General features: G+C 65.5%; 49 protein-coding genes, 1 tRNA gene, 1 pseudogene and 1 riboswitch (2 of these 52 only partly in view). Of the genes and pseudogenes, 28 read left to right on the forward strand and 23 right to left on the reverse strand.

The window, feature by feature from the left end; genetic code table 11:
- Positions 1–692: the beginning of an Asp-tRNA(Asn)/Glu-tRNA(Gln) amidotransferase subunit GatA gene (gatA, locus tag R2N03_RS12510; protein WP_316657969.1), read on the reverse strand. Its footprint begins 796 nt before the window's first position; the window shows 692 of its 1488 coding nt (coding positions 1–692); its start codon is at positions 690–692; the stop codon falls past the left edge of the window.
- 89 nt (positions 693–781) lie between these two features.
- Positions 782–1081 carry an Asp-tRNA(Asn)/Glu-tRNA(Gln) amidotransferase subunit GatC gene (gene gatC / locus R2N03_RS12515; protein WP_316657970.1) on the reverse strand — a complete coding sequence of 100 codons (300 nt, stop codon included), beginning with the start codon at positions 1079–1081 and terminating at the stop codon, positions 782–784.
- A gap of 499 nt (positions 1082–1580) precedes the next feature.
- Here gatC and R2N03_RS12520 point away from each other — a divergent pair, with 499 nt between their 5' ends.
- From R2N03_RS12520 to rodA, 5 genes are all read left to right on the forward strand, one after another.
- Entirely contained in the window at positions 1581–2624 is a 1044-nt protein-coding gene (locus R2N03_RS12520; protein ID WP_316657971.1) for a rod shape-determining protein, read from the forward strand.
- A gap of 209 nt (positions 2625–2833) precedes the next feature.
- The gene (gene mreC, locus R2N03_RS12525) at positions 2834–3871 is read left to right on the forward strand and encodes a rod shape-determining protein MreC (RefSeq protein ID WP_316657972.1); all 1038 of its coding nucleotides are present in this window, start codon (positions 2834–2836) and stop codon (positions 3869–3871) included.
- A gap of 15 nt (positions 3872–3886) precedes the next feature.
- Positions 3887–4399 carry a rod shape-determining protein MreD gene (gene mreD / locus R2N03_RS12530; protein ID WP_316657973.1) on the forward strand — a complete coding sequence of 171 codons (513 nt, stop codon included), beginning with the start codon at positions 3887–3889 and terminating at the stop codon, positions 4397–4399.
- 22 nt (positions 4400–4421) lie between these two features.
- Positions 4422–6827 carry a penicillin-binding protein 2 gene (mrdA, locus tag R2N03_RS12535; protein WP_316657974.1) on the forward strand — a complete coding sequence of 802 codons (2406 nt, stop codon included), beginning with the start codon at positions 4422–4424 and terminating at the stop codon, positions 6825–6827.
- A 23-nt stretch (positions 6828–6850) separates the two neighbouring features.
- On the forward strand, positions 6851–8002 hold the full coding sequence (rodA, locus tag R2N03_RS12540; RefSeq protein ID WP_428984403.1) for a rod shape-determining protein RodA: 1152 nt from the start codon (positions 6851–6853) through the stop codon (positions 8000–8002).
- Positions 8003–8037: 35 nt separating this feature from the next.
- On the opposite strand, the gene R2N03_RS12545 is transcribed toward rodA, so the two are convergent.
- Positions 8038–9726 (reverse strand): AMP-binding protein, encoded by a 1689-nt coding sequence (locus R2N03_RS12545; RefSeq protein WP_316657975.1) that lies wholly within the window; start codon positions 9724–9726, stop codon positions 8038–8040.
- Between the two features lie 456 nt (positions 9727–10182).
- Between R2N03_RS12545 and R2N03_RS12550 the strand changes: the two genes are divergently transcribed.
- Positions 10183–11121, forward strand: coding sequence for a LysR family transcriptional regulator (locus R2N03_RS12550; protein WP_316657976.1), 939 nt, complete (start codon positions 10183–10185; stop codon positions 11119–11121).
- A 73-nt stretch (positions 11122–11194) separates the two neighbouring features.
- On the opposite strand, the gene R2N03_RS12555 is transcribed toward R2N03_RS12550, so the two are convergent.
- The 4 genes from R2N03_RS12555 to R2N03_RS12570 all read right to left on the reverse strand — a co-directional run bounded on the left by R2N03_RS12555 (position 11195) and on the right by R2N03_RS12570 (position 16904).
- Complete coding sequence (locus R2N03_RS12555; RefSeq protein ID WP_316657977.1) at positions 11195–13825, reverse strand: DNA topoisomerase III; 2631 nt, start codon at positions 13823–13825, stop codon at positions 11195–11197.
- Positions 13826–14068: 243 nt separating this feature from the next.
- Positions 14069–14449 (reverse strand): thioredoxin family protein, encoded by a 381-nt coding sequence (locus R2N03_RS12560; protein ID WP_316657978.1) that lies wholly within the window; start codon positions 14447–14449, stop codon positions 14069–14071.
- Positions 14450–14500: 51 nt separating this feature from the next.
- The gene (dprA, locus tag R2N03_RS12565) at positions 14501–15709 is read right to left on the reverse strand and encodes a DNA-processing protein DprA (RefSeq protein ID WP_316657979.1); all 1209 of its coding nucleotides are present in this window, start codon (positions 15707–15709) and stop codon (positions 14501–14503) included.
- 22 nt (positions 15710–15731) lie between these two features.
- Positions 15732–16904: a LysM peptidoglycan-binding domain-containing protein gene (locus tag R2N03_RS12570; RefSeq protein ID WP_316658194.1), complete on the reverse strand. Its 1173-nt coding sequence runs from the start codon at positions 16902–16904 to the stop codon at positions 15732–15734.
- A gap of 251 nt (positions 16905–17155) precedes the next feature.
- On the opposite strand from R2N03_RS12570, the gene def reads away from it, so the two are divergent.
- From def to R2N03_RS12645, 15 genes are all read left to right on the forward strand, one after another.
- Complete coding sequence (gene def / locus R2N03_RS12575) at positions 17156–17671, forward strand: peptide deformylase (protein WP_316657980.1); 516 nt, start codon at positions 17156–17158, stop codon at positions 17669–17671.
- Between the two features lie 13 nt (positions 17672–17684).
- Positions 17685–19694, forward strand: a complete 2010-nt coding sequence (locus R2N03_RS12580; RefSeq protein ID WP_316657981.1) for an ArnT family glycosyltransferase — start codon at positions 17685–17687, stop codon at positions 19692–19694.
- Positions 19695–19743: 49 nt separating this feature from the next.
- Entirely contained in the window at positions 19744–20727 is a 984-nt protein-coding gene (fmt, locus tag R2N03_RS12585) for a methionyl-tRNA formyltransferase (protein ID WP_316657982.1), read from the forward strand.
- Between the two features lie 39 nt (positions 20728–20766).
- Positions 20767–21432, forward strand: a complete 666-nt coding sequence (locus R2N03_RS12590) for a LysE family translocator (protein ID WP_316657983.1) — start codon at positions 20767–20769, stop codon at positions 21430–21432.
- A gap of 145 nt (positions 21433–21577) precedes the next feature.
- Positions 21578–22438 (forward strand): zinc metalloprotease HtpX, encoded by an 861-nt coding sequence (gene htpX, locus R2N03_RS12595; protein ID WP_316657984.1) that lies wholly within the window; start codon positions 21578–21580, stop codon positions 22436–22438.
- 103 nt (positions 22439–22541) lie between these two features.
- Positions 22542–23873 carry a 16S rRNA (cytosine(967)-C(5))-methyltransferase RsmB gene (rsmB, locus tag R2N03_RS12600; protein ID WP_316657985.1) on the forward strand — a complete coding sequence of 444 codons (1332 nt, stop codon included), beginning with the start codon at positions 22542–22544 and terminating at the stop codon, positions 23871–23873.
- A gap of 13 nt (positions 23874–23886) precedes the next feature.
- Complete coding sequence (locus R2N03_RS12605; protein ID WP_316657986.1) at positions 23887–24648, forward strand: DUF4390 domain-containing protein; 762 nt, start codon at positions 23887–23889, stop codon at positions 24646–24648.
- Positions 24645–27077 (forward strand): sensor histidine kinase, encoded by a 2433-nt coding sequence (locus R2N03_RS12610; RefSeq protein ID WP_316657987.1) that lies wholly within the window; start codon positions 24645–24647, stop codon positions 27075–27077. The genes R2N03_RS12605 and R2N03_RS12610 overlap by 4 nt, the downstream gene beginning before the upstream one ends.
- A gap of 36 nt (positions 27078–27113) precedes the next feature.
- On the forward strand, positions 27114–27827 hold the full coding sequence (locus R2N03_RS12615; RefSeq protein ID WP_316657988.1) for a response regulator: 714 nt from the start codon (positions 27114–27116) through the stop codon (positions 27825–27827).
- Between the two features lie 67 nt (positions 27828–27894).
- Positions 27895–27970 (forward strand) — tRNA-Phe (locus tag R2N03_RS12620).
- Positions 27971–28256: 286 nt separating this feature from the next.
- The gene (locus tag R2N03_RS12625) at positions 28257–28559 is read left to right on the forward strand and encodes a hypothetical protein (protein ID WP_316657989.1); all 303 of its coding nucleotides are present in this window, start codon (positions 28257–28259) and stop codon (positions 28557–28559) included.
- 182 nt (positions 28560–28741) lie between these two features.
- Positions 28742–29647 (forward strand): MurR/RpiR family transcriptional regulator, encoded by a 906-nt coding sequence (locus R2N03_RS12630; protein WP_316657990.1) that lies wholly within the window; start codon positions 28742–28744, stop codon positions 29645–29647.
- Between the two features lie 16 nt (positions 29648–29663).
- The gene (locus R2N03_RS12635; RefSeq protein WP_316657991.1) at positions 29664–31019 is read left to right on the forward strand and encodes an aspartate aminotransferase family protein; all 1356 of its coding nucleotides are present in this window, start codon (positions 29664–29666) and stop codon (positions 31017–31019) included.
- Positions 31013–31849, forward strand: a complete 837-nt coding sequence (locus R2N03_RS12640) for a beta-keto acid cleavage family enzyme (RefSeq protein WP_316657992.1) — start codon at positions 31013–31015, stop codon at positions 31847–31849. The genes R2N03_RS12635 and R2N03_RS12640 overlap by 7 nt, the downstream gene beginning before the upstream one ends.
- An 83-nt stretch (positions 31850–31932) precedes the next feature.
- Positions 31933–32829 carry a glutamate/aspartate ABC transporter substrate-binding protein gene (locus R2N03_RS12645; protein ID WP_316657993.1) on the forward strand — a complete coding sequence of 299 codons (897 nt, stop codon included), beginning with the start codon at positions 31933–31935 and terminating at the stop codon, positions 32827–32829.
- 14 nt (positions 32830–32843) lie between these two features.
- Here the strand turns inward: R2N03_RS12645 and R2N03_RS12650 are convergent, their stop codons facing one another.
- From R2N03_RS12650 to R2N03_RS12665, 4 genes are all read right to left on the reverse strand, one after another.
- Positions 32844–34133, reverse strand: a complete 1290-nt coding sequence (locus tag R2N03_RS12650; protein ID WP_316657994.1) for a multifunctional CCA addition/repair protein — start codon at positions 34131–34133, stop codon at positions 32844–32846.
- The gene (locus R2N03_RS12655) at positions 34130–34819 is read right to left on the reverse strand and encodes a glutathione S-transferase family protein (RefSeq protein WP_316657995.1); all 690 of its coding nucleotides are present in this window, start codon (positions 34817–34819) and stop codon (positions 34130–34132) included. The genes R2N03_RS12650 and R2N03_RS12655 overlap by 4 nt, the downstream gene beginning before the upstream one ends.
- 207 nt (positions 34820–35026) lie before the next feature.
- Positions 35027–36031, reverse strand: coding sequence for a complex I NDUFA9 subunit family protein (locus R2N03_RS12660; RefSeq protein ID WP_316657996.1), 1005 nt, complete (start codon positions 36029–36031; stop codon positions 35027–35029).
- Positions 36032–36205: 174 nt separating this feature from the next.
- Positions 36206–38158 carry a lytic transglycosylase domain-containing protein gene (locus R2N03_RS12665; protein ID WP_316657997.1) on the reverse strand — a complete coding sequence of 651 codons (1953 nt, stop codon included), beginning with the start codon at positions 38156–38158 and terminating at the stop codon, positions 36206–36208.
- Positions 38159–38203: 45 nt separating this feature from the next.
- On the opposite strand from R2N03_RS12665, the gene R2N03_RS12670 reads away from it, so the two are divergent.
- Positions 38204–38809, forward strand: coding sequence for a 5-formyltetrahydrofolate cyclo-ligase (locus tag R2N03_RS12670; RefSeq protein ID WP_316657998.1), 606 nt, complete (start codon positions 38204–38206; stop codon positions 38807–38809).
- 8 nt (positions 38810–38817) lie between these two features.
- On the opposite strand, the gene R2N03_RS12675 is transcribed toward R2N03_RS12670, so the two are convergent.
- The 6 genes from R2N03_RS12675 to R2N03_RS12700 form a co-directional block, all read right to left on the reverse strand.
- A complete protein-coding gene (locus R2N03_RS12675) occupies positions 38818–39222 on the reverse strand; it encodes a TfoX/Sxy family protein (protein WP_316657999.1) in 405 nt (134 codons plus the stop codon).
- A 30-nt stretch (positions 39223–39252) separates the two neighbouring features.
- Positions 39253–40083: a methylenetetrahydrofolate reductase [NAD(P)H] gene (metF, locus tag R2N03_RS12680; protein ID WP_316658000.1), complete on the reverse strand. Its 831-nt coding sequence runs from the start codon at positions 40081–40083 to the stop codon at positions 39253–39255.
- A gap of 18 nt (positions 40084–40101) precedes the next feature.
- Entirely contained in the window at positions 40102–40443 is a 342-nt protein-coding gene (locus R2N03_RS12685) for a phage holin family protein (RefSeq protein WP_316658001.1), read from the reverse strand.
- Positions 40444–40497: 54 nt separating this feature from the next.
- Positions 40498–41922 carry an adenosylhomocysteinase gene (ahcY, locus tag R2N03_RS12690; RefSeq protein WP_316658002.1) on the reverse strand — a complete coding sequence of 475 codons (1425 nt, stop codon included), beginning with the start codon at positions 41920–41922 and terminating at the stop codon, positions 40498–40500.
- A 111-nt stretch (positions 41923–42033) separates the two neighbouring features.
- A riboswitch (S-adenosyl-L-homocysteine riboswitch) is annotated at positions 42034–42117 on the reverse strand.
- A 114-nt stretch (positions 42118–42231) separates the two neighbouring features.
- Complete coding sequence (locus R2N03_RS12695; RefSeq protein ID WP_316658003.1) at positions 42232–42753, reverse strand: hypothetical protein; 522 nt, start codon at positions 42751–42753, stop codon at positions 42232–42234.
- A gap of 563 nt (positions 42754–43316) precedes the next feature.
- Positions 43317–43946: a PAAR domain-containing protein gene (locus R2N03_RS12700; protein ID WP_316658004.1), complete on the reverse strand. Its 630-nt coding sequence runs from the start codon at positions 43944–43946 to the stop codon at positions 43317–43319.
- Positions 43947–44378: 432 nt separating this feature from the next.
- Between R2N03_RS12700 and R2N03_RS12705 the strand changes: the two are divergent.
- From R2N03_RS12705 to R2N03_RS12730, 6 genes and pseudogenes are all read left to right on the forward strand, one after another.
- Positions 44379–44755: pseudogene (locus R2N03_RS12705) on the forward strand (hypothetical protein).
- Positions 44756–44966: 211 nt separating this feature from the next.
- Positions 44967–46427: an alkaline phosphatase gene (locus tag R2N03_RS12710; RefSeq protein ID WP_316658005.1), complete on the forward strand. Its 1461-nt coding sequence runs from the start codon at positions 44967–44969 to the stop codon at positions 46425–46427.
- A gap of 17 nt (positions 46428–46444) precedes the next feature.
- On the forward strand, positions 46445–47839 hold the full coding sequence (locus R2N03_RS12715) for an alkaline phosphatase (protein ID WP_316658006.1): 1395 nt from the start codon (positions 46445–46447) through the stop codon (positions 47837–47839).
- 75 nt (positions 47840–47914) lie between these two features.
- The gene (locus R2N03_RS12720; RefSeq protein ID WP_316658007.1) at positions 47915–48610 is read left to right on the forward strand and encodes a hypothetical protein; all 696 of its coding nucleotides are present in this window, start codon (positions 47915–47917) and stop codon (positions 48608–48610) included.
- 524 nt (positions 48611–49134) lie between these two features.
- The gene (gene thiD, locus R2N03_RS12725) at positions 49135–50046 is read left to right on the forward strand and encodes a bifunctional hydroxymethylpyrimidine kinase/phosphomethylpyrimidine kinase (RefSeq protein ID WP_316658008.1); all 912 of its coding nucleotides are present in this window, start codon (positions 49135–49137) and stop codon (positions 50044–50046) included.
- A gap of 14 nt (positions 50047–50060) precedes the next feature.
- Positions 50061–50420 carry a hypothetical protein gene (locus tag R2N03_RS12730; protein ID WP_316658010.1) on the forward strand — a complete coding sequence of 120 codons (360 nt, stop codon included), beginning with the start codon at positions 50061–50063 and terminating at the stop codon, positions 50418–50420.
- A gap of 33 nt (positions 50421–50453) precedes the next feature.
- On the opposite strand, the gene R2N03_RS12735 is transcribed toward R2N03_RS12730, so the two are convergent.
- From R2N03_RS12735 to thiS, 6 genes are all read right to left on the reverse strand, one after another.
- Positions 50454–52037 carry a hypothetical protein gene (locus R2N03_RS12735; RefSeq protein WP_316658011.1) on the reverse strand — a complete coding sequence of 528 codons (1584 nt, stop codon included), beginning with the start codon at positions 52035–52037 and terminating at the stop codon, positions 50454–50456.
- A 9-nt stretch (positions 52038–52046) separates the two neighbouring features.
- Entirely contained in the window at positions 52047–54464 is a 2418-nt protein-coding gene (locus R2N03_RS12740; protein ID WP_316658012.1) for a T6SS effector phospholipase Tle3 domain-containing protein, read from the reverse strand.
- A gap of 171 nt (positions 54465–54635) precedes the next feature.
- Positions 54636–55112, reverse strand: a complete 477-nt coding sequence (locus R2N03_RS12745) for a VOC family protein (RefSeq protein ID WP_316658013.1) — start codon at positions 55110–55112, stop codon at positions 54636–54638.
- A gap of 125 nt (positions 55113–55237) precedes the next feature.
- Entirely contained in the window at positions 55238–56392 is a 1155-nt protein-coding gene (locus tag R2N03_RS12750; protein ID WP_316658014.1) for a thiamine phosphate synthase, read from the reverse strand.
- 99 nt (positions 56393–56491) lie between these two features.
- On the reverse strand, positions 56492–57328 hold the full coding sequence (locus R2N03_RS12755) for a thiazole synthase (RefSeq protein WP_316658015.1): 837 nt from the start codon (positions 57326–57328) through the stop codon (positions 56492–56494).
- A gap of 9 nt (positions 57329–57337) precedes the next feature.
- A protein-coding gene (gene thiS, locus R2N03_RS12760) for a sulfur carrier protein ThiS (protein ID WP_045205182.1) crosses the window boundary here: on the reverse strand, positions 57338–57527 show its 3' portion. The gene runs 26 nt beyond the window's last position; 190 of the gene's 216 nt are visible here — the last part of the coding sequence; the start codon falls outside the window, past its right edge; it ends in the stop codon at positions 57338–57340.

Below are 57527 nucleotides of genomic sequence, written 5' to 3' on the forward strand. Positions count from 1 at the left end.
GGGTCAAAGCCGGCCATGGCCGACAGCAGCAGCGCGCAATCTTCGGCTGTGCGGGCCATCGGGCCGCCCTGGTCCAGCGACGAGGCGAAGGCGATCATGCCGTAGCGCGACACGCGGCCGTACGTCGGCTTGATCCCCGTGATGCCCGAGAACGATGCCGGCTGGCGGATCGAACCGCCCGTGTCCGTCCCCGTTGCAGCGGGCGCCAGATCGGCTGCCACCGCCGCCGCCGAGCCGCCCGACGAACCGCCCGGCACGTGCTCGACGCTCCACGGGTTCTTGACGGCGCCAAAGGCCGAATTCTCGTTGGAGGAGCCCATCGCAAACTCGTCCATGTTGGTCTTGCCGAGCGTCACCATGCCCGCCGCGCCCAGGCGTTCGACCACCGTGGCGTCAAACGGGCTCGTGTAGTTGGCGAGCATCCTGGAGCCCGCCGTGGCGCGCCAGCCGCGCGTGACGAACACGTCCTTGTGCGCGATCGGCACGCCGGTCAGCGGTGCGGCGTTGCCGGCAGCAATGCGCGCATCGGCGGCCTGCGCCTGCGCGAGCGTTGCCTCGGCATCGACATGGGTGAAGGCGTTGAGGTCCGCCCGGGCCTCGATGCGCGACAGGTAGTGACGCGCCAGTTCGACCGCCGAAACCTCCTTGGCGGCGAGTTGGGCAGACAGGGCTTTGATCGTGGATGCGGTCATCGAATACGTTCGGATAGGCTGCCGGCAGCGGCCGGCGACGTCGAAATGCGGGAAGGGTCAAGTCGGGCGCACACGCGCCGTTGTGCGACTTACTCGATCACCTTGGGCACGAGGTAAAGGCCCGCCTCGGTGGCGGGAGCGCATTGCTGGTAGTCGGCGCGGCGGTCGGGCTCGGTGACGGCATCCTCGCGCAGGCGCTGCGCCTGCACCTGGACCTGCTCGATCGGGTGCGCCATCGGCTCGATGCCCGTGGTGTCCACGGCCTGCATCTGCTCGACCAGCGAGAAGAACTGGTTGAGTTGCGCGAGGGTCTGCGCGGCTTCGCCATCGGAGACTTCGATGCGGGCCAGGTGGGCGATGCGTTTGACGTCGGAAAGTTCGAGTGCCATCGGAGTGGGTCAGTGAGTGCGGCGGCGGGCAGGATGCGGCGCGCAAATGGCGGGAAGCGGCGACCACTGCGCGCGGGGTGCGCCGTGATGGCGCCGATCGCCCGCAAATTTGGAGCCAAGAGCCCGCCGAATACCCGCAGAGTGCCCGAATTATAAGGTATGATTGCCGACTAAATTTCTAAGTCAGCAGGCGACTTCGTGAAGCCACGGACCCTCTGATTAAGTGCCCGGGAACCTCCCGGCAGCCGCGCCATCAGCATCTGGCGACACTTAATCAAAGGTTCCTTGGGGCCGCCCTCTCCGGGCGGCTCACTCCGGCAGGATGATCAGTGCCAAGGCACTGTACCGCCGACTACCACGGAGCCCGCGACATTCCCGGGAGCGCAGTAGCAGGATCGGACCGCATGGCACAGCCATGCGTGGTCTGTGCGTTGGTGCAGCCCTTGCGCCGTGATCCTGCCGCTGACCCGCCCATGACTCGAAAAACAGGATTCATTCGATGTTCGGCTTTTTGCGCAGCTATTTCTCCAACGATCTCGCGATCGACCTCGGCACCGCCAACACCCTGATCTACGTCCGCGACAAGGGCATCGTCCTCGACGAGCCTTCGGTGGTGGCGATTCGCCAGGAAGGCGGCCCGAGCGCCAAGAAGACCATCCAGGCGGTGGGCAAGGAAGCCAAGCAGATGCTCGGCAAGGTGCCGGGCAACATCGAGGCCATCCGCCCGATGAAAGACGGCGTCATCGCCGACTTCACCGTCACCGAGCAGATGCTCAAGCAGTTCATCAAGATGGTGCACGACAGCAAGCTGCTGCGTCCGTCGCCGCGCATCATCATCTGCGTGCCGTGCGGCTCGACCCAGGTCGAGCGCCGTGCCATCCGCGAATCGGCGCTCGGCGCCGGCGCGTCGCAGGTGTACCTGATTGAAGAGCCGATGGCTGCCGCGATTGGCGCCGGCCTGCCGGTGTCGGAGCCGTCGGGCTCGATGGTGGTGGACATTGGCGGCGGCACCACCGAGGTGGGCATCATCTCGCTGGGCGGCATGGTCTACAAGGGCAGCGTCCGGGTGGGCGGCGACAAGTTCGACGAGGCCATCGTCAACTACATCCGCCGCAACTACGGCATGCTGATCGGCGAACAGACCGCCGAAGCCATCAAGAAGGAAATCGGTTCGGCCTTCCCGGGTTCGGAAGTGCGCGAAATGGAAGTGAAGGGCCGCAACCTGTCGGAAGGCATTCCGCGTGCCTTCACGGTGTCGTCCAACGAAATCCTGGAAGCGCTGACGGATCCGCTGAACCAGATCGTCTCGTCGGTGAAGATCGCGCTGGAACAAACCCCGCCGGAACTCGGTGCCGACATTGCCGAGCGCGGCATGATGCTCACCGGCTGCGGCGCGCTGCTGCGCGACCTCGACCGCCTGCTGGCCGAAGAAACCGGCCTGCCGGTGCTGGTGGCCGAAGACCCGCTGACCTGCGTGGTGCGCGGCTCCGGCATGGCGCTCGAACGCATGGACAAGCTCGGCAGCATCTTCTCGTACGAATAACGGGACCATGGACCACGCGCATCCGCGTTTCGCTTTCGTGGCCGTGCTTACGGTCGCGCCAACGGCCTTCGCGGACCGCTGAGATGCGTCTTGCGCCGGTGCGCCGCGCTCTGCCCGCCACGGGCCACCGCACCGCACCAGCGCCACACCCAATCTGTCGCCGGCAGGCCGATCGCGCGCCCGCCGTGCCCATTTGAAGCGTCCGGGTCATGGATTACTCCCCGCCGCCCCTCTTCAAGCAGGGCCCGTCCGCCACGGCGCGGCTGGTCGCCCTGCTTGCGCTTGCGCTTGCGCTCCTGGTGATCGACGCCCGCATGTCGGTGCTCAGCGTGGTCCGGCAGGTCGTGTCGGTGGTGCTGTACCCGGTCGAGCGCCTGGTACTGATTCCGCGTGATACGGCGCGCGCGGTACTCGACTACACACAGTCGTCCACCAAGCTGGCAGCGGACAACCGCAATCTGCGCGAGTCGGCCGTCGCCCAGGCCCAGCAGTCGCTGCGCGCGTCCCAGCTTGAAGCCGAGAACCGCAACCTGCGCACCCTCCTGAACCTGCAGCAGCACGCAGCCGTGCCGACGGTGGCGGCGGAGGTTCTTTACGAGGCGCGTGATCCTTATACCCAGCGCATCGTGATCGATCGCGGCTCCAAGGACGGCATCCGCGCCGGCTACCCCGTCATCGACGATCGCGGCGTGGTGGGACAGATCACGCGCGTGTCGCTCTTCGAATCCCAGGTGACCTTGCTGACGGACAAGGACCAGGCGATTCCCGTAGAGGTCGTACGTAACGGCCTGCGCAGCGTGGCCTTCGGGGGCGCTCGCCCGGGCGCGCTGGACCTGCGTTTCATGGCGGCCTCGGCCGATCTGCAGCAGGGCGACCTGCTCGTGACGTCCGGGCTGGATGGCGTCTATCCGGCAGGCCTGCCGGTCGCGCGCATTTCACAGATCGAGCGAAGGGCCGACACCGCGTTCTCGCGCGTGACCTGTGAGCCGGTCGCTGGCATCCGCAGCAACCGGCACCTGCTGATCGTGAAGTACGAATCGGGCTTCCCGCCGCCGATGGAGCCTGCGCCACCCGCCGCCAAGGGCAAGAACGCCGCCCGCGATGCGCGCGAAGAGAAAGAGCGGGCGGCACGCGCCGCCGCCGAAGCCGCGGTACCGGGGCCGGCTGCCGATGAAAACACCACGCCGCCGCGCCCGACCGACGCCGACGGCAATCCGTTGGATACCGATCCAGCGCCAAAACGCTAAGCGGGGCCATCGCTCATGAACTCGCCGCAATACCTGCTGCGCCCGGTGAATCCCGGCTTCATCGCTTTCAGCTTCGTGCTGGCATTCCTGTTCAACCTGATGCCGTGGGGCCACATGCAGTGGATTCCCGATCTGGTGGCGCTGGTGCTGGTGTTCTGGAACATCCACCAGCCGCGCCGCGTGGGCATGGTGGTGGCCTTTCTGCTCGGGCTGCTGATGGACGTGCACGAGGCGCGCCTGCTGGGCGAACACGCCATGGCGTACACGCTGCTGTCGTATTTTGCGATCACCATCCACCGGCGCGTGCTGTGGTTCTCGGTGCTGTCGCAGGCGCTGCACGTGCTGCCGCTGCTGGTGCTGGCGCACGCCGTGCCGATCGTCATCCGCCTGCTGATGGGCGCGCACCTGCCGGACTGGCAGGTCATCCTCCCCCCGCTGATCGAGGCAGGTCTCTGGCCGTTCGCGAACGCCTTCCTGCTCGCGCCGCAACGCCGTCCGGAGAGCGTCGATGAGACGCGCCCGATCTGATGTATCTCGCTGTTAGTCCGGCATGACCGAAATCCGTAACGTCGAACAGGAGCTGTCGCGCTTTCGCCTGCGGCTGGCGGCGGCGGCGCTGTTTGTGCTGGTTTGCTTCGGTCTGCTGCTGGCGCGCTTCTTCTGGCTGCAATCCATCAAGCATGAACAGTACTCGGCCAAGGCCGAGGACAACCGCATCTCGGTGGCGCCGATCGAGCCCAACCGCGGCATCATCATGGACCGCAACGGCGTGGTGCTGGCGCGCAATTATTCGGCATACACGCTGGAGATCACGCCGTCCAAGCTGCAAGACACGCTGGACAACACCATCGATCAGCTGGCCCAGTTGGTCGACATCCAGCCGCGCGACCGCCGCCGCTTCAAGCGCCTGATGGAAGATGCGCGCAGCTTCGAAAGCCTGCCGATCCGCAGCCAGCTGACCGACCAGGAAGTCGCGCGCTTCTCGGCGCAGCGCTTCCGCTTTCCGGGCGTGGACGTGCACGCGCGGCTGTTCCGCCAATACCCGCTGGGCGAATCGGCGTCGCACGTGATCGGCTACATCGGCCGCATCTCCGAGCGCGATCTCGAACGCATCGACGACATGAGCGACGCCAACAGCCAGCCGGGCGTCACATACGACCCGCGCAAGGATTCCAACAACTACAGCGGCACGGAATACATCGGCAAGGTCGGGATCGAGCAAAGCTACGAGACGGAGCTGCATGGCCTGACCGGCTACGAAGAGGTGGAGGTCAGCGCGGGCGGGCGGCCGATCCGCACGCTGTCCACCTCGCAGGCGACACCGGGCAACAACCTGATCCTGTCGCTCGACATCAACCTGCAGCGTCTGGCCGAGCAGCTCTTCGGCAATCGCCGCGGTGCGCTGGTGGCAATCGAGCCCGAGACCGGCGACATCCTCGCCTTTGTCTCCAAGCCGACGTTCGACCCGAACCTGTTCATCGAGGGCATCGACAGCGCCACCTGGAACGAACTGAACAATTCGCCCGACAAACCGCTGCTGAACCGTCCGCTGCGCGGCACATACCCGCCGGGTTCGACATACAAGCCCTTCATGGCGCTGGGCGCGCTGGAGCTGGGCAAGCGCACGCCGCAGTGGGGCATGGCCGACCCCGGCTCGTTCACGCTGGGCAACCACACCTTCCGCGACGACGTGCCGGGCGGGCATGGCTGGGTCGACATGTTCCGCTCCATCGTGATGTCGTGCGACACGTACTACTACCGGCTCGCCAACGACATGGGTGTCAACGCCATCCACGATTTCATGAAGCCCTTCGGCTTCGGACAGATCACGGGCATCGACATCGAAGGCGAGCGCACCGGCATCCTGCCCTCCACCGACTGGAAGCGCAGAGCCTACAAGCGCCCCGAACAGCAAAAGTGGTACGACGGCGAAACCATCTCGCTGGGCATCGGCCAGGGGTATAACAACTTCACCATCCTGCAGCTTGCGCATGCGGTATCGACACTCGCCAACAACGGCGTGGTCATGAAGCCCCATCTGGTCAAGGCCGTCGAGGATTCGGTCAGCAAATCCCGCGCGCTGACCGTGCCCACGGAGAGCTACCGCATCCCGCTCAAGCAATCGAACATCGACGTGATCAAGCACGCCATGGTCGGCGTGAACCAGACGGGCACCGCTGCCAAGGCATTCATCGGCGCGCAGTATGTGTCGGCAGGCAAGACGGGGACGGCGCAGGTGTACTCGCTGGGCAAGAACGAAAAGTACAACCACCACGCCATTCCCGAGAACAAGCGCGACCACGCGCTCTTCGAGGCCTTTGCACCGGCGGATCACCCGAAGATCGCCCTGGCGCTCATCGTGGAGAACGCCGGCTTCGGTGCCGCATCGGCTGCGCCAATTGCACGTGCGGTCATGGACTATTACCTGACCGGCAAGTGGCCGGCCGAACTGGCCGCCACCGCGCCGAAGCCCCAGCCGCAACCGCCGGTGGATACGCCGAGCGTGTTCTCCACCGGCAAGACGGCCACCATCGCCAGCGCGACGGCTGCGCCGCAGGCGGCTGCAGAGGTGGCGTCCGGGGTGGTTGCGGCGTCGGGCGTGGCAGCGCCCGCCTCGAGCGCCGTGGCCGCCGCTTCAGCGCCGGCCGCCTCGTCGGTGGCAACGGGCGCCACGCGCAGCGCGCCGCCGCTGTCGCCGGATCTGGTGGCGCCGGCCCTGCGCGAGGCCGGCACCAGCGCCGAGGCTGTCGCCCCGGCCACGCTGGACGCCCAGGTGCTGCAAGCCCTGTCGCATGCCCAACCGGCGCCCGAACTGACACCGCGCGGACGTGGCAGCGCAGCCGCGCCGGCTCCGGCGCCCGCCACCACGCCAAAGGGTGCGAAGGATGCCAAGCCGGGCAACAGGCCGGCATCGAAGCCCGCGCAGAAACCGGCCGCCAAGCCGGCTGCGCCCTGATATCTGCGCTTGAGGATCACGCCATGGACAAACTGGACAAGCGCCGCCTATTCAACGTCGTCAAATCGCTCTTCACCGGCTTCGATGGCCCGCTTGCGCTGATCGTCTTTCTGCTGCTCGGCACGGGATTGGTCGCGCTGTACTCGGCCGCCATCGACATGCCGGGACGGGTGGAAGACCAGGTCCGCAACATCCTGCTGTCATTCGTGCTGATGTGGATCATCGCCAACCTGCCGCAGCAGACGCTGATGCGCTTTGCAGTGCCGCTCTACACCGTCGGCGTGGCGCTATTGATTGGCGTGGCGGCGTTCGGGCTCATCCGCAAGGGTGCGCGGCGGTGGCTCAATATCGGCGTGGTGGTGCAGCCCTCCGAAATCATGAAGATCGCCATGCCGCTCATGCTGGCGTGGTACTTCCAGAAGCGCGAGGGCGTGATCCACTGGTATGACTACCTGGCAGCGGCCGTGCTGCTGGTGATTCCGGTGGGCCTGATCGCCAAGCAGCCGGACCTGGGCACGGCGCTGCTGGTGCTCGCTGCCGGCATCTACGTGATCTACTTTGCCGGCCTGTCGTGGCGATTGATCGTGCCGGTGCTGGTGATTGCGGTGACGGCCATCACGCTGGTGGTGTCGTTCGAGTCGCGCATCTGTGCGCCGGGCGTGAACTGGCCGATCCTGCACGATTACCAGCAGCACCGCGTGTGCACACTGCTTGACCCGACCACCGACCCGCTCGGCAAGGGCTTCCATACCATCCAGTCGATCATCGCGATCGGCTCGGGCGGGGTCACGGGCAAGGGGTGGCTGAAGGGTACGCAGACCCACCTTGAGTTCATTCCCGAGAAGCACACCGATTTCATCTTCGCGGTGTATTCGGAGGAGTTCGGGCTGGTCGGCAACGCCATCCTGCTGTTCCTGTACCTGCTGCTGATCCTGCGTGGGCTCTTCATCGCGGCCAACGCGGGTACGCTGTTCGGTCGCCTGCTGGCGGGGTCGATCACGCTGATCTTCTTCACCTACGCCTTCGTCAACATGGGCATGGTGAGCGGCATCCTGCCGGTGGTGGGCGTGCCGCTGCCGCTCATCAGCTACGGAGGCACGGCGCTCGTCACACTAGGCATGGGCATCGGCATCCTGATGAGCATCGCCCGACAGAAACGCTTCGTCCAGACCTGACAGCACGGCCGCCAGGGTTGGCGGCCGTTGTACTTTCAGGCGGCAACCGCCTCGTCGCGCAGGAGGCGCCGCAGCACCTTACCCGTGGCCGTGGCGGGCAGCGCATCGTGAAACTTCACGCGGCGGGGCACTTTGTATGGCGCCATGTTGTCGCGCGACCATGCGATCAATTCGGCCTCGGTAAGCGTCGTACCGCCCATGGGCACCACGTGCGCGCAGACGACTTCGCCCTTGTCGGGGTCGGGCATCGGGGTCACGGCCACCTGGCGAATGCCGGGGTGTCGCGACAGCAGCGATTCAACCTCTTCGGGAAACACGCTGTAGCCCGACACCTTGATCATCTCCTTGATACGGCCCTGCCATTGCAGATAGCCGTCGGGCGAGACCTGGCCGATATCGCCCGTGCGCAGAAAACCGTTATGCAAGGCGGCACGCGTCGCCTCGTCGCGCTGCCAGTAACCGCGAAACACGCCGGGACCGCGAATGGTGATCTCACCGGACTGGCCGGGCGGCAGCTCGTCGCCCGTGTGCGGGTCGACAATGCGGATCTCGGTCTGCGGCACGATCTTGCCGTGCCAGCCCCAGCGCGGGGCGTTGGCAGGCGTAATGGCATCACATGTGTGGGTTTCCGACAGGCCGTATGCGGCTTCGTAGATCCGGCACTGCGGTCCGGCAAAGGCGCGCCATCTCTCGGCGATGGCCTCGGTGAGCGTTACGCCAAAGCTGGTGCATGGGTTGGCGACCAGCGATTCCATGCGGTACTGCGCAGCGTCCGGATGCGCCATCACCGCCAGGTTCATCGGCGTCATGCTGTACCAGCGCGTGACACGATAGCGGTCGATGGCCTGCAGCACGGCCAGCGGGTCGAAGCGGTAGAGCAGGATCGTCGTGGCGCCGGAATAGAGCATGACATTCATGCCCATCAGCATGCCGGCAATGTGCGACAGCGGCGCCACCGCGAGCATCACGTCCGAGGAATGGATGCCGCTGACCTGCACGGTCACGGCCGTTTTATACAGCGCGTTGCGGTGCGTGAGCATGGCACCCTTTGGGCGCCCGGTGGTGCCGGATGTGTAGACCATCAACGCCACCTCGTCGAGATCGACGGTGATGGCCGCCACGGCATTGCGCTCGGCCACGTCCACCGGCTCGGCCAGCAGTTGCATCAGGTCGAGGAGGGGGGCGCCCGCCTTGTTCCTGAGCGGCGGCGCGGACGAAGCATCGGCAGCAATCAACTCCGGCGGCACGGCCAGCGCCTTGCGGCACGCCGGCTGCGCCGGCTGCAGATCGGCATAGCGGGTGGTAATGACGGTGGCGACCGAGGTGCCGGGTCGCGCAGCCTCGACAATCGGCATCAGGTCGGCCGCAGCGACCAGAATCTTGGCGCCGCAATCGGCCAGTTGGTCGCGCAACTCGTGCTGGCGGGACAAGGGACCGCACGGCACGACAATGGCGCCCAGCTTGACGGTCGCCAGATGCGCAAGGATGGCCTGCGGGCAGTTCTGCAGAAACAGTGCGACGCGGTCGCCGCGCGCGACGCCCAGTCGTTGCAATTGCACCGCCAGGCGCGTCGAGAGCTGATCGAGCTCACGCCAGCAGATCGTGCGGCCGTACCACAGGAGGGCGATGCGCTCGGGGGTCTGCTGGGCGTGCAGCGCGCAATACCGGTGCAGCGGCATCTCGCCCGCCAGGTAGTGGACCGGTTCGCGGTTCTGGATGGTCATATGGTGTCTCCTCGGCCGTCGACATCGCGGGGCGAGCCTGCGGCCGTGATGGCTGCCCTCGTGCCGGGGCGCTCATGCAGGTGGGGTTTCGTGGCAACCATGCTCTGAGTATGACGGGGCGCTGCGGGCACCGCTCCATTCGATTTGCGCAAAACTCCGTTCCACTGGAAATCGGGATCGAACGTGATCCTGTTCAAGGCAAAACACGAAAATCTACCGTACGGTATACAGTTTCGACGCAAACCCGTTGCAACGTCAATCGGTGAGAAGTTGGATGTCAGCGTCCGCCAGCCCAGCCGACCCCATGCAACGCATATGGGCCCGCGCACTGCCCCGGAGCGGGCGCTCACCTTCTTTGATTGCCACTCACAAGTAAATTGCTTGCGTCGACATTAAATATTTGCCGCCACGACGGATTTGTTCTATTTTTGACAACAAATTAAGTGAGGGGCAGGAATGGATCGTTTGCAATCGATGCGGGTGTTTTCCAAGGTGGTGGAGCTCGGCAGCTTCGCCAGGGCGGCCCAGCATCTGGCGATGAGCAATGCCGTGGTCACGCGCTACGTCGCCGACCTGGAGGCGCACCTTGGTACGCGCCTGCTCAACCGCACCACGCGCAGTCTGTCGCTGACCGACGTGGGCGAAACCTATCTTCAGCGCTGCCAGCAGATTCTGCTCGACATTGACGAAGCGGAATCGCTGGCGACCTCGCGCAGCCAGGCGCTGGTGGGAGGTCTGCGTATCGTCGCGCCAGTGATGTTCGGCCTGCACGTGCTGCCGATGCTGCTCGCGCGCTTTCAGCAGCTCTATCCCGAGGTGACGTTCGACGTGGCGCTGTCCGATCGGCCCATCGACATTGTCGAAGACGGCCGTGACGTCGGCATCATGGTCTCGGAGTTGGGCCTGGGGTCGCACCTGGTGGCGCGGCGCATGATCTCGGCCGAGATGGTCATGGCCGCCACGCCCGCCTATCTGCGACAGCACTCGACACCGATGCGCGCCGAAGACATTGCCGAGCACCGCGTGATTGCCATGTGGCACCCGCAATTGCGGCACGAGTGGGAGATGAGCACGCCCGACGGTCAGTCGATCGCCGTGCCCGTGCAGCCTTCGCTCGTCACCAGCAACGCCGAACTGATGCACCGCGCGGTCCTGGCCGACATGGGGATCGCGGTGCTCTCGTCGTACATGGCGCGGCCGGACCTGGAATCGGGCCGCCTGGTGCGCGTGCTGCCGCAATACCAGCTGCCGCAGCGCTCGCTGTCGCTGGTGTACCCAAGCCGCAAGTTCCTGCCGACCAAGGTGCGCACGTTCATCGACTACATGCTCGCCCAGGCAACGGAGGTCAAGCAGAGCGAAGCCCGCGCGGGCCGCACGCTGAGCGAAGCCGCGTAATCGTCGCACGTTGTGTCAACGCAAACGGGAGGACACTGTCCTCCCGTTTGCATTGGTACCGGCGAAACCGCGTTCAGGTCTCGCTGGTGCTTTCCTCGTCGGCCTCGGCCTCTGAAGCTTTCTTGCGCGCCGGGGCTTTCTTGGCGGCCGTCTTGCTCGCGGTCTTGGCCGGTGCCTTCTTGGCGGCAGGCGTCTTGGCCGCAGCCGTCGTCTTCTTCGCCGCGGTCTTGGCACCGGGCTTGCCCTTGCCTTCGCCGCGCGGCTCGAATTCGAAGCCGATCTTGCCGTCCGGCTGCTTGACCAGGAACGCCTTGAAGTTACGGCCCGTGCGCGCCGACTTGAAGCCGGTCAGCAGGTCCGTCTTGCCCTCGGTCAGCAGCTTGGCCAACTGCTCGCGGCTGATCTCCTGCTGCAGGATGATCTTGCCGGTGGTGAAGTCGCACGTCTTGGGCTGCGCCACGGCGTTTTCGCACACGTACTTCAGGCCGTGCTCGTAGACGCTGCCGTTGCACTTCGGGCAGTGGCCGACGCTTTCCTGGCCAGAGAAATCGACCGGCTCGCCGTCGTCTTCGTCGTTCTGGCCGAAGTCGAACTCCATCTTCCAATGGCCGTCTTCCTGCGCCAGCTTGAGGATGGCCGCAAACGGACGGCCCATCTTGCTACGGAAGCCCTGCAGCGGGCCGATGGTCTTGTTGGTCAGCAGCTCTTCTACCTCGTCCAGTTCGAACTGGCGGCCACCCGGGATCTTGCTGATCGAGAAGTCGCAGTGGCTGCAGGCGAAGCGGCGGTAGTTTTCCTTGACCACGTGGCCGCATTGCGGGCACGGCGTGGAAAGCGTCGCGTAGTCGCCGGGGATGGTGTCGCTGTCGTATTCCTTGGCGCGCTTGACGATCTGCTGCGTCATCTGCGCGATCTCGCGCATGAATTCGTCGCGCTCCAGCTGACCGCGTTCGATCAGCGAAAGCTTGTGCTCCCAGCCGCCGGTCAACTCGGCCTGCGTCAGTTCCTCCACGCCCAGGCCGCGCAGCAGCGTCATCAGCTGGAAGGCCTTGGCCGTCGGGATCAGCTCGCGGCCTTCGCGCACGAGGTACTTTTCCGTCAACAGCCCTTCGATGATGGCCGCGCGCGTGGCTGGCGTGCCCAGGCCCTTGCCGGCCATGGCTTCACGCAGCGCGTCGTCGTCGACGAGCTTGCCGGCGCCTTCCATGGCGGAGAGCAGCGTCGCTTCGTTGTAGCGCGCAGGCGGCTTGGTGGTCAGGCCCACTGGCTCGACCTTGTCCGTCTTGACGCGCTCGTCCTTGGCGACGGGCACGAGGTTGGCATCTTCGCCCTGCGCCTCGCGACCGTACACGACCAGCCAGCCCGGGTTCACCAGCACCTTGCCTTCGGTCTTGAAGTGATGCCCGGCCACCTCGGTAATCCGCGTAGTGACCTGGTATTCGGCCGCCGGGAAGAACACCGCCAGGAAGCGGCGCACCACCAGGTCGTACAGCTTCTGCTCGGGCTCCGACAGATTCTTCGGCGCCTGCAGCGTCGGGATGATGGCGAAGTGATCGCTGATCTTGCTGTTGTCGAAGATCCGCTTGTTCGGCTTGACCCACTGGTTGGCCAGGATCTTCTTCGCGTGCGTCAGGTAGTTGGGCGAGCTTTCGCCCAGCATGTCCAGCGTCTGCTTGACCGTGCCCATGTAGTCTTCGGGCAGCGCGCGCGAATCGGTACGCGGGTAGGTCAGCACCTTGTGCTTTTCATACAGCGCCTGCGCCAGGCCCAGCGTGTTCTTGGCCGAGAAGCCGAAGCGGCCGTTGGCCTCGCGCTGCAGGCTGGTCAGGTCGAACAATGCCGGCGACATCTGCGTCGAGGGCTTCGATTCTTCCGTCACCGAGCCCGGCTTGTCGCGGCATGCAGCCACGATGCTCTTGGCCTCGGCCTCGCTCCACAGACGCGAATCGCGCTGCTCGGGGTCGAACTCGTTCTTCTTGAATTTCGGGTCAAACCAGCGGCCTTCGTACAGGCCGGCCGCGGCGATGAACTCGGCGCGCACTTCCCAGTAATCGCGCGGGACGAAGCGTTTGATCTTCTCTTCGCGCTCCACCACGATCGACAGCGTAGGCGTCTGCACGCGCCCCACCGTGGTCAGGAAGAAGCCGCCGCCCTTGCTGTTGAACGCGGTCATGGCGCGCGTGCCGTTGATACCGACCAGCCAGTCGGCCTCGGAACGGCAGCGGGCGGCATCGGCCAGCGGCATCATGTCTTCGTTGCTGCGCAGCTTGCCAAAGCCATCGCGGATGGATTGCGGCGTCATCGACTGCAGCCACAGCCGCTGGATCGGCAGCTTGGTATTGGCGTGTTGCGCGATCAGGCGGAAGATCAATTCACCTTCGCGCCCCGCGTCACATGCGTTGATCAGGCTGGTCACGTCCTTGCGCTTGATCAGGCGCGTCAGCACCTTCAGGCGTGATTCCGACTTGGCGATCGGGCGCAGGTCAAAGTGCGGCGGGATCACGGGCAGATGCGCGAAGCTCCATTTGCCGCGTTTGACTTCGTATTCATCCGGCGCGGCAATCTCGACCAGGTGACCAACCGCCGACGAGAGGACGTAGTCGTCGCTCTCGAAGTACTCGTCGTGCTTGGTGAAGCCACCCAGCGCGCGCGCGATATCAGCGGCGACCGACGGTTTTTCGGCAATGATGAGAGCCTTGGACATGTGAGCGGATCCTGACGATCGCAAGCAATCTGGTAAACAAGAGGTCGCTCATCTATAGCGACCATTCGCGTGGGTTCTGTAGAGTCTTATGGCTTCGCGGGCCGACTTTCAAGTGCCACCCAGGGCCTTCCCGGCTGGAATTCACCCCCCCGGCCCCAATTTTGGCCGCCAATCATAAGCGTGGTTCCTTTTGAGGCGCAATAGAGTGGCGCATGCACCGCACGGCGTTGTCAAGGCCCCCGATCACGCCGATTCCAGCAGCCAGCCTCGCAAGTCCGGGGCTGCGGCCAGCGCGGGAGCGATGCTCAAGTCACGCGACAGCACGCCCTCCACGACGCCCGCGTGCGGTAAGACCGGGCCGAAAAACAACACATCGGTCCCTCGCTGGACCAGCAGCGTCGGGAAGTTCTCGACGTCGAACTCGCCAAGGGCGTCGGCGTGGTCTTCCACATCGATCCAGACGAAGCAGCATTCCGGATGCCGCGCCGCAACTTCGGCGAAGGTCGCGCGATAGCTTCGGCAGGTGCCGCACCATTCGGCGCACAGGCAGGCAATCAGCGGTTGCCCTTCGCGGAGGCGCGCGTGCAGGGCGACGGCGTCGGTGTCGGGCGAGAGCAGCGGCATGAGAAACGCGCGATCAGCGGCAATGGGGTGGCGCCCATTGTAGACACGCTTTCACGGAAGCCGCAGGAAGCGGCCCCCCGGCTGTCGTTCGACGCGGCCATCCAGCTCCAGCGCCAGGAGTTGCGCCGACAGCGCGGCGGCCACTTGGCCGGTGCGCTCGCACAAGGTATCCAGGTCGACAGGATCGAAACCGAGTGCATCGAGCAGTGCCGTCTCGGCGGCACTTGGTGCCGCGCGCGTAACGGGAGCCGGTCCTGCGGCTGCAGCCATGGCCAATGCCGCACGCGTGGCCGGCCGTTCGGGTGCAGCCGTGCGTCCCCAGCCGAGCTCGTCCAGAATGTCGGCGGCGGTTTCCACGAGCTTGGCGCCTTGCTTGATCAGCAGGTGACAGCCCTTGGCCAGCGGCGAATGGATCGAGCCGGGGATCGCGAATACGTCGCGGCCCTGTTCGGCGGCCAGCCGTGCGGTGATCAGCGAACCCGACTGCGCGGCCGCCTCGACCACCAGCAGCCCGCGCGCCAGGCCCGAAATCAGCCGGTTGCGGCGCGGGAAGTTCTCAGCACGTGCGCCCATGCCAAGCGGGTACTCGGAGAGGATCAAGCCACCCTCGGCAATGCGATGTGCCAGCGCGCGGTTGCGCGCCGGGTAGACGATGTCGAGCCCCGTGCCGACCACCGCGACCGTGCGGCCCGGACCCGTCAGACCACCCTCGTGCGCCGCCATATCAATGCCAAGCGCGAGCCCGGACACCACCGTCACGCTGGCGGCGGACAGCGCCTGCGCAAAGGCTCGCGCATTATCGATGCCGGCCGCGGTCGCGCTACGCGCCCCCACCACACCGACGGCAGCCGCGCGCAGCAACGAAGGATCGCCTTTTATATAGAGCAGCGTCGGCGGATCAGGCAATTCCAGCAGACGAGGCGGGTACCCGCGATCGGCCAGCGTGAAGATGGCATTGCCAGGCTCGTTGACCCACGCCACGGTGCGTGCGATACGATCGGCCAGCGCCGGATCGGGTTCGGCGATGAGCGCGCGCGCCTGCCGCTCTGGCAGCACCTTGGCAAGCGAGGCGTAGGGCTGGGCAAAGATGTCCTGTGGCAAACCGAATGCCGCCAGCAGTTGCCGTGCGGCAACGGGGCCGACGCCAGGCGTTTCTGTCAAACGCAGCCACGCGGCCAGCTCGGCCGGATCGCGTGTGCAGGAAAGGGGATCGGTGGAGTCGGGGGGGGGGGGCGCCGCGACCTGCGAGGCATCGGTCAAATCAGAACGGCAGACGGGTGGCTCAGGGCTGAGTCATGGGGTTGCTGACAGCATCGCCGACTTCCACGGTGTTCGATGCGTCGGTCACCAGTGCGTAAGCCACGTGAGGGAATACGCGGAACACGAACGCCAGGCCGTAGCGCTCTTCCGGCAACTGCACGCGCTCGTTGCCGGCGGTCGCATCCTTGACAACGGCACCGGCACGCGAGAGCGCCAGCACATGACCCGGCTCGAGACCCTGCTGGCTACCGATGTTCAGCACGATCACCTGGTCCGTACCGCCAAAGCGCACACCCCCCGTCACCTTGGCGACCGCGCCATGCAGGTCGCCTTCGGGTGCATGCGGAACATAGCGCACAGGCACGCGCGGCGGGACCGGCATCAGTTGGGTACCGACACCCATCTCTTCTTTCGAGGAGAGCACTTCCACCTTGGTCACGGCTTGCGGCCCAGTCGCTGGGCGCACCACACGCAACGTGCCCAGGAAGTCCGCCTCGTAGCCAAGCACGTTGCCTGTCACGGGATCTTTGAGCGGCTTGACGGGGCGATATGCCTGCCACTCCGCGCCGGCCTGGCCAGCCTGGCCGTCCGGCAGACCGCGGGCATAGGCGGTTTCGCCCTTGCCCAGATAGACGCGGCCTTCCGGCAGGCTGAAAATGCGCGCCGGCGTGGCCAGCGTTGCGGCGTCCACCACGATCGGCTGCGTGAGGAACGGCTCAATGGCCGCAGCAGGAATACTGGAGATGGCGTCGCCCTCCTGTCCCGAGATGCGGGTATGCGGTGACAGGCGCACGGTGCTGCCGTCAGCCGAGGCCGGCGAGCTCGACAGCCATGCCCGGCCATTTGCATGGTGCAGGTAAAGAATCTGGCCCGGATAGATCAGGTGCGGGTTGCGGATCTGTTCGCGGTTCATGCCCCACAACTCGGGCCACCGATAAGGCCGCTTGAGATACTTGCCGGAGATCGCCCACAGCGTATCGCCTCGACGTACCGTGTACTGCGCCGGCGCGTTGGCGGCCAGTTCGGATTCAGGAATCCCTGCCTGGGCAGCAGCGGCGGCCTGCGCCTGTTGCGCCGGAGAGACAGTACGCTCGGCAGCGTGTGCGCCAACCGCACAGAACAGCACTGCCGCGGCAACCGCCGATAGCGCGCAAACGTAAGGCTGGCGCGGTTTCGTGGCGAACTTGAACTGCATCGGTGTGTTACGATGGCGCATTATTCTTTGAAGAATCGGCGAGTGGTCCGCGCGCCTGCTCTACGCCCGACCACCGCCGCTGCGCGTGTTTTGCGTGGCAGCTGGAGGGGTATGGCATCGAACATTCGTCAGGCTTTTTCCTAAGCCAAGTGGCGGATAGCGCCCCCGATTCTGCATGACATTCAAAGCGATCGCAATTGAAGGCAACCCCTCGTTAGCGTGGTCTTCCGCAACCGTTGTTGCCAAGCATCATGGCCCTACTGAATATCCTGCAATACCCTGATCCGCGGCTGCACAAGGTCGCCAAGCCGGTTGCCGTGGTGGACGACCGCATCCGCAAGTTGGTCGCCGACATGGCCGAGACCATGTACGAAGCGCCAGGTGTCGGCCTGGCCGCCACGCAGGTCGACGTGCACGAGCGCGTGATCACGATCGACGTATCGGAGTCGCGTGACGCGCTTCGGGTATTCATCAATCCGGAAATTGTCTGGGCAAGCGATGAGCGCAAGGCCTGGGACGAGGGCTGCCTGTCGGTGCCCGATATCTACGACAAGGTGGAGCGCCCTGACCGTGTGCGCGTGCGCGCCCTGAATGAAAAGGGCGAGACCTTCGAGCTGGAGGCCAACGGCCTGCTGGCGGTATGCATCCAGCACGAGATGGATCACCTGATGGGCAAGGTGTTTGTGGAATATCTCTCTCCGCTCAAGCAGACACGCATCCGCTCCAAGCTCAAGAAGCACCAGCGCGACATGGCGCACCAGCGCTGAACACGCCCGCCCCATGTCCGCCGACGCTGACGCGCCAAGCAGCCCCGTCCCCCTGATGCAGGGCGCCTCTGCCAACATCGGCGCACGCCGTCTTCCAGCCTGGCTGGTGCGGCACTGGCGCGTCTCTGTCGTGCTGATGCTGTGCGCGTACTTTGTTGCGGGCACGTTCTGGCGCGCGCCGTGGAAGGCTGACGAGCCGTACTCGTTCGGCGTGGTCATCAACATCATCGAGCGCGGCGACTGGGTCGTTCCCAACGTTGCCTTCGAGCCGTTCGTCGAAAAACCTCCCCTGATGTACTGGACCGGCGCGCTGGCCGCGCTGGCCCTGCCCGACATGCCGCCGCACGAAGCGGTACGTGTGGCCGTGCTGTTCTGGATGGCGCTGACGTGCTGGGCGGTCTGGCGCACGGCGCGCCTCCTGCGCTCCGAAGCGCGCGACTGGCGTCTGCGCGTAGGCGCGGATCTGGCGCGCGGACGAACCGGGATGACGCTGGCCGCCCGCCGCGAAGCCGGCCTGGATGCGGGCGGCGCCGCGCTGCGCGACTACGCGCTGGGCGCGCTGCTGCTGTTCGCCGGCTGCATCGGGCTTGCCGAGCACGTACACAAGTTCATTGCCGACGTGCCTCAATTGGCCGGCACCGCCATGGCGCTGTTCGGCCTCGTGCGCTTTGTCAAAGAAAGCGAAGCGGGCGGTGCCAGGGGCGTCGACGTGCTGCGCCCGGCGCTGTGGTTCGGAACAGGCGTTGGCGTCGCGTTTCTGGGCAAGGGCGTGTTCGTCCCCGGCTTGTTCGCACTGACCGTGCTGATGGCGATCGTGCTGTTGCCGGATTTCCGCAGCCGCCAGGCATGGCGCTTCTACGGTCTCTCGCTGCTGGCCGCGCTACCGTGGCTGGCGATCTGGCCGGCCATCTTCTGGCACGAATCCCATGATCTGTTCGTCGAATGGTTCTGGGTGAACAACGTGGGCCGCTTCTTTGGTTTCTCGCACCTGGGCGGCGAAAAGGGTTCGCTGGCCACCACGATTCGGTCGATCTTCCTGACCGGCACGCCAGCGGTGTGGCCCGCGCTGGCCGTGTTTGCCATCTCCGCCTACAAGCTTGTGCGACAGCGCGGGCGTGGTGCGCGAACGGCCTGGCTCCTGCCCTATCAGGGGCATCTGGTGGTGACGCTCTTCGTGCTGGCGATGATTGGCGTGGTGCTGCGCTCTGCCGTGCTGCGCGATGTCTACCTGATGCCGCTACAGCCGGCGTTGGCCGTGCTGGGTGCGCCGATGCTGCTGCTGGTGACACCCGCGTGGCGCGCACGCGCGTGGGGTGCCTCAGTCCTGCTGTTCGGCGCGTTCGGGCTTGTGGTCTGGGGGGTCTGGGCCGCGCTGGTGACCGACGGCGGACTGATGCTGCCGGGCTGGCTGGCCAGGCTGCTGGGTCGCGTGCTGCCGTTGCCGTACGACATGCTGGTCCACCCGATCGCCGTGCTGTCGGCGGCAGGCATGACGGCACTGTGGGCCGTTTGCGTATGGCTGCGGCCGGCGCGTTCCGGTGTGGTGGCGTGGGCCGCGGGCCTGGGCATGGCGTGGGGCCTCCTCGGCACGCTGCTGATGCCATGGGTGGATGATGCACGCAGCTACCGTCCGTTGTTCCAGGCCATCAAGCCGGTGCTGGAATCCGCGCAGATCTGCGTGGCTACGCGCGGCATGGGCGAGAGCGAACGCGCACTCATGCACTATGAAACCGGCGTGCGTCCGGTCAAATGGCTGTTGGGTCACAGCGGCCAGGGCGATGCCGGGCGCCCGAATCCGGCTGCGCGCACCTGCGACCTGATGCTGGTACTGGACAAATCCGCCGAGCATCGCCGCCAGCCCAAGGGCCCCGACTGGGAGATGGTGTGGCGCGGCGGCCGCCCCGGCGATACCAACGAAACCTTCTCGCTCTTCCAGCGGCGCGGGAGCGGCATGACAGAAGCGCTGCCCACGCCCGAGCCTGTCGTCCCGCTGACCGATACGCCGCATCGCGGCCACCGTTAAGCCTGATGCGCTACGCTTCGCGTGTCGCGCTTTCCTGTTTTCTCTCCCGATGACGTCCACTCTTCGCGTAGCGTTTGCCGGCACGCCAGAATTTGCGCAGATTGCCCTGGCGGCGATCCACCAGGCCGGTTTTCCCATCGTCGCCGTCTTGAGCCAGCCCGATCGCCCGGCCGGACGCGGCATGCAGTTGCAGGCCAGCCCGGTCAAGCAATATGCGGTGTCCCACGGGCTGGAGCCGATCCTGCAGCCGCCGTCGCTGCGCCGTGCCGGAAAATACCCGCAGGAAGCCGCGGCAGCGATGGACGTCCTGGCCGCACAGCGACCCGACGTGATGGTGGTCGCTGCCTACGGGCTGATCCTGCCGCAGGAAGTGCTCGACCTGCCACGCTGCGGCTGCATCAACATCCACGCCTCGCTGTTGCCGCGCTGGCGTGGCGCGGCGCCTATCCACCGCGCGATCGAGGCGGGCGACGCCGAATCCGGCATTACGCTCATGCAGATGGATGCCGGGCTGGACACCGGCGACATGATCACCATGGAGCGGGTGCCCATTGGGCTGACAGACACGACTGGCACGCTGCACGACACCCTTGCCGCGCTGGGAGGCCGCATGGTGGTGGACGCACTCACCCGGCTGGCGCACGACGGCAAGCTGGCCGCCACGCCACAGCCGGCTGAGGGGATCACCTACGCCGAGAAGATCGCCAAGGATGAAGCGGCGCTCGACTGGTCGCGCCAGGCCGCCGCGCTGCTGCGGCAGGTGCATGCGTTCAATCCGTTTCCCGGCGCGTCGGCCATGCTGGACGGCGTGGCGATCAAGTTCTGGCAGGCCGAGGCGCTTGCCGACCGCCCCACCGATGCCGAGCCAGGGACGGTGCTCGCCGCCAATGCCGACGGCGTCACCATCGCGTGTGGCGCCGGTGCGCTGCGCGTGACACAGTTGCAGAAGCCGGGCGGCAAGCGGCTGCCCGCGCGTGAATTCCTGCAAGGTCTGGCGATCCAGCCGGGCCAGCGGTTCACGTCGCGCGGCTGAACCGACGCGCCCCCTCATTACGCTCGAGAGGACCTCGCCATGACCACACTCGGCATCGTCAATCTGCCGCTCTTCATGCTGGCCGTGTTCCTGCTGAATGTGACGCCCGGACCGGACACCGCCTACATCGTCGGACGCAGCGTGTCGCAGGGACGTGCGGCGGGACTGCTCTCGGCGCTTGGCGTATCGGCCGGCTGCTGTGTGCACGTGCTGGCGGTGGCCTTCGGGCTGACGGCGCTGCTGGCGGCCTCCACCGTGGCCTTCACCGTCATCAAAGTGGTGGGCGCGGCGTACCTGATCTACCTGGGCGGGCGCATGCTGCTGGCGCCGCCCGGGCGAGACGACGCCGTGGACGAGGCGGACACCGCGACGCAGTCCGCGGCTGCCAGGCGACCGCGTCCGGTCAGATCGCTGTTCGTGCAGGGTTTTCTCACCAACGTGCTGAACCCGAAAGTGGTGCTCTTCTTCCTGTCGTTCTTCCCCCAGTTCGTCGACCCGCATGCGAGCCACAAGGCGGCGGCGTTTCTGGCACTTGGCGCGGTCTTCATCGCCATGTCCACGGTGTGGAACAGCATGGTGGCGTGGGTAGCGGCCAGCGTCACGCGCCGCGTGGCGGGCAAGCCCGGCATCAAGCGCTGGCTCGACCGTGTCGTCGGCACCGCCTTCATCGGGCTGGGTGCGCGGCTGGCCTTCACCACCCGTTGACAAGGCAAGCGCCATCTGCGGCGAAATATCGCGCAAGTGCTGCGCAAACCCTTGAATCTCCAGCGTTTATCGCGATCTAACAGTCTTGCAACGCCGTCCTCGACCCCATTCAGGACGCCCTAGACCCCACAGGAGCCACGCCCCCATGTTCAACTGGATCAAGACCTTCATGCTGATGGCAGCGATCACCGCGCTGTTCATCGTCATCGGCGGCATGATCGGCGGACGCAACGGGATGATGCTGGCGCTGCTGTTCGCGCTGGGCATGAATTTCTTCTCGTACTGGTTCTCCGACCAGCTCGTTCTGCGCATGTACAACGCGCAGGAAGTCAACGAAACCTCCGCGCCGCAGTTCTACCGGCTCGTGCAGGAGCTCGCCGGCCGTGCCGGCCTGCCGATGCCGCGCGTGTACCTCATCGAAGAAGCCCAGCCCAACGCGTTCGCCACCGGCCGCAACCCGGAGCACGCCGCCGTGGCCGCGACCACCGGCATCCTCAACGTCCTGAGCGAGCGCGAGCTGCGCGGGGTGATGGCACACGAGCTGGCGCACGTGCAGCACCGCGACATCCTCATTTCGACCATCTCGGCCACCATGGCCGGTGCGATCTCGGCGCTGGCCAACTTTGCCGTGTTCTTCGGGGGGCGCGACAGCGAAGGCCGTCCGGCCAACCCGATCGCCGGGATTGCGGTGGCGATCCTCGCGCCGCTGGCGGCAGCGATGATCCAGATGGCGATTTCCCGCGCGCGCGAGTTCGAAGCCGACCGGGGTGGCGCCACCATCAGCGGCGATCCGCAGGCGCTGGCCTCCGCGCTGGACAAGATCCACCGCTATGCTGCCGGCATTCCGTTTGCCGCCGCCGAAGCCCACCCCGCCACCGCGCAGATGATGATCATGAACCCGCTGCACGGCGGCGGCCTGGCCAACCTGTTCAGCACGCACCCGGCCACGGAGGAGCGCATCGCACGCCTGATGCAGATGGCGCAGACGGGGCAATATCCGGCGTAAAAGCGGCAGCCCGACCGGTCGCTTCCTTTATACTTCCGCAGTCCGCACGAGCCCGCCCATCGCGGGCTCGTTGCATTTTGTCCGCCTGATTTCCTGCTGCCCGATGCGCCTGCCGCCTGATTCCCTCGCCCACGCCCTGTCCATTGCCGCCGCCGCGCTGGGCAAACTGCGTCAGGGCACGGCATTGCCGCAGGCCGTCGATGGGGCGTGCCAGGGCCAGCCCGGGCCGGTGCGCGGCGCCGTGCAGGATCTCGCCTACCGCGCCACGCGCTGGCTGGGCAGCACCGACTGGCTGATCCGCACGCTGATCCCGCGCCCGCCTGCCGAAGGCGCCGCCAACCTGCTGCGCGTGGCACTGGCCCAATTGCTCGACGAGCCGCCGCCTTACGCACCGTTCACCGTGGTCGACCAGACCGTGCGCGCGGCCTCCGCCGACCCGAAACTCGCGCACGGCAAGGGGATGGTCAACGGCGTGCTGCGGCGCTTCCTGCGCGAGCAAGGGGCACTCGTCGCCGCCATGCAGGCAGACCCCGTGGCCGCCACCAACTATCCGCAGTGGTGGATCGACGCCGCGCGCAGCGCCTATCCCGAGGCATGGCAGCACATCCTCGCCGCTGGCAACCAACGCCCGCCGATGGTGCTGCGGGTGAACCCGCGACGCGTGACCGTGGACGCCTACCTCGCCCGCCTGGCCGAGGCCGGCATCGACGCCGACCGCATCGGCGAGCAGGCTGTGCGCCTCGCGCGAGCCTTACCCGTAGCGGAATTGCCGGGCTTTGCCGAGGGAGATGTCTCGGTGCAGGATGCCGGCGCCCAGTTGGCGGCCAGGCTGCTCGACGTGGCGGCCGGTCAGCGCGTACTCGACGCCTGCGCGGCACCGGGCGGCAAAACCGGCCATCTGCTCGAATTGGCGGACAACCTTGAGGTGACCGCGCTCGAATCCGATGCCGCGCGTGCCATGCGCATCCGCGAAAACCTCGCGCGCCTGCGCCAGACCGCCGACGTTTGCGTGGGAGACGCAGCCAAGCCTGACACCTGGTGGGACGGGCGTCCATTCGACCGTATCCTGGCCGACGTGCCGTGCTCTGCCGCCGGCATCGTGCGCCGCCATCCCGACATCCGCTGGCTGCGCCGCCCCGCCGATCTCAAGGCGCTGGCCACCCTGCAGCGCGACATCGTGCGCGCCCTTTGGACATGCCTCGCCCCTGGGGGCAAGTTGCTTTATGTAACGTGTTCGATTTTCCCGACGGAAGGCGAAGCCCAGGCCCAATGGTTTGAACGCCATCTGCAAGATGCGATACGATTGCACGCGCCCGGCCAGTTGCTGCCGGCCGCGCCAGATGCGGCGCAGGCGGGTGGCTTCGTCCCAGGCGTCTCTTCCTTGCCGGTCGATCACGACGGCTTCTTTTACGCAGTGTTCCAGAAACGGCCTTGATGCACCGACCGTTGTGACAGCCACTCTCCGCCCATCGCTCCGGCTGATGCCAGCCCGATTCCGGCAGATGCTGCATCGGCTTGTCATCCTGGGCATGCTTTGCCTGCTGTGGCCAATGGCCCCCTCGGCGCAGACCATCGACGTCAATCGCGCCCAGCTGGAATACGCCGATGGCGGGTGGAACCTCTCCGCCGATTTCGATTTCGACCTGCCAGGCAACCTCGAAGACGCTGTCAACAAAGGGATCGCCCTGTACTTTCTCGTCGAGTTCGAGCTGATCCGCCCCCGCTGGTACTGGTTTGACGATCACGCCGTCAGCGCAACGCGTGTCGTTCGGCTGTCGTACCACCCGCTCACGCGCCAGTACCGCGTGTCCACGGGCGGACTGCAGGTGCCGTTCTCGCGTCTGAAGGATGCGGTGGATTTCATGCAGCACGTGCGCGGCTGGCGCGTGTTCGAGCAGCGGGCCGTCAAACCCGGCGAAGCCGTCCAGGCTGAGGTGCGCATGCGCCTGGACGTGACGCAACTGCCCAAGCCGTTCCAGATCAACGCCGTCAATACGCGCGACTGGAACCTGGCCTCCGAATGGAAGCGCTTCAGCTTCCTGGTGCCCAATGAGCCCGCGCCTGCACCGCCGACGGTGCCAGCCACGCCGCCCAGCGCCCCCGCCTCCGCGCCACCGGCGTCCAGCGCATCGGGCATGTCGTCCAATTCGGGCTGGGGCATGAGCGCCGGCCCTGCCAACGCGGCGACGCTGCTGGCACCCGCCAAATGATCTTCGATCGCAGCTACAAGCGGCTGCTCTACCAGGTGGTGGCGGGCACCATCGTCTTTCTCGCCATCGTGCTGGTGGGCCTTCTGGCAGCAGCCTCGGCCAACACCGAGTTCTTCGACCGGTATTTCACGCTGCTCTACAAGGTCAACCTCGTCATCGGGGTGCTGCTGGTGGTGATCATCGGCGGGCTGATGCTGGCGTTGGCGCTGCGAGCGCGGCGCGGCAAGTTCGGCACGCGGCTCATGACCAAGCTCGCCGTGTTCTTTGGCGTGGTCGGCGTGCTGCCCGGGGTGCTGATCTACCTGGTGTCGCTGCAGTTCGTGTCGCGCAGCATCGAGTCGTGGTTCGACGTGAAGGTCGAATCGGCCCTCGAGGCCGGCCTGAATCTCGGCCGCTCGACCATGGACGCGGCGTTGGCGGATCTGCAGAACAAGGGCCGACTGATTGCCGAGCAGATGGGCGATGGTTCTGCCTCGGCCACGGCAATCACGCTCAACCGCCTGCGCGAACAATTTGGCGTACAGGAAGCGACCGTCTTCACAGCCAGCGGGCGGGTGCTCGCGACGGCGTCGAGCACTTACGACACGCTCGTCCCGACGCTGCCCGACCAGGCCGTCCTCGAGCAGGCGCGTGCGCCGGGCGGCTACGCCAGCCTGGAAGGCGGCAGCGACTACGAAGGGGACAGCGCGCCCGCATCCGCAGTGCGTGGCGCCAATCGCCGCGGCGATCTCTATCAATTGCGCGTGGTGGTCGCGCTCGGCACCGCCACGCGGGATACGCCAGGGCTGCAGCTGAATGCCCCGACCCGCAGGTGGGCCGGGGGAGGGCTGCTCGACCGTCAGGCAGAAGGCGGCGACGGCGCTTCGCGCGGCTTCGGCCTGACTGGCGAGTCCGGTCGCGAAGAGCGCTTCCTGCAACTCGTGCAGCCGGTGCCGCAGACGCTCGCGCGGAATGCCGATGCGGTGCAGCGCGCCTACCAGGAGTACCAGGAGAAGGCGCTCGGCCGTACCGGCCTGCGCAAGATGTACATCGGCACGCTCACGCTCACGCTGTTCCTTGCCGTGTTCATCGCGGTGATGCTGGCGCTGCTGCTGGGCGCGCAGCTGGCACGGCCGCTGCTGATGCTGCTGCAGGGCACGCGCGAAGTGGCGGAGGGGGATCTCTCCCCCAAGCGCGAGCTGCACACGCGCGACGAACTCGGCCTGCTCACCCAGCAGTTCAACCAGATGACGCGACAACTCGCGGACGCGCGCCGCGCCGTGGAGCAGAATCGCGCGGCACTCGAGCAATCCAAGGCCTATCTTGAGAGCGTGCTGACCAACCTGACCGCCGGCGTCTTCGTGTTCGACCATCGATTCGTGCTCCTCACCGCCAACCCCGGGGCTGAGCGCATCTTCAAGCAGCCCTTTGGCGCGTGGGTCGGCCAGGGGCTGACCAGCATCACGCCGGTGGCGGCCTTCGCGCCAGTGGTCGAACAGGCCTTTGCCGAACAAGACGCAAGCACCGCCGCCGGTGGCGCACTGGCCCACTGGCAGAAGCAGGTCGAAATCCCGCTCGAAGACGAAGACGAGCCGCTCACGCTGCTAGTCCGTGGCACGCGCCTGCCTGGTCCGTCGGTGGGCGCGCACGGCACCGAGCGCGGCTACGTGGTGGTGTTCGACGATATTTCCGACGTGATCTCGGCGCAGCGCTCGGTGGCGTGGGGTGAAGTCGCGCGGCGTCTTGCGCACGAGATCAAGAACCCGCTCACCCCGATCCAGCTGTCGGCCGAGCGCCTTGAGATGAAGCTCTCGCCGAAGCTCTCGGACACCGACGCAGAGGTACTGCGCCGCGGCGCCACCACCATCGTCAACCAGGTGGCCGCCATGAAGCGCATGGTCGATGACTTCCGCGACTACGCCCGCACACCGCCCGCAGTGCTGCAGGATCTCGACCTCAACGCGCTCTGCGCCGAGGTGCTGCACCTGTACGGCATCGATCACCCAGGCGCGCACGACCACCCGGTCATCGAGGTCAAGCTGGGCGCGAGCCTGCCGTTGATCAAGGGCGATCCGACGCAGTTGCGACAGGTCATCCACAACCTGCTGCAGAACGCGCAGGACGCGGTGGCCGAGAACGAAACTGCCGGGCGAGCCGCGCCACATGTCATGTTGCAAACTGACACGGTAGAATACGACGACGCCTCGGGCGCGCGGCGGCAGGCCGTGCGGCTTGCAATCGCGGACAACGGCGGCGGGTTCTCGTCCCGCATCCTCAACCGCGCCTTCGAACCGTACGTCACGACCAAAGCCAAGGGCACAGGATTGGGCCTGGCCATGGTGAAGAAGATCATGGACGAGCACGGGGCGCGCATTGAACTGCGCAACCGCCAATCTGGTACCGACACCATCGGCGCCCAGGTTTCCATACTGTTCGTAAAACTTGCCTGACGCGGACGGCAATCCCGCCGCACACAGAGGAAAAGCATGGCCACCATCCTCGTTGTCGACGACGAAATGGGTATCCGGGAGTTGCTCTCCGAGATCCTCGGAGACGAAGGGCACGTTGTCGAAGTCGCCGAGAACGCGCAGCGTGCGCGCGAATACCGCGCGAGCACGACGCCCGATCTCGTGCTGCTCGATATCTGGATGCCCGACACCGACGGCGTGACCTTGCTCAAGGAATGGGCATCGCAGGGTCTGCTGACCATGCCCGTCATCATGATGTCGGGCCACGCCACCATCGATACGGCCGTGGAGGCGACCAAGATCGGCGCGTTGAACTTCCTCGAGAAGCCGATTGCGCTGCAAAAGTTGCTCACCGCGGTCGAGCAGGGCCTGTCGCGCAGCAAGGAAAAGCCGCGTGCCGCGACGCCCGCGACCGTGCCAGCTGCCGGCCTTGTCGGCGCTGCGCCGAGCGCTGGCGCACCTGGCGCGCCTGTCACGGCGGAGCGCACCGACATGAATGGCGCGCCGACGCGCGCTGGCGAAGGCGGGGGCATGCAGTTCTCGTTCGACATGCCGCTGCGCGAAGCGCGCGACCTGTTCGAGCGCGCCTACTTCGAATACCACCTGCAGCGCGAGGGCGGCAGCATGACGCGCGTGGCCGAGAAGACCGGCCTCGAGCGCACGCACCTGTATCGCAAGCTCAAGCAACTGGGCGTCGAACTCTCACGCAACAAGGGCGAGCCAGCCGCCTGATTCGCAAATCCATCACCAGTGCTTGACGGCAGATGGAAAACCCTGCCATACTTGCGCTTCTTTGCTTGGCCCGGTAGCTCAGTTGGTAGAGCAGCGGATTGAAAATCCGCGTGTCGGTGGTTCGATTCCGCCCCAGGCCACCAAAATTCTTCGTTTCGCAAGCATCATTGATTTTGCGGAGCAACAAAAAAAGACCTCCCAGCGAGGTCTTTTTTCATTTCCGGCGTCGTCTTCGTGATACCCCGCCCTGCCCGATCCCCGCGCGGGACGCGCATCTGCGACCGATCGCCGCGGCCAAAAAAATTGTGCCAAACCCTCTTGACGCAACGCAGCTCAGGGTATACCTAGCGCGGCAAAGTGCGCCAATTCGTCGCAGGTCTCGGTATAGTGACTCAACGCTATCAGGCGGCAAGCACAAGGAGACACTCCATGGCACTCGTTGGCACCGGTCACCACTTCCATTTCCACGCTTTCGACGGCATCAGCCGCAAGACGCGGTTGACGTGGTTGCGCAACGCCGCAGCGCTGACATGCTTGATGGCTCTGGTCACCGCCATGTGGGTCGGCGGCAACCTGTCAGCCCTCATGCATACGCCGCTCATGAGCGGGGTCTCGTCGCTGGGCGCGGTGATGATCCTGGCATGCGCCTCCATGGCGCTGAGCCTGCTGGGGCTGATCGCGGCAGGATTCTTCCAGTTCCGCATGGAACAGCTCGACGCACCGGCGACCTGACACCGAGGCGTCTCGATCCCGACCAAACGGAGGCTGCGGCCTCCGTTTTTGTTTGCCCCGCTGTCGCCGCATGCCCCCTGAGAGGGTGACCATGTTGCGCCGGAAGGCCCGGTGAATCGGCTATTGACTCATCTGTTTCATTTGCGTAGTTTACGAAACAGTTGAATCATCGCGACGACCACATGACCTTCGATGGGCTGATGCAGACGCTGCGCAGTCGCGCGGGCGATCTGTCACCGCAACTGCAGCGCGCCGCCCAGTTGCTGGAAACGCACCGCAACGATATCGCCCTGCTATCGATGCGGGATCTGGCGCGCCGTTGCGATCTGCCGCCCGCTACGTTTTCGCGGCTGGCACGCGCCCTGGGCTTTGAGGACTTCGCTGCCTTGCGCGAAGTCTGCGTGAACCACCTGCGCCAGCAGGCCGACGGTTTTGCGAGCCGGGCCAGCGCGCTGCAGGGCGAGATGGCAGGTGTGTCCCATGCCGAGCGGATCGGCACGGCCGTGGGCGCCCATCTCCAGTCGGCGTTTTCGCCGGCCAACCTCGCCACGCTCGAGACGGTGGCCGCCGCGCTGTGCAAGGCACGCCGCATCTACCTGCTCGGCGCCCGCAGTTGCCTGGCGCTCACCCACGCGTTCGGCTACGCGGCACAGCTCTTTGACGACAAGGTCGTGCTCTGCACGGGCAACGGCAACACGCTGGCTGACCCCCTGCGTTTCTGCGGCGAAGATGACATCGTGATCGCCGTCACGTTCGACCCGTACACACGCGAGGTCGTCGAAGCGATGGCGTACGCACATGCGCGCGGTGCGCGACTCGTCTATGTCACCGACAGTGCCTTCGCCCCGGGCGCGGAGCTGGCCTGGCAGCAGCTTGTTGCGCCGGTCACGATCCCCTCGTTCTTCCATTCCCTGGCCGCGCCGCTGGCGCTGCTCGACGCGCTCCTGATGACGTGGTTCCGTCACGCCGGCCCTGCCGCCCTCGCACATCTGGCCGACAGCGACGCCCAGCTCAAACTCCAACACGCCTATGTGCGCAGTGCCCGCCGCAGTGAAGCGGCGATTGCAGTGCCTCCTGGCCAACGCTGAAATTTCCCGAACGACCATGACACCCTCCACCACCTCGGTCTTCCACCGCGACCCGCGCAGGACGCTGCCCACCGCCGTTGGCGGCGAAGGCATGACGCTCATCGACGCCGATGGCAAGCGCTATCTCGACGCCTGCGGCGGCGCCGCGGTGTCGTGCCTCGGCCACGGACACCCGCGTGTGGTCGAGGCGATCTGCAAGCAGGTGCGCGCGCTGGCCTATGCGCACACGTCGTTCTTCACGACGGATGTGGCAGAAGAGCTGGCCGCCCGCCTTGTGGATGCCGCGCCTGGCGATCTGGACCACGTGTACTTCGTCTCCGGCGGCTCGGAAGCCATCGAGGCCGCGCTCAAGCTTGCGCGCCAGTACTTCGTCGAGATCGGCCAGCCGCAGCGCAAATACTTCATCGCGCGCCGTCAGAGCTACCACGGCAATACCCTCGGCGCGCTGGCGATCGGCGGCAATGCATGGCGCCGCGAGCCGTTCCTGCCGCTGCTGGTGCCGGCGCATCACGTGTCGCCATGCTTTGCCTATCGCGAGCGGCACGATGGAGAGAGCGATGTGCAATACGTGCAGCGCCTCGCCGACGAACTCGACGCCAAGATCGTGGAACTGGGCGCAGACAACGTCGCTGCGTTCGTCGCCGAGACGGTGGTGGGCGCCACGGCCGGCGCGGTGCCACCGGTGGCCGACTACTTCAAGCGGATCCGCGCGGTGTGTGATCGCCACGGGGTGCTGCTATTGCTTGATGAGGTGATGTCGGGCATGGGCCGCACCGGCTATCTCTATGCATGCGAGGAAGACGGCGTGGTGCCCGACCTTATCGCGATTGCAAAAGGGTTGGGCGGCGGGTATCAGCCGATCGGGGCCACGCTGGTGAGCGGCCGCATCTATGACGCCATCACGCGCGGCAGCGGCTTCTTCCAGCACGGCCACACCTACATCGGCCATGCCACCGCGTGCGCCGCGGCGCTGGAAGTGCAGAAGGTGATCGCCGAAGAACACCTGCTCGCGAACGTACAGGCGCGCGGCGAGCAATTGCGCACAGCGCTGCGCTCGCGGTTTGCCGAGCACCCGCACGTGGGAGACGTCCGTGGTCGCGGGCTCTTCGTGGGCGTTGAGCTGGTCGCCGACCGCGCCACGAAGGCGCCGCTGCCGCCCGCGCACAAGACGCATGCCCGCGTGAAGGCCGAAGCGATGCAGCGTGGGCTGATGGTCTATCCGATGGGCGGCACGATCGATGGGCTGCGCGGCGACCACATCCTGCTCGCGCCCCCCTTCATCGCCACCGCGCAGGACATCGACGCCATCGTCGAGCGCCTGGGCGATGCCGTGGAAGCCGCGACCGCCAACGCCCGGGAGACCGCATGGTGACCCGGCCCATTGCCATTGCCGTCGCGCCCAACGGCGCCCGCAAGACACACACCGATCATCCCGCGCTGCCGATCACACCCGGCGAGCTGGCGGTCTGCGCGAAACAATGCGTCGATGCCGGCGCGGCGATGCTGCATCTTCATGTGCGGCGCCCCGATGGCACGCACAGCCTGGAGCCCGAAGACTACCGTCCGGCCATCTCCGCCGTGCAGCAGGCGGTGGGCGATGCGCTGGTGATCCAGGTCACGACGGAGGCAGTCGGTATCTACACGCCCGAACAGCAGATGGCGTCGGTGCGGGCGTTGCAGCCGGAGGCCATCTCCGCCGCGCTGCGCGAGCTGGTGCCGGATGCCGCGCACGAAACGCAGGCTGCACGCTTCTTTGCGGAACGCGCGGCGGCGCGCACGGCCATCCAGTACATCCTGTACTCGGCGGATGACGTCATGCGCTACCGCGACCTGCGTGCACGCGGCGTGCTGCCGGATGCGCCGCACTGGGTGCTGTTCGTGCTCGGCCGATACGCAGCGGGGCAGCGCTCCGACCCGTCCGACCTGCTGCCGTTCCTGCAGGCCTGGTCCGACGGCGCCGAGCTGACCGCCAGCGTGCCGTGGGCGATGTGCGCATTCGGCCCACGCGAGGCCGAGTGCGCGCTCACCGCCGCGCTGCTTGGCGGACATGCGCGCCTCGGGTTCGAAAACAACATGCTGCTGCCCGACGGTAGCGCCGCACCCGACAACGCATCGCTCGTCACCCATCTGCACCGGCACCTCGATGCGCTGCACCGGCCCGTCGCCACAGCGGCCGATCTGCGCAGCTGGTTCGGTCACTAGCGCAGCCACCTTCTCACCTCGCAGACATGCCATCGACGGCCGTGACACGTATCACGCCGCGCCACACAACCATTGGAGGAAATATGCGTTTCACCATCCGTTGCATCCCGCTGGCGCTGGCCGGCGTGCTTGCCGCCAGCGCGCACGCCGAGGCGCTCGACGGCACGCTCAAGAAGATCCAGGACAGCAACACCATCCTGATCGGCGTGCGGGAATCGTCGATTCCGTTTTCGTACCGCGACAGCAAGAATCAGATCATCGGCTTCTCGGCCGACCTCTGCTCGCGCGTGATCGACGCCGTCAAGCAGAAGACGGGTAAGCCCAATCTTCAGGTGCAGCAGATCCCGGTGACCTCGCAGAACCGCACATCGCTGGTGCAGAACGGTTCAGTGGACCTGGAATGCGGCGTGACCACACACCTGAGATCGCGCGAGCAGCAGACGGCGTTTTCGACCACGTTCTTCATCGCCGGCACGAAGCTGCTGACGGGTGTGCACTCGGGGGTGAAGGATTTTCCCGACCTGGCGGGCAAATCGGTCATCACGAACGCGGGCACGACGTCGGAGCGCATCCTGCGCAAGATGAACGACGAGAAGAAGATGAACATGAACATCGTGAGCGGCAAGGACTATGGGGAATCGTTCCTCACGCTGCAGAGTGGTCGCGTCGCCGCGTTCATGATGGATGACGTGCTGCTGGCCGGCGCGCGCACCCTGGCGCAGAAGCCCAGCGACTGGGTGGTGACCGGCACACCGCAATCGTTCGAGGCGTATGGCTTCATGCTCCGCAAGGACGATCCGCAGTTCAAGAAGCTGGTGGATGACACGCTCACGGGCATCATGAAGAGCGGCGACATCAATACGCTCTATGCCAAGTGGTTCGAGAAACCGGTGCCGCCCAAGAACGTGAACTTCAACTTCCCGATGAGCGATCAGTTGAAGGCACTGTATGCCACCCCGAACGACACGCCGTTTGATTGAGTGCGCGGCCCGGCTCAGATGCCGGCCTGAGCAACCGCCTCGATCCGGGCCTGATGCACGGCTGGCTTGATTTGGGCAGGGTGGTCAGCATGGCGGCTGGCCACCGCGCCGGCATCAATGGAAGCTGCTGCCTGCAGCGCCGCCAGCAGCCGTTCCGCTTGCGGATAGGCGCGCGCCTCGAAGCCGAGGCGTCCGCGGGCATCGGCCTCGCAGGCTTGCAGCACCTGGACGAATCGGTCCGGCTTGCGCAGAGCGTCGCAACGTTCGAGCAGACGGACCAGCGCGGCAGCATCAAAGCCCTCGCTGCGATGGATGTTGCCGTGCTCGCGTGCAACGACCAGCGCCAGCTCGCGGCACTCGGTCGGCACGCGCAGGCGCCGACAGACCGCTTCGATCATCGGCACGCTGCGTCCTTCGTGGCCGATGTGGCGCGGCAACACATCATGCGGCGTCGTACCCTTGCCGAGGTCGTGCACCAGCGCGGCAAAGCGCACCGGCAACGATGCGCCCATCGCGGCGGCCGTCTCGATGACCATCATGGTGTGCACGCCGGTATCCACCTCGGGGTGATAGTCGGCACGCTGCGGCACACCCCACAGGCGATCAAGCTCGGGCAACAGGCGCGCCAGCGCCCCGCAATCACGCAGCACGGCGAACAGGCGGGCGGGATGCGCCTCCATCAGGCCGCGCGCGATCTCCTGCCACACGCGCTCGGGCACCAATGCATCGACCTCGCCCGCCTGCACCATGTGCTGCATCAGCGCGTTGGTCTCGGGCGCCACGTGGAAATCAGCGAAGCGCGCGGCAAAGCGCGCCACGCGCAGGATCCGGACGGGGTCTTCGGCAAACGCGTCAGACACATGCCGGAACGTGCGTGAGGACAGGTCAGCCCGCCCGCCGTACGGATCGACAACCGGGCCGACCAGCGCGCCGTCTTCCGCCACACGCTGGGCCATCGCGTTGACCGTCAGGTCACGGCGGATGAGATCGTCTTCCAGCGTGACGTCGGGGGCGTAGTACACCGAGAAGCCCTTGTAGCCGGCCGCCGTCTTGCGCTCGGTGCGCGCGAGCGCGTATTCCGCATGCGTGACCGGATGGAGGAAGACGGGAAAATCCTTGCCGACGGCGCGAAAGCCACGCGCCTCCATCGCTTCGGGCGTAGCGCCGACGACGACGTAGTCGCGATCCTGCACCGGCAGCCCGAGCAGCGCGTCACGAATGGCGCCGCCCACGGCATACACATCAAGCCCGTGCGTGGCGGGGTCGACGACGGCCTCGCCCGCGGATACCACGCGCTCCGTCATCGATTGGCCGCGACCAGCGGTGCCTCGTCCAGGCCGGTGCGGTACGGCTCGTCGTCGGCGAGGAAGTCATGCTCGGCGCGTGCGCCGTCGATCCACTCCTGCATGGCAGGCAGGTTGAGGATATGGTCGGCGTAGGCCTTGGCGGCTTCGGGCAGGCGCACGCCATAAGTGGCGAAGCGGCTGACCACCGGCGCGTAGAACGCGTCGGCCACGGTGAAATGGCCAAACAGGAACGGCCCGTGCGCAGCGTACTGCTGACGCAGCTCGGTCCAGATGGCGGCGATGCGATCGATGTCGCGCTGCACGGCCACGTTCCAGCCCATGCCGGGCAGCATGGCAGTGACGTTCATCGGCATGTTGCTGCGCAGGTTGCCGAAGCCGGAATGCATCTCGGCGCAGATCGAGCGGGCGTGCGCGCGGGCTTTCGGGTCCTGCGGCCACAGTTGCGCGCGCGGAAACCGCTCGGCCAGCGTCTCGCAGATGGCGAGGGAATCCCACACGGTCATGTCGCCATCCACCAGCACGGGCACGCGGCCAGCGGGCGAGTAGCGGCCCACGTCGGCGGCAAAGCTCTCGCTCAGCAGGCGCACGCGGATCTCCTCGAACGGAATGCCGGCCTGCTTGGCCAGCAACCACGGGCGTAACGACCACGACGAATAGTTCTTGTTGCCGATGACCAGTTTCATGATTCCCGTCCTTGGAGAGTGCACCGTGATTGTTGTTGGAAGGTCGCCGGCACGGCGCCGGAACGCTCGGGTCGCGGGCGCAGGCAGGGGCTGTGGCGTGGGGCGAACGAGCCATTCTAGCCCCGCGCTGCACTGCCACAAAATGAAACGGATTGGCCAATGTTGCTAAGGCGGCTCACACATGCGCCGGCGATGCCGGGCGTCACGTCAGCGATGCACCCGCGTCCGGGCGGCGCGCAATCCGTTGTCGGATCCGAGACCGGCCAGCGCGGGCAGCATCACCGCTTCCATGCCGAGCGGGTGGATCCCCAGCTCCGGCGCGACAGGATCGGCGCTGACATTGTCCACGCGCATGGAGTCGAGGTTGTCGCGGGAGATCGGCGCGCCAGGGAGGTGCTCGAACAGCGCGGCCTGCATGCGGCCAAGGCCCCCAGGCAGCGGCATGATCCAGCGTGGGTGCCCACTGGCGCGCCCGGCAAAGCGCATCAACTCGGCCAGCGTATAGACACGCGGCCCGACGAGCGTATAGGCGTGCCGGATGGTGGCCGGGTTGTCGAGCGCGTTGATGAACGCGGCGGCAACGTCATCCACGTACACGGGCTGAAAGCGTGCTTCTGCGCACGCCAATGGCACAAACGGCGCCATGCGCTGCATACGTGCGAACAGATTCAGGAAATGATCCTGCGGGCCGAACACCACGGAGGGGCGGAACACCGTCCAGTCCAGTTCGCTGTTCATGACCACGCGTTCGCCATCGCCCTTGCTGCGCAGGTACATCGACGGGCCGGCGGGATCGGCGCCCAGTGCGCTCATGTGCAGCAGCCGGTTCACCCCATGCCTGCGGCACGCCTTGACGATGCGGCGCGGCAGTTCAACGTGCAGGCGCTGGAAGTTCGGGCCATAGGGCATCTCGCGCACGTCGTGCAGCGTGCCGACGAGGTTGATGACCGCACAGTGCTCGCCGCCATGCTCCGTCAGCGCCAGGAAGAGGGCATCCAGGGCATCGTCGGCGTAGATGTCGGCGTCCATGACGTCCACACGTGGCAACAGCGTCAGGTTGTGCGCCCGGGCAGATTCGGCGTCGCGCGTGGGCACGATCACGCGGCCCTCGGGCAGGCCGGGCGCGGCAAAGGTTTCTGTCACCAGCCGCGAGAGCAATTGCGTGCCGATGAAGCCCGTGCCGCCAAAGACGAGCAGATTGGAGGTATGCATGATGGCATCTCCAAAACGATGGGGGGACTCCACCACAATACAACCCCGAGGGGATCGCCCCCAAGAGGTAGTACAGCCGCGTGCAGCTGGCCGCACGGTTGTGATGGCCAGTTCGCGCGGCGCCATGAAAAACGCCTGCCGTGCGGCAGGCGTTCCAAGTGGCGCGGCTGTCGTTCAGGGCAGCTCGTCGGGTGTGACCGATTCCGGCGCCACCTTGCCCAGGCGATCCTTCAGCGACTGAGGCCGCCCCGTCAGCAGTGCGCCGTAGTACGTGGCATTGGACAGCACATTCTTCACGTACGTACGCGTCTCGTTGAACGGGATCGTCTCGGCGAAGATCGCGCCTTCCACCGGGCGGGTCAGCGTCGAGCGCCAGCGCTTCGGCCGGCCCGGCCCTGCGTTGTAGCCAGCGGTGGCCAGCGTCATCGAGCTATCGAGGTCGGTCAGGATCATCGACAGATAGCTCGTACCGAGCAGCACGTTGGTGTCGATATCGCTCATCTGCGTGGGGCGGAAGCCCGGCAGGCCGATCTTCTTGGCGACACGCCGGGCGGTTTCCGGCATCACCTGCATCAGGCCGGAGGCGCCCACCGACGAGCGCGCATCCATGATGAAGCGCGACTCCTGTCGGATGAGGCCATACGCCCAGGCCACATCCAGACCGACGGCGTCGGCGTTGCGCTCGACCACGTTGCGGAACGGCGTGGGGAAGCGCAAGGAGAAATCATGCTCGGCCTTGGTCTTGTCGGCCGAATTGACTGCGCGGTCCAGCAGCCCGAGCTTGCGTCCGTATTCGGCCGCGGCCAGGAGCTCACGGTCGCTCATGTTGCGCAGCTCCCAGTTCCACTCGCGGTTGCCTTCAAAGCGCAGGTTCAAGTCATACAGCTTCTTGGCGCGGCCGAAGCCCGGATGGTTGCGGCCCATCACGTCGATCTCGGCATCGGTCACCGTCGTGCGTGGCGGCACGGTAATGCGCTGGCCGAGCTCCTCCAGCGCGAGCTGGCCATAGAAGTTGTACTGCCCGGCAATCGACTGGAACTGCTGCCTGGCTTCGTCGTTCCGGTTGTCTGCCTTGAGCGCGCGGCCATACCAGTACGTCCAGGCCGGATCGCGGCTGCGCAGGCTCGGACGCATGGCTTCGATGGCCTGGCGCACCATCTTCCAGTCGCCGGCGCGCAGGGCGGTGCGCACACGCCATTCCTGTGAATCGTCGGACAGCCAGGCATCGCCGCCGAGCTTCATCTGGCGGCGATAGGCATCGAGCGCATCAGGCGTCTGCTTCTTGGCGGCGTACTGGCCGATCACGCCCCAGCCCGCGCCTTGCTCCTCGCGCGAGAGGCTGCCGCTCTGCGAGAAAAGATACGCCGTCGCCTGTGAAGGATCATTGCGCGCCATGCGCGTCACATTGGCCAGCGTGTCGTTGTCGACACGGTCACCATCGGGCAGCACGGCGGCAATGCGCGAGGCCTGCGTGACAAGGTTCTGCTCCAGCGACAGCCGCGCCGCAAACGCCACGTCCGCCCGCGTGAACTGGTTCGACTGTGCCAGATAGCCAATCAGATCGACACAGCCTTCGCCGTAGCCCTTCGGATCGAGCAGCGTGGTACGCGCGTCGGCGGCCACGTTCTGGCCCTTCATCGCGCGCGAGAGCAGGGCATAGCACTCGACCTGCGTGTCGTCCTTCAGCACGAACTTCGGATATTCGACGTCGAAGGTCGCCCAGTCGCGCTTCTTGCCGAGCACGAGCAGCCAGTCATTGCGCAGGCGGTCGGCAATGGCCTCGCCCTCGTAGCGCTGCAGGAACGAGCGGATCTCGTCCTCCGGCGCGTCGGTGCGCGCATAGCCGCTGGCGTCGAACAACTGCGGCTTGATGCGGAAATACTGTACGTAAGATTGGATCGGGTAGTCCGCCAGGCTGTCGGCCAGCTCCCAGCTGCGGGACACATCATTGCGACGCGCGGCATTGCGCAACTCGATAAACGCGTCATCCGGATTGGCGGGAATGCCCTGCGGTGCCTGACGCTTGGCGGCCATCGCCAGGGGCGCCGGGCCGATCACGCTCATGCCGACCACGCCCGCGAAAGCCAGCGCGACTGCGCGATATACTGCCTTGGCCTTGAATGTCATCTCCTGCCCCGTCCAATCATCCGAGTTACATCGCCGAATTATCCCATGCCAGCCCTAGGGAACCCGCACGATCCGGCGAACCCCACGACGCCCATCGAATCGCGCCGCACGCTGCGCACCATGTTGCTCGATGCACGCGCTGCGCTGCCGGAGCGCGTTGCCCACGATGCCGCGCTGGCACGTCACCTGGCCAGCCTGCTGCACGCGCTGCCCATCAAACGCCTGGCCGCCTACTGGCCAACGCAGGGCGAGTTCGATGCGTTGACCGTGCTGGCCCATTGGCTGGCCGCCGATGCCACGCGTAGCGCGCTGCTGCCTGTGGTGACAGACAAGTTTTCACCGCTGCAGTTTCGGCGATGGACGCCCGATTGTGAAATGACGCCGGGCGCCTACGGCATCCCCATCCCCCGCTCGGGCGAGATGGAAACGCCCGATGCCTTGCTGATCCCGTGCGTGGGATTCGACGCGCAACGCTATCGCATCGGCTACGGCGGCGGCTTCTACGACCGCACCCTCGCCGCGCTGCACGCCGCAGGGCACCGCCCGCGCACCATCGGCGTGGCATTCGAAGTGAACCGGGTGGAATCGATCGCGCCGCAAGCGCACGACATCGCGCTCGACTGCATCGTCACCGAACGCGGCGCGTTTTGACCGCGCCGTCAGCGCTTTCGGATCGTTTTCCTGGCAGCGGTGCGCTTCGGCCTCGCGGCTTTGGCATTCGCCTCGCGCAGCGCGGCCTCAATGGCTAAGCGCACCCAGTCCCGTAACGGCTGCCCACCGTCAAGCGCCTCCGACGGCGTGCTCAGATAGCCGGTCATGCTGATGGTGCGGCCGTTGCGCTCGTAACTGAACGGCGTGCACCTTTCTGCGAGGAAACGATCGCGCGTGAGGTCGTCCACGCGCAGGTAAGACGTGCCGCGCAGCACCAGCGCAAACACGATGTCGTCGTAATACAGCGCGGCGCCGCTGAACATCCGGCGGGCGCGGATCTCGCCGATCTGCGCCGCCAGCGGCCGGAGTTCGTCCAGCAGCCAGGCGATCAGCGGATCGGGCGCGGCTGCCATGACGATCTCCCTTGCCGTGCGCTTTCCTGGTTACAGGCCGAGACGCTGCCAGATGGCACGCGTGGAGCCTGCTGCGTTGAGCGTGTAGAAATGCAGGCCCGGCGCGCCGCCTTGCAGCAGGCGGTCGCACATGGCCGTCACCACGTCCAGGCCGAAGGCGCGGATCGATTCACGGTCATCGCCGAAGCCCTCCAGGCGCTTGGCGATCCAGCGCGGCACTTCCGCGCCGCACATCTCGGAAAAGCGCATCAGTTGCGACGAATTCGTGATCGGCATGATGCCGGGCACGATGGGCACGTCCACGCCCAGCTTGCGTGCGTCGTCGACGAACTGGAAATACGCGTCGGCGTTGAAGAAATACTGCGTGATGGCAGAGTCCGCACCGGCCTTCACCTTGCGGGCAAAGTTCTCCAGATCCTGCCGTGCGGAGCGGGCCTGCGGGTGGTACTCGGGGTACGCCGCCACTTCAATGTGGAATGCGTTGCCGGTTTCCTGGCGGATGAACTCAACCAGCTCGTTGGCGAAGCGGAATTCACCGATCTCGCCCATGCCCGATGGCATGTCGCCGCGCAGGGCCACGATGCGGCGGATGCCATGCTCGCGATACGTGTTGAGGATGTTGCGGATGTTTTCGCGCGACGAACCCACGCACGACAAGTGCGGCGCCGCTTCGATGCCTTCGCGCTGGATCTCCACCACGGCGTCGAGGGTGCCCTGTTGCGTGGTGCCGCCCGCGCCGAACGTCACGGAAATGAAGCGCGGCTTGAGCGGGGAGAGCTGCGCGCGCGTATTGCGCAGCTTCTCGGCGCCTTCCGCCGTCTTGGGCGGGAAGAATTCGAAACTGAATTGACGGTCTTGCATGACAGAGAACCTTGCGCCTCACTCGCGCAGCAACAGGCCGGAGAGCAGCCAGGAGATCACGCTATACAGGATGGAACCCAGCAGCGCCGCGCCGAAGCTGGCCACCTGGAAACCCGCCAGCAGGTTGCCGACAAACAGGAACAGCAGCGCGTTGATCACGAAAATGAAAAGCCCGAGCGTCAGCAGCGTCACCGGCAGGGTCAGGATCACCAGGACCGGGCGGATCAGCGTGTTCACCAGACCGAGTACCAACGCCGCGATCAAGGCGGAGCCGAACCCGTTGATGTGGATGCCCTTGAGCAGATAGGCAACAAGAAGCAACGCCAGCGCGTTGATGACCCAGACAGCGAGCAGTCTCATGGGAAGTCCTCGGGTTGAGTGCCGGCGGCGGGAAATGCCGCCGGCAGGTACGGCTTAGTAGCGGTAGTGGTCAGGCTTGTACGGGCCTTCCTTGCTCACGCCGATGTACGCGGCCTGCTGCTCGGTCAGCTCGGTCAGTTGCGCGTTCAGCTTCTTGAGCTGCAGGCGCGCGACCTTCTCGTCCAGGTGCTTGGGCAGCGTGTAGACGCCCACCGGGTACTTGTTCGAGCCCTTCACCGCTTCGGTCCACAGCTCGATCTGCGCGATGGTCTGGTTGGCGAACGAGCTGCTCATCACGTACGACGGGTGGCCCGTGGCGCAGCCCAGGTTCACCAGGCGGCCCTTGGCCAGGATGATGATCTTCTTGCCGTCCGGGAAGATCACGTGATCGACCTGCGGCTTGATCTCTTCCCACTGGTACTTCTCGACCGATGCGATGTCGATCTCGTTGTCGAAGTGCCCGATGTTGCAGACGATGGCCTGGTCCTTCATCTTGGCCATGTGGTCATGGGTGATGACGTGGTAGTTGCCGGTGGCGGTCACGAAGATGTCGCCGTGCTCGGCGGCGTAATCCATCGTCACCACGCGGTAGCCTTCCATGGCGGCCTGCAGCGCGCAGATCGGGTCGATCTCGGTCACCCACACTTGCGCCGACAACGCGCGCAGGGCCTGGGCCGAACCCTTGCCCACGTCGCCGTAGCCGGCCACGACCGCCACCTTGCCGGCGATCATCACGTCGGTCGCGCGCTTGATACCGTCGACCAGCGATTCACGGCAGCCGTACAGGTTGTCGAACTTGCTCTTGGTGACGGAGTCGTTCACGTTGATGGCCGGGAAGCGCAGCTCGCCGCGCTGGGCCATCTGGTACAGGCGATGCACGCCCGTGGTGGTTTCTTCGGTCACGCCCTTGATGGCGTCAAGGTTGCGGCTGTAGAAGGTCGGATCCGTGGCCAGCTTGTCCTTGATGGCCGCGAACAGGAAAGTTTCTTCTTCGCTGCCCGGCTTGGTGATGACGGAGGCATCCTTCTCGGCCTTGGCGCCCAGGTGCAGCAGCAGCGTTGCGTCGCCGCCGTCGTCCAGGATCATGTTCGGCGTGCCGCCGTCGGCCCATTCGAAGATGCGGTGGGTGAAGTCCCAGTATTCCTTGAGCGATTCGCCCTTGAACGCGAACACCGGCGTGCCCGCTGCGGCAATCGCGGCGGCAGCGTGGTCCTGCGTCGAGAAGATGTTGCACGAGGCCCAGCGCACGTCGGCGCCAAGTGCCTTGAGCGTCTCGATCAGCACAGCGGTCTGGATGGTCATGTGCAGGGAGCCCGCAATGCGCGCGCCCTTGAGCGGCTGGCTTGCGGCAAACTCGTCGCGAATCGCCATCAGGCCGGGCATTTCGGTCTCGGCAATGGCGATTTCCTTGCGGCCCCAGTCGGCCAGGCTGATGTCGGCGACGAGGTAATCGTGTTTCAGATCGTTGACAGCGTTCATTGGGATCACTCCAAGAAGATTGGGTGACCGCACGCTGGAGAGATGACTACGGAGACGGAGCCCATTCCTCCGGGCCCGGATAGATGCGTTCTCGCCATCGTGTCAGTCACGATACTGCGAGCGCCGTTTGAACTTCCGAGCCTGGCGGCCGCCCTGTCGAGACATGGGCCGGTCGTTGCAACGCTCCTCGGAATGTGCTGGATTGTAGCGGATTTGGCCGGGATGCGACGACCGGATCAGCGGCCGTGTGCCCGCGCGTAAGTGCGCACTCTGCCACTGCCATTCGGTAAGCCTTGGGAAGTCTGAAATTCACCAACCAACCGGTGCGTTGGCAGGCTCTTTTGCCCAGTCAGCATAGTTAACAGAAGGCGTATCGATCTTGACTCGTCGCAGCAATACGTGTTCAGACCGGATATCGCTTGTTGGGTCGTAACCACTTTTGTGGATGAGACGGCCTTCTAAAGTGCTGCGTGAAATTTTCCCGTGGAACTCGAACACATCCCGGGCCGGCCGCCCTTGCGGGCCTGAATCTCGGGTGAATTCGAAGCCAGTCGAAAGCTTGACAGCAAAGGTAATGGTGCGAGTCAACAGATCGATCTTAGCGTTGTAGATGGGGCCACTGGGTGTCTCGATACCGGTTGAGACGTAGAACTTGCCGAATACGTGCGATCCCTCCCGATAAAGGTCGACGGCATAGCCCTCGCTGTGGGGGTCACCAGTAGTCGCTGTAGTTTTCTGGTTAGAGAAATACCCCAGATGAGTGGAGGTTGGAGGCGTCGCAGTGCACGCCGCACTGATAAGAAGCAACGCAAGGAACAGAAGTCGACGCATATCAGTGTCCGTCTGTTGACCAATGAGGTTTGTCGGTTGCACCGCCAACGAATTTGATTACGCCGTAGCTGCGACCTACCTCCTTGAGTCTGGCGTTCATACCGTCTTTAGGGGTTGTGGCAATCGTAACGGTGTTACCTGAGGCATCTTCTATAAGCAATGTGCCTGTCCACGAAATCGACATATCAATGGCTTTGCGTTGAGTATGCCGAGTTGCCAAGGCCGGAGGGATCTGAAGGTTCTGCATACCATATGCATTGACCATATTCCGAGCGGCTCTCACAGACGCCTCCAGCGTTGAATGTACCCATTCGATGTTAACGCCATCCATTGGAGGGACGGACGACGGGGGCGTCCCATGGGCAATTTTCCATGACCAATGCATCAAGTACGCGCGCTGTGGCGGGCGATATGTCGCGGAGACCCTGATAGTGGCGCCAGCATTTCGCATGGCCTCAATGAAGCGATCTACGGATTGGCGGAATTCGGGTGTCAGCGCTGACGTGTTATCGCTTCCAGGAAACCGAGCAACCCATTGCGCACCGCTCAATTCGTTCCCTCCACTAACAAGCGCAGGGCTCTGATTCGCTTGAGGTGTCAGTTGGGCTGTTGTCATAGTATGGAATCTCGATTTTTGCGTTAAGCGCTCTGTCAGCGGCAACGTTCAACGTGTAGCCATTCTCATCAGTCACGCCCACAAATTGCCTGCCGTCTTCAAGAGTGATTCTGTAACCCACGTGGCAGAGGTTTTTTCCTGTCTGCTCGTGCTTTGCATGAAAGAACAGGTCGTAGTGCCCAAGTGAGTTGGCCTGTGCTGCCTCGGAAAAATCGGCACCTGACTGATAGTGCGTACCTCTCGCACCGCCCATGTCCTCATACCAAGCTTCACCTGCAAGCACTGCAACGATGCGCTTTGGATGCAGGCATTTGCACAGCACTTCGTCACCATCCAAAGCAACTTCGCCCATGAATTTCATCCGGCGGGGGCCACCCGCCTTGGTAATGATGCCGACGCTCTTGCACATCTCGCAGTAGGCTTGGCCGCCAATCAGGGCGACTTGGTGACCAGCATTTCCAAAGGTGCAGGCAGGCCCCGCATAGGACAGGACCGTTCCGCCATTCAGAAGCGTGTCACCGACAACAGCAATTCTTCGCATCATGGTCCGACCTCCACCGTGCAGCATGGTCTCCATTCGTTCCACATAACGCATTTCTCCGTTTCGATTTGTCATTCGCCCCTATACATGCATCGACTCTCGCGATGCCGGTGGCTTCTATGAATTGTCTTGGGCAAATCGACTGATTTCGCGGAGTTGGCGAAATATGACAGCGGAGCACGTGGATCCCGTCGCTATAATCCCCACCGTCACCGCCTCAACGGTGACCGGGTTTCGCAGCCCATCTCCTCCTCTTTTTTCCCAGACGGACAGCCGCCTTTCGCGCGGCGTTTTCATGTCCGGTGCTTGTGCACGCCTATGCTTTTCATGGCGGGCCGGGCAGGGAGACCTTCGGGTCTGCCGGCAATGCTGGGATAGGAGGCCGGTCTGCGAACCCTGCCGTCAGGCCCGCCACCCTCGTTTCGCAGCGAGCAGCGAGCCTCCCTCTACCTATCCCCGGAGGCCACATTGCCTACCGCACTCAGCGGGCACCGCCCCGCGTCTTACCCTTCTCCACCCCCTTGGCGCCGCATGCTTCCCACACAACCGGGAGGTGCCCTATGTCGCTGACCAAGAACCGCCTCTACCTCGACGGCGCAGTCTCAGCGCGCGCGTTTCTGTGCCGCACGCGCACCGATATGCGCACCCATGGCCAATGCAGGCTGGGCATGCTGCGCGAGCAGCTCACCTACTTCTCGGAACACGCGTATCCACCGGCATTCGTGAAGGGCTTTGTCGATACCATCGATGCGTATCTGTCGATGTCGCTCGGGGGGAGCGACGTGGACCCGCGCACGTGGGAGGTTTTGGCCGCCATCGAACGGCGGCAGGTCTCCGCCGCATAACAACAGCAAGACGTATCCCGGGGCGGGCCGGGGATCGGCAAGGCGATCAACTAGACGCCCTATCGTCTCTTGCGCATGCCGGCCCACTCGCGGCACTGTCAATGCGCTGTCACAAGCCAACCTTGCGATCCGGTTAGGAAGTGGCGCACCCGCATCACGGACCTGCAACACGCGGCCACCAAAGTGCCGGGCATCGTTCAGGGAGCCAACGATGCACAACCATAAACTTACGAAGTACGCCGCCGCCGCGGCCGCTGCACTGGCCATGGCCGCGTGCGGCAGCGACGGCACGTCCAGCAACGCCGGCAGCGCCGCACCGGACGCCAACACACCGTCAACCGGACCGACCAAGAACGTCGTGTTCTTCCTGGGCGACGGCATGGGCCTGACCACCATGACCGCCGCGCGCATCTACAAGGTGGGCGAAGACGGCGAACTGACCATGGACACGCTGCCGGAAACCGGCTTCGTGCGCACGTATTCCTACAACGCGCAGGTGACGGATTCCGCGCCGTCGATGTCGGCCTACATGACCGGCGTGAAGATGAACAACGAAGTCATCTCGATGTCGCCGGACACGATGGCCTATGACGCGGGCGGCAAGGATTACCTCTCGGGCGCCGACAGCACCTGCCCCAGCGGCAACGGCAAGCCCGTCACGACGCTGCTCGAACTGATGAAGGCCGCAGGCTACGGCACGGGCGTGGTCACCACCACGCGCATCACGCACGCCACGCCGGCCGCCACGTATTCGCACATCTGCCACCGCGACGGCGAGAACACCATCGCCGCGCAGCTCACGCCGGCCGGCAAGGGCTTCAACGCCGCGCTGGGCGATGGGGTGGACGTCGTCTTCGGCGGTGGCCGCAAGCACTTCCAGCCGACCACCGCAGGCGGCGCGCGCACCGACGGCCGCGACCTGATCGCCGAACTCAAGGCCGGCGGCTACCGCTATGCCAGCAACAAGGCCGAATTCGACACGCTGCAAGCGACCGACGGCAAGGTCGTGGGCCTGTTCACCAGCAGCCACATGTCGTACGACCTGGATCGCGATCCGAGCAAGGAGCCGAGCCTGGGCGAGATGACCAACAAGGCCATCGACGTGCTCGCCGCCAAGAAGAAGGGCTTCTTCCTGATGGTGGAAGGCGGCCGTATCGACCACGCGCTGCACGAAACCACCGCCCGCAAGGCGCTGCAGGACACCGTGGCGTTCGACTCCGCCATCCGTGGCGCGATCGACAAGCTCAACACGATCGACCCGGGGTTGAAGAACACGCTGATCGTGGTGACCGCCGACCACGACCACACGCTGGTGCTCAACGGCTACGCCAAGCGCACGGGCCCGACCAGCGATAGCAACCCCGGCGTGCTGGGCCTGCTGAAGAACTACGTGACGGGCGCCAACGCCACCGACACCGGCGGCAACCCGTTCACGATCATCGGCTTCGGCACCGGCGAGAACCGCCCGGCCACGCGCGGCGCACTGACCGATGCCGCCGTGTACGACAAGAGCTACCACCAGGAAGCCGTGATCCCGGTTGCACCGGGCGGCGAAACGCACGGCGGCACCGATGTCTTCATCGGCGCACGCGGCCTGGGTGCCGAGCGCTTTACCGGCACGATGGACAACACCGAGGTCTTCGGCCTCATCAAGCAGGCCGTGGGTCTGTAAGCGGGAGAGCGCACATTATGAACACGCAATCGAACCGTATCCTGCGCGCCACGCTGCTGGCGCTGGCAGCCGGTGCCTGCGCCCAGGCGCACGCCGCCGGTGAAGCCAAGAACGTGATCTTCTTCCTGGGCGACGGCATGGGCCCGACCACCGTCACCGCCACGCGCATCTACAAGGTGGGCGAGGCGGGCAAGCTGACGATGGAATCGCTCAAGCGCACGGCGCGCATCAAGACGTACTCCAACGATGCGCAGACCACCGACAGCGCCCCGTCGATGTCGGCGTACATGACCGGCGTGAAGATGAACAACGAAGTCATCTCCATGTCGGCCGACACGAAGGCCAGCGATGCCACCGGCAAGGGCTACGTGAACGGTGCAGACAGCACGTGCCCCGCCAACAACGGCACGCCTGCCGTGACGCTGCTGGAACTGGCCAAGGCTGCCGGCAAGTCGGTGGGCGCGGTGACGACCACGCGCGTGACGCACGCCACGCCGGCCGCCACCTACTCGCACGTCTGCCACCGCGACGGCGAGAACACCATCGCCGCGCAAGGCACGCCGGGCAACACCCTGTACAACGCCGCGCTCAAGGATGGCCTGGACGTGCTGCTCGGCGGCGGCCGCCGTCACTACCTGCCGCAAGGCACGACGGGCAGCAAGCGCACCGACACGACCGACCTGACCGCCCAGTTCCAGACCGCCGGCTACAGCTACGTGACCACCGGCACGCAGCTCACCGCCGTCAACCCGGCCACGACCAACAAGCTGCTCGGCCTGTTCAACCTGGACCACATGAACTACGAGCTGGACCGCAAGAAGAACAATGTGGACGAGCCGAGCCTGGCGGACATGACCGAGAAGGCCATCCGCGTGCTGCAGAAGAATGGCAAGGGCTATTTCCTGATGGTGGAAGGGGGCCGCATCGACCACGCGCTGCACGGCACCAACGCCAAGCGCGCGCTGGAAGATGCCGGCGCGTTTGACGAAGCCATCAAGCGCGCGCTGGGCACGGCAGATCTGTCGAACACGCTGATCGTCGTCACGGCCGACCACGACCACACGATGACGATCAACGGCTACCCGCGCAAGGGCAACCCGATCCTGGGCGTGTCGAACGACATCAAGACCGGCCAGCCGCAACTGGCCGCCGACGGCCTGCCGTACACCACGCTGGTGTTCGGCAACGGCGGCACCACGCGCAAGGCCACACGCGACAACGTGGCCTCGGTCGACACGGCTGCAGACGATTACCTGCAGGAAGTGGGGGTGCAGCTCGGCACGCCTGGTTCGGAAACGCACGGCGGCGGGGATGTGATGCTGTTCTCCTCTGGTCCGGGCAGCGCACCGCTGAAGGGCACGCTGGACAACACGAAAGTGTTCGGCGTGGTCAAGACGGCCATGGGCCTCTGATTCCTGCGTTTCCATTGATGCGCATGCCGAGGCAATCGGCATGCGCTTTTTTCGCTTCCGCCTGACCGAATTCGTATGACCCGATCTGCCCGCATTCTGTTTTCGTTCGCCTTCGCCGCGCTCGCTGCCACGGCACAGGCCGCCGGCCCGGCTTCGTCCAACCCGCTGACCGCCCTGCGCGTCGAACACCAGATGTCGTCGCTCGGCACCGACGGCATCCAGCGCGACGCCCGCTTTGCCGAACGCGTCTATCGCCAGGGCGACCGCGTCTGGATCGCACGCGAGCTGCCGCCCGCTTCGGCGCACGCCGAGCACGACCACGCCAACGCCCACGCCGGCCACAAGCACGCCGATACCGACACCGCGCCGCGCTGGATCGAACGCGACGCCAAGGGCGCGCTGACCGTGCGCGTGGTCAGCGAATCTCAGCAGAAGAACTACGCCGTGGAACCTGCCGAATATTCCAACATCGGCTTCGACGGCTCGTGGGCGACGGCGTATCACCTACTCGACCCGGCCGCGCTCCAGGGCATGCGCGCCGAAGGCCCGGTACGCAATGGCGTGCAGACCTACCGATCGACGCAGGGCGAGCGCACCGTCACCGTCGATTGGGACGTGGCCGGCCAATACCCGCGCCGCGTGGAATCGCGCAACGCCACCGGCACCCAACGCAAGCTCACGCGCGTGACGGCGTTGCCGGCGCCCGCCGCCGCACCGTGGGAACGCGCCCAACGCTACGCCGCTGCTGATTACACCGACCTCATGGACTGACGCGCCGCCGTCTGCAGCCGGAGCGCCAGGCAAAAAGCCTCGCGCTCCACACCCGGACAGCCGATCGCCGGGGTCCAAGGCCCGTGCTCCGCTCTCCGAGCTTCAAATTTTCGACCTCGGAGGGCGGCCTTCCACGCTCCAATGCTCACGCTCCAGCCTTGGAGGGTGGCGAACGGCGCTCGGAGCCCCACGCGCGGCTCTCCAAGAGCCACCAAAACGGTGCTTTGACAGCGGTGCGCCGCCCTCTGAGCCTCGCGTTCGACCCTCAGGCGGTGGCGCTCCAGGGTTTGAGCCTCGTGATCGAGGGTAAAAGCGTCGCGCTCCACGGTCCGAGGCTCGCACTCGCGCCGGAAACGATCACTCCCGACGGTTTGAGCCTCGCGCGCGAGCCAAACACCGTCACGCTCCACGGTTTTTGCTTCGCGCTTGGGCCTGAAACCGTCGCCTTCCGGGGTCAGAGGCTGGCGCGTCGATCCGGCCACGATAGCGCTATAGTGCGAAACACCCCCACACATTCGCACGACATGACGATCACCGACCCGACCCTCGCTGCGTTTGCCGCTCCTGCCTCGCACGTGCCACGCGTGCTCACCATCGCCGGTTCGGACAGCGGTGGCGGCGCGGGCATCCAGGCTGACCTGAAGACGTTTGCCGCGCTCGGCTGCTACGGCATGTCGGCCATCACGGCCATCACCGCGCAGAACACGCTGGGCGTGACGGCGGTGGAATCGCTCACGCCCGACATCGTCGCCGCGCAGATCGACGCCGTGGCAAGCGACATCGGCGTCGATGCTGCCAAGACGGGCATGCTAGGCACACCGCAGGTGGTGGAAGCCATCCTCTCGGCGCTGGACCGCCACCCGATCGCCAACCTCGTCGTCGATCCGGTCATGGTCAGCACCAGCGGCGCGCAGCTCGGCAGCGACGCCACTGTGCAAGCCATGGCGAAATGGCTCTTCCCGCGCGCGTTGGTCGTCACGCCGAACCTGCCGGAAGCCAGCGCGCTGCTCGGCCGCGAGGTGCGCACCGCCGCCGACATGCTGCCCGCCGCGCGCGACCTGCTGGCGCTCGGCCCCCGCGCCGTGCTGCTCAAGGGCGGGCATCTGGCCGCCACGTCCAACGCCGGTGAAGACGGCGTGCTGCAAGACGTGCTCGTCACCGCCGATGGCACCGAGCGCATCTACGCCCATACCTACATCGACACGCCGCACACGCACGGCACCGGCTGCACGCTGTCCGCCGCCATTGCCGCGCACCTGGCGCGCGGCGATGCGCTGGAGGCCGCCATCGAAGCCTCGCTCGATTACCTGCTGCACGCCATCGGTGCCGGCCGCCACCTGGCGCTCGGTCGTGGCGCTGGTCCGTTGAACCACGGGTTCGCGCCACGGCCGCTCGCCGCACCGCGTTCGCTCGAAGTGGATGTCGAGGAAGACTGATCAGGGGAGCTGCCATGAAACGCCTGCCGATCATGCTGGTTCGCTGCCTTCCGGTGGCTGTGCTGTGCGCGCTGCTCGGTGCCTGTAACGGCTACATCAGCCTGGGCTCGCCCATCGGCAGCGCCTTCTCGATTGGCGGCACGTTGTCCGGGCTGCCCGGCGGCCAGTCGATCGTGTTGCTCAACAACGGCCGCGATTCGCTCACGCTGGCGGCCAACGGCCCGTTCGTGTTTGGGGGGTTGGTGCCGTTCGACGACAGCTACCTGGTGACGATCAGCACGCAGCCCGCATCGGCCAACTGCGTGGTGACGAATGCCAGCGGCACGGTCAATGGGGACGTGAACAACGTGCAGGTGACGTGCCAGGCGCGTTGAACCTATCTTGTAACCCCGCCACGGAACGCCAGCCTAGTTCCTATCGGTCCGCTCCCCAAACCAAGCCCAATACGCCCGGTTCTCGCCTCGTGCGCGCGGCCAGTACGCCACCGGTGGCTTGGGTTGCCAGCCCGGCGGCGGCCCGATCAGCACTGCCCAGCTGTCGGTGGAATCTGCCACGCTGGTGACGACGGCACTCTTGCCGCTCTGGTCGGCATACGCCGCCGCAAACGCGGCATTGACGGCAAAGCTGGCTGCCCGCGCCGGCCCCTCCATGTGCTCCGCCACGCTATACACGTTGGCGATCTGGTCCAGGTCAGGCCACTGCTGGTGAATAGCGGCGCGCAACGGCCGCATCAAGGAAGTGACATTGTCGGCATGCTGCGGCACGTCGTAGTAGACCCGCTCGACCGGGTGCTGTTCTGAGGCCTGTGCTTGCACGGCTTGCATGAGCCCGGTCCACGCGCCGCCGGGGTTGGCCGCCTTGTTGCCAATGGCGCCTTGGTGTTGATGCGGGGTGTAGATCGAGGCCAGTGCTGTGTAGCCCCAGTCGGCGCTTGGGTGGCCGAGGATCAGCAGGGCGGTGTTCTCGTTGGTCTGCTCGCCCATGGGGTAGTTGGGCGCATCCACGTTCCATACCCACGCCAGCTTGTCGGGGTGTTGCGCCAGGAACTTGAGCGCGTCTTGCAGGTTGTAGAAGCCGACGTTGGTGTCGCCTGCCGACACCGTGACGTTGGGCAACTTGCCTTCTGGGTTGAGCAGCATGCTTTTGGCTTGGGCATCGCTTGCGATCTCGTGAAACACCAGCCGCCGCACCGCGAGCAGTGACAGGGTGCGCTCGCCAATAATCATTTCCGGAAAGACGCGCGTACCGCGTACGGTCCTACCCCTGTCGTCTTTGTGCAGGGTGACCCAGTAGTCGCGCATGCGTTCTTCGGCATGGGCGGCGTCGTAGGCCAGGATGCTGGGCGCGGGCATGCCCATAGCCTTTTGCTCTTCAAGAAGGTCTTTCTGTCCCGTACTGGGGTGAGTGTCGTCAAGGTAGGTTGGCGTGTTCAACCACTCGCGCGGCAAGCCAAAGAACACGTTCGGGTCGAAGTAGTTAGGGCGGCTGGTACCCCGCTTGAGGGAATAGAAGTAGTTCGGGTTTTCCAAATAGTCGTTGAAAGTGAGCAGCGGGGCGGTAATCAATTTGCTCAATGCCGACTCGAATCTGTCGCGCTTTACATGTGGAAAATCCTCCAATCGTTCATGGCGCGACAAGCCGAGCGTCAGCTGCCCCACTGCATCGCCCAGCTTGAAGCGCTTCGCCTGCAGGTCGTCGTCATTGGGCTGTGCGAGCCCTTGCGCCCACAGCAGATTCCATTGAGTGGGGTAGCTTCGGCGCATCAGCGGGTTAAGCCATTGCACCCCAAGCAGAACGGCGGCGGGGGTCTGGCCCTGATCACCTTGTTGTGCTTGCGCTTGCATGCGCGGCCAGGCGATGGGTTGGCGGTAGTAGGTTTTATTGGTGGGCATCTGGACTCCGGATTGACAGGCAGTAAGCAACAGGCAGGCGACGGCTAGCGCGTGGGTGGCAGCACGCCGATAAGCGATGAGATGAAATGAATCGCGCATGTGGGTTCCTCAGGCGTAGCGTGGTCCGTCTGGCGACGTGTGGTACGCATCTAAGCGTCCGGGATTTCGCGCGTCGTCAATGCCAATAGCGCTGACAGCGCCCTTGATAGCCGCTAGGTTTTTGTGTTGCTTCAACGGGCCGTTGTCGTAGAGCGCTGCCTTCGTGCCGTAGTACGTGAACTCGCTGTCGTTCTTGGGATCGCGCGCCGGCGGGTATTCGTCCTTGTCTGCTGGCTCACACCACCGCCAATCCGCCATCCGCCGGAACTGGTTCATCAACAGCTCATCGAAGTGGCACAGCCCCACGTCCACGTCATACGCGAGCACATGTTCGGCATGCATGGTGTTGGTGAGGATGGTGGAGTGGTTGGTGGCTTGCGCGTCTTCGCCGTCCTTCATCAGCGCCGTGCGCTCTTGCTGTTCGAAAGCGCCAAACGTGGTGCCGCGCAAGGTGTGGTGTTGTGCGGCGTTCATCTTCTTGACGTCGTCTTCCGCAAAGGGCACGCCCTTTCTGAGGGACCCGTCGTCGTTGTAGAGTTCGCGCCGCGCGCGCTGGCGCACCCCGGCGTTCTGGTCGTAGCGCATGGCGGCTTCGCTGGTGGCATTGCCGTAGCCGGACTTGCGTTGCTCGGCGTAGGGGTCGAACTGCCCTTCGGGGATGCGCCGCTTGCGGTTCAGCGCATCGCTGGCGGATTCCTTGTGCGCGTTGAAGGGGCCGACGGTGCGCACGCCATCCGGATGTGAGGCTTCGCCGGGCCGGGGCTCGCCGTGCGGCAGGTAGACGGCTTGGGGCACGATGCCGCCGCTGGGCACCTTGGGGGCATTGACTAGCACAGCCCAGTCATCCGCTGGGTCGGCATTGACGTTGGTGGCGCCCTTGATGGCTTGGCCGCCCCACATGATGGCTTGGATCGGAACGCCGGCAGCGCTGGCGAGAAGCTTGCCCCAAATGCTCTTGCGCGAATCGCCCCAGATTCTGGCGAAGGAAACACTCGCGGTGTCAGGGGACGGCGTCCAGAAGGTGGGCTTGGTGTTCCGCGGTTTGAAGGTGCCGGTGGTGTCATCCCAACCGCTGCCCTCATCGGCCGGCGTGGCGCCGATGGTGTCGTGCCAATAGCGGTAACGGTAGCCGGGTTCTGCCCCAACCTTGTACGGGGTGCCCGGCTTGGTCTGCGCCCAGACGCGTTGGAACAGAATGCCCTGAGCCCCGGTGGCTTGCACATCCTTGTCGTTCAAGCCAAGCCAGCCCATGCCTTGGACCGGTGAGACGGAGATGACGCGGTCATGCGGGCAGCAATAGAGGAAGGCGCGCCCCCGGGTCCGGTGGTCAGCGCTGTCCTGCGCGGCAGTGCGCGGGGTGTCGCCGTGCTTGGGGCACGCGTTGAATCCGAGCTGGTCCACGGCGTGGTGGCTGTAGTGCTGGGCCCGGGCCTGGAAGTGGCGCACGATGTCGAAGAAGCCCTTCAGGCCGGCAACGCGCGCGTCGTAGGTGACGCGGCCTGCGCCGTCAAATTGGCTGAAGTTGTCCAGGCGACTACCGCGCAGGCTGTAAGGCGGGTTGGCGAGGACGTAGGTGTCGGCCACGCCCCAACCTTTGGCGCCCGTTTCTTTGTTCGCTCCGAATTCAATATGGTTGGCGCCGAAGTAGGCAGAGGCCAAGCCCACCATGTTGCCCTGGCTATGGCAGACGACGGTGACGGGGCAATCGCGTTCGAAGATGTCGCGGTGCAGCTCGCGGATGCGAGCGACCAGCTTGGCTAACCGCCAGGCGGCAAAGGCCTGGTAGTGGCGCGTGGGCGCGCTGTAGATTTGCCGGTCGCTGGTTTGCAGGTGCTGAAGTTCAAACAGACCGCCCAGGACTTCGCTGTCGGTGCCCTTGCCGAACAGATCCGGCAGAGCGGAGGCGCCATTGACGAACGGACCGCCGCCCCAGGCGTTTTTCTCGTCGAGCAGAATATTGCCGCCCACACTGGCAAGCTCGTTTCGAACGGTGCCGTCTTCCTGGACGACGTCTTCGCTGCCGGCTTTGTAGCCCCAGCGGAAGCGGATGACGGGGCTGGTGCCGCTACCCGGCTCAACGAAGGTGTTGGCTTTGAGGTCGTCCGATATATAGCCGTCTTCCGTCAGTTCGGCCGTGTATCGCATGGGGCGCAGCTTGCCGCTCTCCTTGGGGTAGGCGACCTGTTCGTCGTTGCGTTGCAGGCGGGCATTGAGCCCCTTGCAAAGGCCTTCCTCTGCGGCATCGAACCATTCGCCGGCGGAGTTGACGCCATGCACGAAGATGATGACGCCGGGCAGTGGTGCGGGATAGACAACCTTGCGGCATGGGCCGCCGGGCAGGGTGATGTCCGTCACCTTGATGCCGTAGAACGAGCGGCGGTGGGCGGTGACGGGAGTTTCGGGCAGAGCCTGTTCAGGGATAGTCATCGTGCTGGACCTCAGGGTGGAAGATGCAAACGCACACAGATCCACCAGTGTCGGAGCGTCTCGCACGAAATCGACGAGACTCAACACTCTTTGACGTCATCGCCTCCGAGGCCCGCACGAGAAAAAAAAGCGCGGCTCTCGTCCGCGCTTTTTTCTTTGCGTCACCGATATTCAAGCCGATGCCGCCTGCTCCTTCGTCCACTTCTCCATGCGCTTGGCCATCTCATCGGGCGCCACGTCTTCGACATGCGTGGATACGGTCCACACGTGGCCGAACGGGTCTTTAAGCGTGCCGGAGCGATCGCCGTAGAACTGGTCCACCACCGGGCGCACCTCGGTGCCGCCCGCTTGGATGGCATTGGCAAAGACGATGTCGACGTTCGGCACGTAGACCATCAGCCCGATCGACGTGCTCTGCAGTGTGTCGGGGCTGGCGCAGACCATGTTGGGCACCTCATCGGCCAGCATGATGGGCGAATTGCCGATACGGATTTCGGCGTGCGCGATGGTGCCATTAGGACCGTTCATGCGCATGATCTCGGTGGCGCCGAAGGCCTGCTTGTAGAAGTCGATGGCGCGCGTGGCGCCTTGGATGCTGAGGTATAGGGTGACGCTGTGGTAACCCTCGGGGATGGGCTGGACCGCCATGTCTTGTCTCCTGCAGCGTGTGTTGGAAAGCCGCTGCGGCAACAACCGCAGCGGCGCACGAACAGGATAGGTCAGCAAAAACCCGGGTGGGCGACGCAAGCGCACAGACGTGCGGCTGACGATGCTTACGCGCGCACGTGCGCCGCGAACGTCGCTTGCAATGCGTCCACCGCCGCCGACACATCGGCCGCCTGGTTGATGGCGCGCACCACGGCCACGCTGCCCACGCCGGATTCCAGCACGCGCGGCATCGCTGCCAGATCGATCCCGCCAATGGCGACCAGCGGCGGGGCCGGCACGCGCGTGCGCATGGCAGCCGCGTAGGCGAACAAGCGACCGAGGCCCTGCGGCACGGTCGGCATGGTCTTGGTGGGCGTGGCGAACACGGCGCCCAGTGCAAGGTAGCTCGGGTTCAGCGGCGCGACGCGCAGCATTTCGGCAAAGCCGTGCGTGCTGATGCCAAGGCGCAAACCGGCCGAGCGAATCGCCACCAGGTCGGCATCGTCAATGTCTTCCTGGCCAAGGTGAATGCCGTAGATGCCGCTCTTGGGCACCTGCGCGTGCACATCCAGCGTGACTTGCCAGTGGTCGTTGATGAACAGGCGCGTGGCGCTGCCGCGTGCGGCGGCTTCTGCGCGGCGCACCTGGTCCACCACGGCCCGCGCGTCGTCCGACTTGAAGCGCAGTTGTACGGTCGGCACCTTGAGCGCGACGAGGCGCGCTACCCATTCGGCATCCGGCACGACGGCGTACATACCGAGTTGCCTCGGGCACGGCGCAAAGGCGAGGTCCGCCGCGGTCGGGCACGGCAACGCTGGTTCGACCACGCGTGGCAGGGCATCGAATTGCGTGGGCCACGCGAGGACATCGGCATTCGCTTCGGCGATCCACGCGCGCGCCACGCACAGCGCATCGCGCGGCTCGAATGCCAGCGCGAGCGCCGCACCGAACACGGCGACAAAGCGAGCGTCAAGCGCATCGCCTGCTGCTGCAGAGGTGAAGCGATACGTGCCGAGGCGATCATGCACGGTGTCGATGCGCTGATCGCGTTCCACTGCCGTCAGCACAACGGCCGCACCAACGGAGCGAGCGCGTTCGGCCTGCGCGGCATCGGTGGTCAGCAGAACAGTGTTGGGAGTAGTGGCTTCGTCAGCACGATCGGTCACGCTCCAGGCGTGCGGCGCGCGACCGAAGGCTTCCACATGGCGATCGATGATCCGTGCGGCAAGCGCAGCCGCTTCCGGCCACGTGGCGGAGAAACGCAAGGCAGACAGGCTCATGCGACCACCTCAGTCTCGTTATCGTTCATCAAACTGCATCGGCATCGGTGGTGGATCATATTCGCGGACGTGCGCCTCCCCGCTGCGCGGGGGCCCTGCTTACTGCTCATACGTCCTTCGCTCTTCCGCATGCCAGAACGGCAAACCCACAACCGGCGTGCTCGCCTGCGCGACATCACGCTCAGGCATCGGGCCGGACAAGCGCGCAAGGCGACCGGCCTGCGTGGCCATCGCAAACGCCTGCGCCATCGCCACCGGGTCGCCCGCTTGCGCGACAGCGGTGTTCAGCAGCACGGCGTCGTAGCCCCATTCCATCACTTGCGTGGCGTGCGACGGCACACCCAGGCCCGCATCGACGATCAGCGGCACGTTGGGCATGCGTTCGCGCAGCAGGCGCAGGCCGTATGGGTTGGTGGGCCCGCGGCCGGTGCCGATGGGCGCGGCCCACGGCATCAGCGCCTGACAGCCGACGTCGAGCAGGCGACGGCACAGCACAAGGTCTTCGGTGCAGTACGGCAGCACCTTGAAGCCGTCGCGGATGAGGCGTTCGGCCGCAGCGGGCAGCGCGAGCGTATCGGGCTGCAGCGTGTAGTCATCGCCGATGACTTCGAGCTTGATCCAGTCGGTCTCGAACACCTCACGCGACATCTGCGCGAGGGTATAAGCCTCGTCGGCGGAATAGCAGCCGGCGGTGTTCGGCAGCACGGGCACGCCGAGGTCGCGCAGCATCTTCCAGAAGCCGGCACCGCCCTCGGGCGAGCCCGCGCTCTGGCGGCGCAGCGCCACCGTCAGCATGGCCGGGTTGGACACGCGCACCGCGTCTTCCAGCGCTTGCGGCGACGGATACCGCGCGGTGCCGAGCAGCAGGCGCGAGGCGAAGGTCTCGTCGTAGAGGCGCAGCGGGTCCGCCACGGCGGAAAGGTTCGTAGTGGTCATCGAAGACTCCTAGCCGCCCACGACGGGCTGCACGAGCGCAATGCGGTCGCCCGCGTTGAGCGCGTGCTGAGCATGGCGCGCCTTGGGCACAAAGTCGCCATTCACCGATGCGGCAAACGGCGGCGCAATTTGCAATTGCGGCGCAGCAGCACCAATGGCATCGGCCAGCGTGCTGCCCGCAGGCAGCGCGAGCGACAGG

The organism is Ralstonia condita (genome assembly GCF_958405655.1).
Classification (GTDB): Bacteria; Pseudomonadota; Gammaproteobacteria; order Burkholderiales; family Burkholderiaceae; genus Ralstonia; species Ralstonia condita.

Bases quoted from the DNA above. Each gene is read 5' to 3' on its own strand.
- htpX (WP_316657984.1), top strand. From the start codon at position 21,578: ATGTTCAACTGGATCAAGACCTTCATGCTGATGGCAGCGATCACCGCG.
- ahcY (WP_316658002.1), bottom strand. From the start codon at position 41,922: ATGAACGCTGTCAACGATCTGAAACACGATTACCTCGTCGCCGACATC.
- R2N03_RS12695 (WP_316658003.1), bottom strand. From the start codon at position 42,753: ATGCGTCGACTTCTGTTCCTTGCGTTGCTTCTTATCAGTGCGGCGTGC.
- R2N03_RS12645 (WP_316657993.1), top strand. From the start codon at position 31,933: ATGCGTTTCACCATCCGTTGCATCCCGCTGGCGCTGGCCGGCGTGCTT.
- R2N03_RS12625 (WP_316657989.1), top strand. From the start codon at position 28,257: ATGGCACTCGTTGGCACCGGTCACCACTTCCATTTCCACGCTTTCGAC.
- R2N03_RS12655 (WP_316657995.1), bottom strand. From the start codon at position 34,819: ATGAAACTGGTCATCGGCAACAAGAACTATTCGTCGTGGTCGTTACGC.
- fmt (WP_316657982.1), top strand. From the start codon at position 19,744: ATGACGTCCACTCTTCGCGTAGCGTTTGCCGGCACGCCAGAATTTGCG.
- R2N03_RS12755 (WP_316658015.1), bottom strand. From the start codon at position 57,328: ATGACCACTACGAACCTTTCCGCCGTGGCGGACCCGCTGCGCCTCTAC.
- R2N03_RS12630 (WP_316657990.1), top strand. From the start codon at position 28,742: ATGACCTTCGATGGGCTGATGCAGACGCTGCGCAGTCGCGCGGGCGAT.
- thiD (WP_316658008.1), top strand. From the start codon at position 49,135: ATGACGATCACCGACCCGACCCTCGCTGCGTTTGCCGCTCCTGCCTCG.
- mreC (WP_316657972.1), top strand. From the start codon at position 2,834: ATGGATTACTCCCCGCCGCCCCTCTTCAAGCAGGGCCCGTCCGCCACG.
- R2N03_RS12640 (WP_316657992.1), top strand. From the start codon at position 31,013: ATGGTGACCCGGCCCATTGCCATTGCCGTCGCGCCCAACGGCGCCCGC.
- R2N03_RS12750 (WP_316658014.1), bottom strand. From the start codon at position 56,392: ATGAGCCTGTCTGCCTTGCGTTTCTCCGCCACGTGGCCGGAAGCGGCT.
- R2N03_RS12670 (WP_316657998.1), top strand. From the start codon at position 38,204: ATGCCAGCCCTAGGGAACCCGCACGATCCGGCGAACCCCACGACGCCC.
- R2N03_RS12610 (WP_316657987.1), top strand. From the start codon at position 24,645: ATGATCTTCGATCGCAGCTACAAGCGGCTGCTCTACCAGGTGGTGGCG.
- R2N03_RS12745 (WP_316658013.1), bottom strand. From the start codon at position 55,112: ATGGCGGTCCAGCCCATCCCCGAGGGTTACCACAGCGTCACCCTATAC.
- R2N03_RS12550 (WP_316657976.1), top strand. From the start codon at position 10,183: ATGGATCGTTTGCAATCGATGCGGGTGTTTTCCAAGGTGGTGGAGCTC.
- R2N03_RS12710 (WP_316658005.1), top strand. From the start codon at position 44,967: ATGCACAACCATAAACTTACGAAGTACGCCGCCGCCGCGGCCGCTGCA.
- R2N03_RS12520 (WP_316657971.1), top strand. From the start codon at position 1,581: ATGTTCGGCTTTTTGCGCAGCTATTTCTCCAACGATCTCGCGATCGAC.
- R2N03_RS12665 (WP_316657997.1), bottom strand. From the start codon at position 38,158: ATGACATTCAAGGCCAAGGCAGTATATCGCGCAGTCGCGCTGGCTTTC.
- R2N03_RS12560 (WP_316657978.1), bottom strand. From the start codon at position 14,449: ATGCCGCTGCTCTCGCCCGACACCGACGCCGTCGCCCTGCACGCGCGC.
- R2N03_RS12590 (WP_316657983.1), top strand. From the start codon at position 20,767: ATGACCACACTCGGCATCGTCAATCTGCCGCTCTTCATGCTGGCCGTG.
- R2N03_RS12635 (WP_316657991.1), top strand. From the start codon at position 29,664: ATGACACCCTCCACCACCTCGGTCTTCCACCGCGACCCGCGCAGGACG.
- R2N03_RS12700 (WP_316658004.1), bottom strand. From the start codon at position 43,946: ATGGAGACCATGCTGCACGGTGGAGGTCGGACCATGATGCGAAGAATT.
- R2N03_RS12730 (WP_316658010.1), top strand. From the start codon at position 50,061: ATGAAACGCCTGCCGATCATGCTGGTTCGCTGCCTTCCGGTGGCTGTG.
- R2N03_RS12555 (WP_316657977.1), bottom strand. From the start codon at position 13,825: ATGTCCAAGGCTCTCATCATTGCCGAAAAACCGTCGGTCGCCGCTGAT.
- R2N03_RS12740 (WP_316658012.1), bottom strand. From the start codon at position 54,464: ATGACTATCCCTGAACAGGCTCTGCCCGAAACTCCCGTCACCGCCCAC.
- R2N03_RS12660 (WP_316657996.1), bottom strand. From the start codon at position 36,031: ATGCATACCTCCAATCTGCTCGTCTTTGGCGGCACGGGCTTCATCGGC.
- metF (WP_316658000.1), bottom strand. From the start codon at position 40,083: ATGCAAGACCGTCAATTCAGTTTCGAATTCTTCCCGCCCAAGACGGCG.
- R2N03_RS12715 (WP_316658006.1), top strand. From the start codon at position 46,445: ATGAACACGCAATCGAACCGTATCCTGCGCGCCACGCTGCTGGCGCTG.
- R2N03_RS12685 (WP_316658001.1), bottom strand. From the start codon at position 40,443: ATGAGACTGCTCGCTGTCTGGGTCATCAACGCGCTGGCGTTGCTTCTT.
- rodA (WP_428984403.1), top strand. From the start codon at position 6,851: ATGGACAAACTGGACAAGCGCCGCCTATTCAACGTCGTCAAATCGCTC.
- rsmB (WP_316657985.1), top strand. From the start codon at position 22,542: ATGCGCCTGCCGCCTGATTCCCTCGCCCACGCCCTGTCCATTGCCGCC.
- R2N03_RS12650 (WP_316657994.1), bottom strand. From the start codon at position 34,133: ATGACGGAGCGCGTGGTATCCGCGGGCGAGGCCGTCGTCGACCCCGCC.
- R2N03_RS12570 (WP_316658194.1), bottom strand. From the start codon at position 16,904: ATGCAGTTCAAGTTCGCCACGAAACCGCGCCAGCCTTACGTTTGCGCG.
- R2N03_RS12615 (WP_316657988.1), top strand. From the start codon at position 27,114: ATGGCCACCATCCTCGTTGTCGACGACGAAATGGGTATCCGGGAGTTG.
- R2N03_RS12545 (WP_316657975.1), bottom strand. From the start codon at position 9,726: ATGACCATCCAGAACCGCGAACCGGTCCACTACCTGGCGGGCGAGATG.
- R2N03_RS12735 (WP_316658011.1), bottom strand. From the start codon at position 52,037: ATGCGCGATTCATTTCATCTCATCGCTTATCGGCGTGCTGCCACCCAC.
- mreD (WP_316657973.1), top strand. From the start codon at position 3,887: ATGAACTCGCCGCAATACCTGCTGCGCCCGGTGAATCCCGGCTTCATC.
- R2N03_RS12675 (WP_316657999.1), bottom strand. From the start codon at position 39,222: ATGGCAGCCGCGCCCGATCCGCTGATCGCCTGGCTGCTGGACGAACTC.
- R2N03_RS12580 (WP_316657981.1), top strand. From the start codon at position 17,685: ATGTCCGCCGACGCTGACGCGCCAAGCAGCCCCGTCCCCCTGATGCAG.
- mrdA (WP_316657974.1), top strand. From the start codon at position 4,422: ATGACCGAAATCCGTAACGTCGAACAGGAGCTGTCGCGCTTTCGCCTG.
- def (WP_316657980.1), top strand. From the start codon at position 17,156: ATGGCCCTACTGAATATCCTGCAATACCCTGATCCGCGGCTGCACAAG.
- R2N03_RS12720 (WP_316658007.1), top strand. From the start codon at position 47,915: ATGACCCGATCTGCCCGCATTCTGTTTTCGTTCGCCTTCGCCGCGCTC.
- gatC (WP_316657970.1), bottom strand. From the start codon at position 1,081: ATGGCACTCGAACTTTCCGACGTCAAACGCATCGCCCACCTGGCCCGC.